Origin of the sequence: Janthinobacterium pasteuri (genome assembly GCF_051380775.1) — a bacterium.
Taxonomy (GTDB): Bacteria; Pseudomonadota; Gammaproteobacteria; order Burkholderiales; family Burkholderiaceae_D; genus Janthinobacterium.
The window spans coordinates 1-57,671 of sequence record NZ_JBNYXS010000007.1; the positions used below are offsets into that span (position 1 = coordinate 1).

Genomic DNA, 57,671 nt, shown 5'->3' on the forward strand with positions numbered 1-57,671 from the left:
TGAAGGTTTTCCACTGGGCTGGCTGCATGGAAGACTCCCGTTTGTCTGCTATGTACCGTCAGACAGCAGGGCCCCAGGAAAATTCTCGGAATTCCCCTACTTATCGGGGACAGAGCCTTTTAAAATGGCGAGATGGGTGGGCGAATATCGGGCCTTGCTGCGGCATTAGCGGCATGGCATGGCCCGCAGGCTGGTAGAATTGAGTTTTCCAGTCTTTCACACTTCCTACTATGTCCGGCAATTCTTTTGGCAAACTGTTTACTGTTACCACTTTCGGCGAATCGCATGGCCCGGCCATCGGCTGCGTGATCGATGGCTGTCCGCCGGGCTTGGTCCTGTCGGAAGCCGATATCCAGCCCGAGCTGGACCGCCGCAAGCCGGGCACGTCGCGCCACGTGACGCAGCGTCAGGAATCGGATACGGTGGAAATTCTCTCGGGCGTGTACCAGGGCGTGACGACGGGTACGCCCATCGCGTTGCTGATCCGCAATGAAGACCAGCGCAGCAAGGACTACGGCAATATCGCGGAAAGCTTCCGCCCCGGCCACGCCGACTACACCTACTGGCATAAATATGGCGTGCGCGACCCGCGCGGCGGCGGGCGTTCCTCGGCGCGCCTGACGGCGCCCGTGGTGGGCGCGGCGGCCATCGCCAAGAAGTGGCTGCAGCAGCAGTACGGCACCACCTTCAAGGGTTGCATGAGCCAGCTGGGCGACATTCCCGTGCCATTCCAGTCCTGGGAACACGTGCATGCGAACCCGTTCTTTGCCGCCAGCGGCGACGCGGACCTGATCGCGCGCATGGAAGAGGCCATGGACCAATTGCGCCGCGACGGCGACTCCATCGGTGCGCGCATCGACGTGATTGCGCAAAACGTGCCGGTGGGACTGGGCCAGCCCATCTACGACAAACTCGACGCCGATATCGCCTACGCCATGATGGGCATCAATGCCGTCAAGGGTGTGGAAATCGGCGCCGGCTTCGACTCCGTGGCGCAAAAGGGTTCCGAGCACGGCGATGAGCTGACGCCGGAAGGTTTTATTGGCAATAACGCGGGCGGCGTGCTCGGTGGTATCTCGACAGGACAGGATGTCAAAGTATCGATCGCCATCAAGCCAACCTCGTCGATCCGCACGCCGCGCCGCTCGATCGATAAAGAGGGCAATCCCGTGATGGTGGAAACCTTCGGCCGCCACGACCCCTGTGTGGGCATCCGCGCCACGCCGATCGCCGAAGCCATGCTGGCGCTGGTGCTGATCGACCACGCCCTGATGCACCGCGCGCAGTGCGGCGATGTCAGCGTGAGTACGCCGAAGTTGAAGTAATTGACCCGAGAGGCAAGATCTGGGGTCGGACCTTGAAGGTCCGACCCCGGCATTTTCGCCGTTGGGTTGTCATTTCAGGCCACTTTATTAGCCACCAGCTCCAGCTGGTGCCGCATCTCCACCGACTGCACCAATAACGCCCGGATATCGTTGATCAGGTTGAATTCCGTCTGGTTTAATTGAATCGGCGGGAAGCTGTCGTCCCAGTCACCGTACAAGAATCCCGTGGGGTGGCCGTTGGCTGACAGGGGCAGCACGACGAAGCTGCGCGCTTCCGACAGGGTGGATTTCCACCATTGCGGCAGTTTGGCGGCAAATTTCGGGTCGCGCGCATTGTCGATGAAGATTACGCGGTCGCTATTGAGGGCTGCGTGGAACACGTTCGGCTCATACTCGTCGCCAAACACCATCAGGTCCTGCAGGTCGGCCATGCCTTCGCCCATGCTGATGCGGGCCGAGTAAAAATGATCCCTGTGGTTGCGCACGAACGCCACCGAGCGCGAAAAATCAAAGCCCTGGTGCAGCGTTTCGAGCGCCATCGAGACCATCTGGCCCGGACTGGCGTTGCCGATGGCGCCGCGCAGGTCGGCCAGGCCGCTGATCAGGACGCGATTACCCTCGGCCCGCATGCGCGTCGAGGCCAGCTGGCGCGCGCGCCGTTCGGCCGGTTTCGACAGGGGCGCGATCGACAGGTCGGCCGCCGCCATCGCCTTGGCCTTGTCTACCGCCACCACCAGGTCGGTGGCCGTGATGCCCAGGGTACCCGCATAGTCGTCGATCAGTGCATGCACCTGCGCCGCACCGGCCGCATCGTCATGCCACAGCGAGTCGGCGCAGCGCGCCGCCATGGTCGACAGGCCCGCCATCCAGTCGGCGCCGCTGACGGGCGCGTTGTCGGGCGACGGGGCCATCGGACGCATGCCGTTGATCAGGTGCTGCGGCAAGCCCCAGTGGGCGGCCGTGGCATAGCCCACTTCCGGCAGCGACAGGCCGAGGATTTCGCGCGCGGCGGCCGCCTCGTTGCCCGGACCCGCATGCGCCTGCATGCGCGCCCAGAAGTCCGTCATGTAGAACGTGACCATCATGCGGCCCAGGGTGTGCAGCATGGAGCAGACAACGGCTTGTTCCGCCTGCAGGCTGCCGGCGCTGGTGGCCACCTGCTGCGCCACCATCCCGGCCAGCACGGCCTTTTCCATTTCCACGTGGGCGCTGACGGAGTCGGGCGACGCCTGCGACAGCTCCTCGATCAGTTTCAGTCCCAGCGCCAGATGGCCTATGGCGTCGATGCCCAGCACCAGCACGGCCTTCGAGACCGTATTGACTCTCTGGCCGAAGGCCGAGTACATGCCGCTGTTGGCCAGCCTGAGCACCTTGTGCATGAGGACAGGATCGGACAGCACCGTTTGCGTGATGTCGAATTCGTGGTCATCCTCACCACGCATGGCGCCCAGGATGGCGCTGATGGCTTTCGCGAAGCCGGGCATGTCGCCCTGCAGGCGCGTGCGCGCCCACAGCAGGTCCAGGGTGTTTTTGCCGAGCTGTGTCGGCACCGTGAAATGACCTGGATTCATTGCACCCCTCCGCGCTGTTCATTGGCAGACGGCGTGGGCACCAGCGCCGCATAGGTTTTTTCGCTCAAGGCCGATAGTGCGGCATGGGCCGGCATCGGCTTGCCCGTCAAATAGCCTTGCACATACTGGCACCCGCGCGACTCCATGAAGTGCATCTGCTCCTCCGTTTCCACGCCTTCGGCCACCACGGACAAATTCAAGTGCTTGGCCAGGTCGAGAATGGTGTTGCAGATGGCCGCATCCTTGCTCGATTCGGGCAAGTCCTTGATGAAGGTGCGGTCGATCTTCAGTACGGAAATGGGGAAGCGCTTCAGATACGCCAGCGAGGAATAGCCGGTGCCGAAATCGTCGATGGCAATGCGCGCGCGGCGCTCCGTCATCTTGACGAGGATAGTTTCCGCATGCACGGGGTCGATCATCAGGGTGCCTTCCGTAATTTCCAGCACCAGGTGTTCGCCGGAGAGTCCCGAAAACGCGATGGCGTCATCGAGCACGTCGAGGAATTTGTCGTTGCGGAATTGGCGCGGGCTGATGTTGACGGAGATATACAGCGGCCGCTTGGCCACTTCCTGGAACTGCTTGAGCTGCACGCAGGCTGCCTTCAGTGCCCAGGCGCCCAGCAGGTTGATCAGGCCATTGGCTTCGGCGATCGGGATGAAGCGCACGGGCGGCACCAGGCCCAGGGTCGGGTGTTTCCAGCGCATCAGGGTTTCGAAACCCTGGATTTGCCGCGTGTGCGCATCGACGATGGGCTGGTAGAAGAGCAGGAATTCGCCTTCGCGCACGGCGTGGAACATGGCCGCTTCCAGCGAGATATCGTGTTCCGACGGGCCATTCAGGCGCGGGCTGTAGACCAGGCAGCGGGCCTTGCCCGTTTCCTTGGCGCGCGACATGGCCGCATCGGCCAGCGCCACCAGGCGTACTTCATCTTCCGCGTGCAGCGGATAGATCGATACACCCACGGACGCCCCCACGTAGATCGTGTGGCCGTCGACTTCGAACGGCGCCTGCAGGGTAGCCAGCAGGCGGCCCGTTACCAGCTTGATTTGCGCATCGGTGGCGCTGCCGGGCAGCACGGCGACGAATTCATCGCCGCCCACGCGCGCCAGGGTGTCGCTGTCGCGCAGGGTCTTGCGCAGGCGCGCGGCGGCCAGGCGCAGTACGGCGTCGCCGACGGGGTGGCCCAGGCCATCATTGACCTTTTTAAAGCCATCGAGACCGATGGTGGCCACGGAAAAACCCTGACCCGAACGCGCCGCCTGGGCGATGACCATGCGGATGCGGTCCGACAGCAGCAGGCGGTTCGGCAACCCGGTCAGCGCATCGTGGTTGGCCATGTGGCGCAAGCGTTCTTCCGTGTTGTGCTGGGCCGAGGTGTCGCGCCCGACTACCAGTAACTCGGTGATGCCGTCTGCGTTCATATAAGAAGACAGGCGCAGTTCGAACCAGATCTCCTGGTCTGGCGTTTGCAGGCGCACTTCCAGGCGGCCCGGCTCGGCCAGGGAGTCTTCCAGCGCCGCCTGCAGCGCCGCGCGCGACGCTTCGGTGGCAAGCGGCAGCAGCAAGTGGCCGGCCAGGCCCGATGGCGCGCCGAACAGGGCGGCTGCGCGCTTGCTGGCGAACAAGATCAGGCCGTCCGTATCGAGCCGGAACACGACGTCGCCTGCCTCTTCCATGAGGTTGTCCAACTCGTGGCGTGCCTCGCGATGGGCGGCGGATGGGGTACTGGAAAACATCGTGCTGGCTTTTACCTTTTTGTTATCAGTGCCGGCGCCCGCTGCAGGGCAGGGCGCCAACGGAAAGATTGCATCGTGCGCTATGCGCGCCATATCAGCCAGAGGGCGACTATCGGAACGCGATCCACACGAAATGTATCATTGAAAAGCATTCAAATACATGAAATAGAGCAACATTGCTTCAGGTTTTGTAAATATTCCTGCCTTCCATGAAAAAAATCATGCTGCGCGACACGCGTGGGAATTTTCGTGCCCCGTGGAAACTTTCTGCCGCACCGGCTTCCGCAAGCGCGCTTGCCCTGCCATGCGCTTTGCGCTAGTCTGGCTGGCAGACGGTGTTGACGGTGCGCCAGCGACGGCAAGGGCGCCATGATAACAAATCGCAGGAGACCTCCATGAATGCCTTTGACACGCATGAAGTTTTTAACCAGGCCACGCCTTTTGAAAACGTCAACCTGTTCGCCTGCGATCCGGCGCTGATCGAAGCGCTGCTGCGCGAGGGCGGCGGCGCCGCGCTGCAGGAGCTCGACGCGCTGGGTGAAAAGCTGGGCCGCGCCGAGACCTACACGCTGGCGCGCCTGGCCAATATCCACACGCCCGAACTGCAGCAGTTCGACCGGGCCGGGCGCCGCATCGACGAAGTGCTGTTCCATCCGGCCTGGCATGAACTGATGGCCATCCTCGTCGGCGCCGGTGCGCACGCTTCGCCCTGGGCGTCGCCCGGTCCTGGCGCCCAGGTGGCGCGCGCGGCGGCCTATCTATTAGTAGGGCAGGTGGAAAACGGCACGCAGTGTCCCGTGACGATGACGTATGCCTCGGTGCCGGCCTTGCGCCAGGCGCTTGATCTGCCGCACATCGCCGCCCGCTGGCTGCCGAAAATCCTGTCGCGTGAATACGATCCACGTTCCTTGCCCGTGGAACAGAAGCGCGGCGCCCTGGTCGGCATGGGCATGACGGAAAAGCAGGGCGGTTCCGACGTGCGCAGCAACACCACGCGCGCGGTGCCCGTGCCGCCGGATGAGGCGCAGGCCCTGTTCGGCGACGAGGCGGGCGGCGCCTGGCGCATCGTCGGTCACAAATGGTTTTTTTCGGCGCCGCAATGCGATGCCCACCTGATTTTGGCGCAGGCGCAGGAGGGCGGATTGTCGTGCTTCTTCCTGCCCCGCTACCTGCCCGACGGCAGCCGCAATGCCATCCGCGTGCAGCGCCTGAAAGATAAACTGGGCAACCGCTCGAATGCCTCGTCGGAAGTGGAATTTACCAACGCCTACGGCTGGCTGGTGGGGCAGCCGGGGCGGGGCATTCCCACCATCCTGGAAATGGCCAGCCATACCCGCCTCGATTGCGTGCTGGGCAGCACCGGCATCATGCGCGCCGCCCTGACGCAGGCACTGCACCATGCGCGCCAGCGGGCCGTGTTCGGCAAGCCGCTGGCCGAGCAGCCCCTGATGCAAAACGTGCTGGCCGACCTGGCGCTGGAATCGGAAGCCGCCACCGCGTTTGCGCTGCGCCTGGCCCGCTGTTTCGATGCAAAGGACGATCCGCAGCAAGCGATGCTGGCGCGCGTGCTCACGCCGGCCGGCAAGTACTGGATTTGCAAGCGCGGTCCCGGTTTTGGCGCGGAAGCCATGGAGGTGCTGGGCGGCACCGGTTATGTGGAAGATGCGCCGCTGGCGCGCCTGTACCGCGAGCTGCCCGTCAACTCGATATGGGAAGGCTCGGGCAACGTCATGTGCCTCGACGTCTTGCGCGCCTTCGGCAAGTCGCCGGCCGCGCGCGACGCCCTGGCGGCCGAGCTGGCGCTGGCCGGCGATGCTGACGCTGCCTTTGCCGAATACCGGTCGCGCCTGCTGACCGCGCTGGAAGGGCCGCAGACGGATGAATTCGGCGCCAGGCAATTATCCGAGCGCATCGTGCTGGCCGTGCAGGCGGGATTGCTGCTGCGCCATGCACCGCCCTTCATCGCGCAGGCATTCCTGCAGTCGCGGCTGCTGCAAGCGCCGGGCGGTGCGTATGGCCGCTTGCCGGCGGGCACCGATTGCGCGGCCATCCTGACGCGCGCACTGCGCGAGTATTGAGCCCTATAAATCCGATTATTTCGAAAATTCCGGCCACAGGGGGGCTGTGGGCTGGGATAATGCGGCTATCCATCATTTTATCGACACACAGCGCGCCTGCGGCCCAGACTTGCCGCCGCGCCAGAGAGCAGAGAAAGAAAAACAATATGAAACAAGATCCACGTTTCCCGAATTTGTTCATTACCGATCACCCTTTGATCCAGCACAAGCTGAGCCACATGCGCGAGCACGATACGTCGACGCGCACCTTCCGCGAATTGCTCAAGGAAATCACCTTGCTGATGGGCTATGAAATCACGCGCGACCTGCCACTGACCACGCGCCAGATCACGACTCCGCTGGTGACTATCGACGCGCCCGTCATTGCCGGCAAGAAACTGGCCATCGTCCCCATCCTGCGCGCCGGCATCGGCATGAGCGATGGCTTGCTGAACCTGGTGCCATCGGCGCGCGTGGGCCACATCGGCGTGTACCGCGATCCCGCCACCCACATGCCGGTGGAATACCTGGTGCGCTTGCCGGACTTGAACGAACGCACCTTCATCCTGTGTGACCCGATGGTAGCGACCGGTAATTCGGCCGTGTATGCCGTCGACGTGCTGAAGAAGCGGGGCGTGACGGATGAGCAGATCATCTTCCTGGCGCTGGTGGCCGCACCGGAAGGCGTGACCGTGTTCCAGAACGCGCACCCGAACGTCAAGATGTTCTGCGCTTCGCTCGATTCGCACCTGGACGACCACGCTTACATCGTGCCGGGCCTCGGTGATGCCGGCGACCGCATCTTCGGCACCAAGTAAGCGTAGTCAGGCGAGTATTGCAATGGCAACTTTGATCGACCCGGATTTTCGCGCGCGTTTGCGCGCCCTGAACGAAAAATATGCGGCTGGCGTGCCAGCCCTGATGCAAACGATCACGCAGGCAAGCGGCCGCTGCGACAGCGAAGGCCCCCGTTTGGAACCGTTGACGGAACTGCACCGCGCGCTGCACGCAGTAGCCGGCTCGGCTGCCACCTTCGGTTTCGCTGCGCTGGGGCAGGAATGTCGGCGCATCGAACAGCAGGTGCGTGCCATGCTCAATGCGCCGGCGCAGGCGGTGGCAGAATGGCCCGCCGTGCGCGCGCAAGTGGAGGCGCTGCTGCATTGGGCCGCACGCGATGCGGGCGCCACCCATTTCAGCGCGTGAGTCACAAGCGCCATAGGGATGTGGTTACAATGATTCATTTGATGCAACGCAAAGCACTCGCGTCGCAGATTAGGATATAGTGTCTCCAAGCCGCTGGTACAGGGCGCCGCAAGACGGGGATTTGGCTATTAAAGTAGTGTTCGCAAGTTTATTTTGCGAAAGAATGGTTTTTCTCAGTTTTGTTGGTATAATTGGGCATCGTTGGATTCGAGGTAGTAGTGCAGTTTGTCTGTCATTTCTTTCTTGCTTCAAACGATATAACGGGCGCAAGCCCAACTTAACTGAAATAGGAAATTGTAATGGCAACTGGCATCGTAAAATGGTTCAATGATTCGAAGGGTTTCGGCTTTATTACCCCTGACGAAGGCGGCGAAGATCTGTTCGCTCACTTCTCGGCTATCCAGTCGAACGGCTTCAAGTCCCTGCAAGAGAACCAACGCGTTTCTTTTGAAGTGACCGCTGGCCCTAAAGGCAAGCAAGCTTCGAACATTCAGCCAATCTAATACGCTGGATCAAACGAAATAAAGAAATCCTCGGTCTCCGAGGATTTTTTTTCGCCTGAATTTCGGTAAAGTATGGGGTTTGACTGCCTTATGCGTGTGGTTTATAGCTTGCATGGCCCTTGTTCTGGGCGCTTTGAGTCAGCGTAGGTCTGATTGGGCGCCCTCAGATAGCGCGTTCGCGCCAGTAGTCGGGTTGCGAATAGCTGTGGCGCAAAAAATCCACGAACGCCCGTATGCGCAGCGGCAAATGGCGGCGCTGGGCAAACACGGCATAAATATCGTTGCCCGGCGCGGCAAACTGGTCCAGCACCGTCACCAGCTGGCCCGAGGCGATCTCGGCGCCCACTTCCCACATCGAGCGCCACGCCAGTCCCTTGCCGGCCAGCGCCCAGTCGTGCAGCACTTCGCCATCGTTGCACACCATATTGCCTGCCACCTTTAAAATCACATTCTTGCCGTTTTCGCGGAAGGTCCAGCCACGCTGGCTGCCTTCGCTGCTGATCGCCAGGCAATTATGTTTCGCCAGGTCGGCCGGGATGCGCGGTGTGCCTGCCCGTTTCAGGTAGGCGGGCGAGCCGACCAGCACGCGCTGGTTGTCGGCCAGCTTGGTGCTCACCAGCGAGGAATCGGACAGGCTGGCGATGCGGATGGCCACGTCGATACCTTCACCGATCAGGTCGACCAGGCGGTCGTTCAGGTTCAGCGACACCGTCACGTCGCGGTGCTCGGCGACAAACGAGGGAATCAGGGGCGCCACGTGCTGACGCCCGAAGCCGGCCGGCGCGGAAATGAGCAAATGGCCGCTGGCCTTTACGCTGCGCTCGGCCACGGCCGCTTCCGCCTCTTCCAGCTCTGCCAGGATGCGCTGGCAATCTTCCAGGAAGGCGGCGCCTTCGTTCGTCAGCGCCAGCTTGCGCGTCGTGCGCTGGAGTAATTTGACGCCCAGGCGCTGCTCCAGCGCATCGAGGCGCCGGCCGATCATGGCCGGTGCAATGCCTTCCGCGCGCGCGGCGGCCGACAGGCTGCCCTTGGCCACCACTTCCACGAACGTTGATATTTGTCTGAACTGCCCCATGCCGTGCTCCCGCGATGCTATCACTTGTGACAAAAACGCATAGATGAAGTGATTTTTAATCTCGTTTCCATGCCTTATAGTGCAATACTATAGAACAAACGCGCCGCCTGGCAGAGTGTTTTTGCGCCTCTGTCCCGCTTGTCAGCGCAATCGTTCAGCTTATACTTGGATCGCCAGATTACCTTTGCTTATATTTACTAAAAACCGGAGAACTTCATGACGCAGAATACGATCGCACTTCCCGAAGGCATGCAAATCACGGGTGAAATCCAGCCCGGCTATGAACAGATCCTCACGCCGGCGGCGCTGGCGCTGGTGGCCAAGCTGACGCGCGCCTTCGAGCCGCGCCGCCAGCAATTGCTGGCCGTGCGCGTGGAACGCGCCAAGCGCCTCGACGCCGGTGAGCGTCCTGATTTCCTGCCAGAAACCGCGCACATCCGCGACGGCGACTGGAAGATCGCGCCGATTCCGAAGGCGCTCGAATGCCGCCGCGTGGAAATCACCGGTCCCGTCGAGCGCAAGATGGTCATCAATGCGTTCAATTCCGGCGCGGACAGCTATATGACGGACTTCGAGGATTCGAACACGCCGAACTGGGATAACCAGTTGACGGGCCAGATCAATATGTTCGATGCCGTGCGCAAGACGATTTCGCTGGAGCAAAATGGCAAGTCGTACAAGCTGAACGACAAGATCGCTACCCTGGTTGTGCGTCCGCGCGGCTGGCACCTCGATGAAAAGCACGTGCTGGTCGACGGCAAGCGCATTTCCGGCGGCATTTTTGATTTCGCCCTGTTCATGTTCCATAACGCCAAGGAACAACTGGCGCGCGGCGCCGGTCCGTATTTCTACCTGCCGAAAATGGAATCGCACCTGGAAGCGCGCCTGTGGAACGATATCTTCGTCATGACGCAAAACGAATTGGGCTTGCCACAAGGCACGATCAAGGCGACTGTCCTGATCGAAACCATTTTGGCAGCGTTTGAAATGGATGAAATCCTCTACGAACTGAAAGAACACAGCTCGGGCCTGAACGCTGGCCGCTGGGATTACATCTTCTCGTGCATCAAGAAATTCAAGCTGGACAAGGATTTCTGCCTGGCCGACCGCGCGAAAGTCACCATGACGGCACCATTCATGCGCGCCTACGCCTTGCTGCTGCTGAAAACCTGCCACAAACGTGGCGCACCGGCCATCGGCGGCATGGCAGCCTTGATCCCGATCAAGAACGATCCTGAAAAGAATGACATCGCCATGGGCGGCGTGCGCAACGACAAGGCCCGCGATGCTACCGACGGCTACGACGGCGGTTGGGTTGCCCATCCGGGCCTGGTGGAACTGGCCATGGGCGAGTTCACCAAAGTGCTGGGTGACAAGCCGAACCAGATCGAGAAACAGCGTCCCGACATCGATGTGAAAGCGTCGGACTTGCTGAATTTCCAGCCGGAAGCGCCGATCACGGAAGCGGGCTTGCGCTACAACATCAACGTGGGTATCCACTACCTGGGCAGCTGGCTGGCCGGCAACGGTTGCGTGCCTATCCATAACCTGATGGAAGACGCGGCCACGGCCGAGATCAGCCGCTCGCAAGTGTGGCAGTGGATTCGTTCCAGCAAAGGCGTGCTGGAAGATGGCCGCAAGGTCACGGCTGACATGGTGCGCACCATGATTCCGGAAGAGCTGGCCAAAGTGCAGCGCGATGCGCCAGGCGGCAACGGGCCGACCTATGTGCGTGCCGGCCAGATCTTCGAGGAAATGTCGACGTCGGAATCGTTCGCTGAGTTCCTGACCTTGCCGCTGTACGAAGAAATCTGATCCTGATCAAGTAACAGCATGAAAAAATCCCGGCGATGCAACAAAGCATCTGCCGGGATTTTTTATTGCGGAAAGATCGACTTAAAAATTATTCTTCCACATCCGCAAGGCCGCGAACGCTTCCACGGGCGAGGCGTCGGCGGCCAGCTTGCCTTCCACCTTCAGGCTGGTCAGAATCTCCGCTTCGCGGTAGCGCAGGAAGGGGTTCGTGGCCTTCTCAACGGCAATGGTCGACGGCACGGTCGATAAACCTTGCTGGCGCTTTTCCGTGTCGATGGCGATGCGTTCCTGCAAGGCCGCATTGCCCGGTTCGACGGCGCTAGCGAAGCGCAGATTGGACAAGGTGTACTCATGCGCGCAAAATACCTCGGTATCGTCGGGCAGGGCGGCCAGCTTGCCCAGCGAGTCGGCCATCTGGCCCGGCGTGCCTTCGAACAGGCGGCCGCAGCCGCCGGCAAACAGGGTGTCGCCGGAAAACAGCCATGGTGCATCGCCTTGCTCCGAGCGCTGGCGCACGTAGGCGATATGCCCCTTGGTATGGCCGGGCACGTCAATGACCGTCATCTGCAAACCCAGCTCTGGCACATAGGCGACATCGCCCTCACCAAGCGGTTGCGTGATAGCTGTGATAGCCTCATTGCGCGGGCCGAAGACGGGCACGGCGAAATGCTGCAACAATTCGGGCACGCCACCCGTGTGGTCGGCGTGGTGGTGCGTGAGTAAAATGGCGGACAAGGTCAGCTGATGGGCTTGCAGCGCATCGAGGATGGCCATGGCATCGCCAGGGTCGACCACGGCGGCGTGGCGGCCGTCATGGATCAGCCACAGGTAGTTGTCGGCAAAGGCGGGCACGGCAAGTACCGATAAAGCGTGTTCAGGGGAATGTGTCATGAGCAAAAGAGAAAACTGAATGGACAGTGTGGCATCCGAAAAATCCATTATAGCGCTTGACGGCTGGCTGCAGACACCGGCCGGTGTGTACGTGCGTGCCTGGGAACAGCAATGCCTCGACAGCCTGACCGTCGACATCTTCGGTTACAACGCCGTGCAGATCGGCTTGCCCCAGCTCGACGCGCTGGCCGCCAGCCGCATGCCGAACAAATGGCTGCTCGATTCGCGCCTGCCGCCACGCCCGCCGCAGGAGCAGCGCCTGACCCTGGTGTCGGCCTTCGACGAGCTGCCGTTCGATTCGCAAAGTCTGGACCTGGTGGTCTTGCCGCACGTACTTGAATTTGCCGCCGAGCCACACCAGGTCTTGCGCGAGGTCGAGCGCGTGCTGATCCCCGAGGGGCGCGTGATCGTCTGCGGCTTCAATCCGGCTAGCCTGTGGGGCATGCGCCAGGGCATCGGAAGAGTCACGGGACGCCATTATCTGCCGCAGGCGGGTGAGCTGATCTCTATGCCGCGCATGAAAGACTGGTTAAAATTGCTGAACATGGGCGTCAGTCAAAGCCACTTCGGCTGTTACGCACCTGCCTGCAGGACAGAAAAATGGCTGCGCCGCAACGCCTTCATGGATAAGGCCGGTGCGCGCTGGTGGCCATATCTGGGCGCAGTGTATATAGTGCAGGCGATCAAGCGTGTCAAAGGGATGCGTTTGATCGGTCCGGCGTGGACCAAAAAACCGGCGACGGCGCCCGCAGGCGCACCGGTCACGAATAAAAGGCGGGAACAGCAAGATGGATAAGGTTGAGATTTACGCCGATGGCGCATGCAAGGGCAATCCCGGTACGGGCGGCTGGGGCGCGCTGATGGTGGCCGATGGCGCCAAGAAAGAAATTTACGGCGGGGAACTCAATACGACGAATAACCGCATGGAGTTGAAGGCCGTGATCGAAGCGTTGACGGCGCTCAAACGTCCCTGCCAGGTAGTGTTATATACCGATAGCCAGTATGTTCAGAAGGGCATCAGCGAATGGATCCACGGCTGGAAGGCGCGCGGCTGGAAAACGGCGGCCAAGGCGCCCGTCAAGAACGTCGACCTGTGGCAAGCCCTCGATACGGCCCAGGCCGTCCATCAAGTGGAATGGCGCTGGGTGCGCGGCCACAATGGCCATCCGGGCAATGAACGGGCTGATGAACTGGCAAACCTGGGCGTGGAAACCGTGCGCGCCTGAGAACCCCCAACCAAACCTATTGTGCGTCGCGCTTTGTGGTTGGCGATGCTCACCACCTCGGCGGCCCCGTACTCAGTACGGTTGCGCTTCTCGACCACAAATCACTGCCGCTCGCTACGGTTTTATTGCGCGTTCGAGAATGCCGTGGTGCGATTGCAGGGCGCAGGTTTGCTATACTGTGCCCTTCGCTTTTTGCTTTTACGACTGAATCTGCCATGCGTCAAATTGTTCTCGATACTGAAACCACCGGCCTGAATCCGCGCACGGGCGACCGCATCCTGGAGATCGGGGCGGTCGAACTGAACAACCGCATGTTGACGGGTAATAATTTTCATCATTACATCAATCCCGAACGCGACTCGGAAGAGGGCGCGCTGGCCGTCCACGGATTGACGACGGAATTCCTCAGCGACAAGCCGAAATTCGCGGAGATCGCGGACGAATTCCGCGCGTTTATCGCCGGCGCCGAATTGATCATCCACAACGCTCCGTTCGATATCGGCTTCCTCAACGCGGAATTCAAGCGCCTGAACCTGCCGCCCGTGCATGAGCAAGTGCATGGCGTGATCGACACCCTGGTGCAGGCGAAGGAAATGCATCCTGGCAAGCGCAACTCTCTCGACGCCCTGTGCGACCGCTACGGCGTCTCGAACGCCCACCGCAAGCTGCACGGCGCGCTGCTCGACTCGGAATTGCTGGCCGACGTCTACTTGGCCATGACACGCGGGCAGAACAGCCTGAGCATGGAAGAAGAAGTGGAAGTGGCTGCCGACGGTGCCGCCCTGGAAATCGTGCCCCTGGCCGAAGTCATCTTCCAGAGCGCCACGGCTGACGAGCTCGCCGCCCACGAAGCCACCATCGCCGGCCTCGACAAGGCCGCCAAAGGCCAGTGCATCTGGACCGCTGTCCTGGCGCCACCAGCGGCCGCCTGAGAAAAAAGCGGAGGCGTGGCAAATTTCCTGTTGCCAGCCCTTGCAGATGCCGCAACACCTATGCGATAATTCGCCTCGCTTCGGGAGGTTAGCTCAGGGGTAGAGCACTGCATTCACACTGCAGGGGTCGCAAGTTCGAAACTTGCACTTCCCACCAAATTTAAGCTTTGAAATCAAGGTCTTGGCGTTCGCCAGCAGGTTTCAGGGCAACGGTAAATGCCGGCTTGATGGTGAAAAATAGGGGAATTCGACAAACGATTCCACCAACGCCAAAGGCCAATCATGGCATCATCCATACCTCGCGGCATCCGGGTCATCGACTGGAAAAACGCCGATAAAACAAAATCCATACGTTACAGAGTGCGCGTTGAGCGCGGCGACTTCGTTGTCGATCGCTCATTCGGGCAAGACGAGCTTGAGCGCGCCAAGATATTTTTGGCCGATACCAAGACGCCGCAAGGCAGGCTTCTGATAGCCCAAGGGCGAGACCGCGCGAGCCTGATGGTTTCCGAGATCGAGCGCCTTGCCGCGGAATTCATCATGGAAGGGCGCTGCACGCTTGGCCATGCCATCGACAGCTATCTGCGCGCCTATGTGGCCCCATTGATAGATTGCGGCGTAGACAAGGTCCAGCAAACAGCAAAGGCCGCCAGGGCGCGCCTGGAAAGCTGCCGCAACATTGAGATCTCCTACATTAAAAGCGGCTTCGTCGTCCCGTCGGGACCTCTTGCGGGCTTGAGGGAGCATGCCAAGGGCTTCGCCAAGCAAAAGATCGGAGATTTCTATATCGACGACCTGACGGAGCAGGAGACAACCGAATACATCGATGTCAGATTGCGGCAGGGCAAGGCGAAGAGCACGGTCAAGCGCGAGATATATGCTCTGCAAGCCGTCGTCAACAAGCTGCGCTTCACGGACAACAAGGCGTGGAAACGCCTCAACGGCCACAATCCCTTTGCAGAAGCAGACAAGGCCAAGGTGAAGGGCGGCGAGCGGCGCCGACGGCGGATCATCTCGCCGGACGAAGAGGAAGCGCTGCTTACGGAGCTGCGCAAATGCCGGAACAAGGAAATGCCGCTCATTTTCGCCGTCGCCATATCCACGGGCATGAGAAGGGCCAAGATCCTTGGCCTGCTATGGTCCCAGATCGATGTCGAGCGCGGAGTCATCAATCTCGATGCTGACCAGACGAAGGCGGACGAGGAGCGCTTGGTGATTTTGCTGCCGGAGGCAGTGGCAGTCTTCAAAGTTATTCCGCGAGTGGACGCACGGGTCTTCCATTACAAGATCGAGGGCTTCAAGACCGTATTCCGCCGAGTGCTTGCGCGGGCGAAGCTTGATGGCATCCACATGCATGACACTCGTCGCTCCTTCATTTCAAGAGTGCTCAAGGACATTACCTCATCGCCCGTGGCGATCGCAGACATGATTGGAGCCCGCAGCGTGGCGAACTTGCAGAAGCGGACCATCGAGCGCATCCGGCAAGGCAATATGATCGATGCTGGCTTCATTCAAACTGAGGAGGAGCTTCGCTCAGTTGTTGGGCACAAAGACGGGCAAACGACTGCGCGCTATGCGAACATGGCCCCGGAGAAGAAGGGCTCCGTAAAGAAATAGGATCGCTTGCCGACGGCGCCAATGTTTTCGTTTACTGTAATGTTGCCTGCTTTTGTAAGTGGCGCCAAGAACTCGGATGAAATGCGCTCCCGCTGTGAATGGAAATGCTGTAGGGCACTGTCGCTGGCTACTGATGATTTTCACCGGCGATTGAATGAATTTTCGAGCATACTGAGGGCAACTTTGGAGACTTGAAAATCATGGAAATTGCCCTCGTCGCATTGCTGTCCACTCGCATTGCAGAAGCGGAAGCCGCCATGGCGGCCTTGAACTTGCGCTTGCTTTCCGGCGAGATGGAGGCGTTGATTCCCGATGTTGGCGCCTTGACCGATGCTGAGCGCCGCGGCTGTCTGGCCGAGATCGTTGGCCATCGCTTCGCCACCACGACATCGGCCGACCGCGGCCCTTGGGACTCGTATTTCTGTCCGCAGTCCTCTGGGATTGATGCCGAAGGCACCGAGCACCACTTTCCTGACGCCAGGCAGATCGACGCCGAGATCGTCGAATACTGGAAGGCTCGCTCGGAGCAGACTCCACATCCCATTCTCCGCTCCCGATACGCCGATCTTGCTTGGGAAATTGGCCGGATTTGGAATCGGGAGCATCCGTCCGAGCCCCAAGTCCAATTGCCGCGCGAGCTGGCGCAGCGCGCCATCGATGCCTATTTGGAGTCTGCGAAGCTGCTGAACCCCGGCGCCCACTTGGAGCTTTTTAAAGCGTGGGAATTCGTGGACAGGGCCCTTGACCTGGCCATCCGGATCAAGGACAAGCCGTTGGCCGAGCGCGCGAAGGCCTTTGCCTTTGACTTCAACCGGGCCAATCGCCGGGCGGGACACGCTGGCCAATGGTGGCTGGTCGACAATTGGGCGTGGGACCGCAAAGGGCTGACGATTTCAGACGCCGAGCGAGAGGAGCTTGTTGGATGGCTCGAAGAATCTTTGGATCTTTGCGCGGACATGGCCAAGCCTCAAAATTTTGATCCACACTTGGCGCTCGATGCGGCCGATCGCATTGCCCGATGGTCGCGCAAGTCCGGCCGGCCGGAGCTTGGCGGCGCCGCGATCAAAAAGGCGGGGAAAGCGTTCGAGTCCATCGCCGGGCAAGCCAATGCATTGACCGCGATTTCCTGGCTCGAAGATGTTGGCGTCCGCTATCGCCAAGAAAACTTGGCGGACGACGTTGCTCGAGTGGACGCAGCCATTGTCTCGCGCGGCAAGGAGGCGCACGAATCGATGAGAATGGCCTCGGCGCCTATCCACATCCCTATGGATGAAATGGAGGCATGGCTCGACGAGCGGACCGCGGGATCGGCAAGGCTGGCTCTCGGGCGCATCGCCATGGATTTAATTTCAACGGAAGATTTGTTGCGCTCGATCGTGGAGGACAATGCCGTCAATGCGCCGTTTTATGCAAGCGTCAAGATCAGCATCATGGACGGCCAAGGCTTCACATCCGCCACCATCGGATCGATCAAGGAGGACATGCCAGGGCGCCTGCTCAGCCTCGCCGCAACCGTCATGGCAGGGAACTCGCCGATGCTGGCCCAGGCTTTGGAGCGCGCGAAGTCGCGCTGGGGCATTGGCGCCGCCGAGTTCACGGCTTTTCTCACCGAGAGCCCATTGTTCCCTCCGCATTCCCATAAGCTGCTGGGAATCGGCATCGAGGCATGGTTTGCCAACGATTTTGTAAAGGCGGTCCATGTTCTTGTGCCCCAGGTCGAGGCGGCGCTGCGGGAAATGCTCAAAGCGCATGGCGAGTCGCCGATGAAGCACAATCCCCGAGAGGGCGGATTTGAAACGCTGGGCATGGGGACCATTCTCATGACTGAGGCATTCCGGACCAAGGTCCGGCCGATGTTTGGCTTGCATTTTCGCGCCTTATACACCAGCCCCAAGGGCATCAATTTGCGCAACAAACTGGCGCACGGCTTGGCCGGGCCGGACGCCTTTGGCTGGGGCATGGCGCATTGGGTGGCGCACAGCCTGTTGGCGATTCGGACGCTCGGGCACTTGGAGGATTGATTCCGTCTCGCATCTGAGCGCCGTCGCCTCCGCAGCATCTCAGGCCTTGGCAACGGCGAAATAGATTGCGAAGAATCAACAAGCTTAGCGCTGCCCCTTGTTAAATTTGACTCCCCTGCGCGCTGGAAGAGGCGGCGCATCCAATTGAACATAGGGGCTGGCGATGGAGAAGAGCTCGGCATGCCATGGGCAAGCGAGCCGGGCGCAGCAACAAATGCGGCTCGTCATTCCCAACGCTGGCAACGAGGCGTCCTCGAAATATCTGGTCTACGATTTTTTCCGGCAAGGGGCAGGGCGGGGAGCCATCCACGCCCGATGCGCTTCCGGACCAGATGGGCGCTTCCGAGCAACCCCCTTAGGGTTGTTTGCCAACATGCCGCATGGATTCAAGTCATTATGCTTATAAAAATGCAATAATATGAAATTGGCCAGTGGCGCGCGGATTGCGAACTTGGTCCGCCAACAGGTGTTTGCCGCACTCGCTCTTGCATTGGGCGATCGGGACTTTCGCCGATCGCCTCCAAGCCTCAGCCAGCGGCGCTGCCAAGGGGCGAAACCTGGCGGCTCCAATCCGGCATCCCCGCATGTTCCGCCTTCCCAGATCTCGTAAATCCAGAATGGACTTAATTGGTCGTGTATCATCTAATTGAGGTGCCATTATATTAGCCAGTCTTTCTGGCAATCGATGCATCGAATAGCTTTGAAGTTCTTCTGCAAGGGCTGCTGAGCGCCATGCCGTTGTTTGGGAAAATATAGATAGCGCAAGCTAGAAAGCAAAGATGGAACATTCTCTCGCCTACCATGCCGTTGTGAATGCCATGGAGGGCAAGGCAGGCTGGACGCCGATGTCGCGGTTCGCCTCGGCCGTCTCGCATGCCATCAGCGGCCATTTGCCGTATCAGCGGTATCACGCCGCCGGCATGGAAAGAACGGTCCAAGGCTCGGGAGCCGGCGTCATTGAGCGCATGGTCAACGATTTTCTTGCCACCGACATCAATCCCAACTATTTGCTTCTCTCGTCATTTCAGCGCGAGGCCGACGTTTTGATCGCGTTCAACGCCTACAACCAGTCCGCGGCGCTCGGGGTGCAAACCAATGTTGGCGCCAAGGGATATGCCCGTATCTTGGGCAATCGCTCGCGCGGCGGCTCTTCGAGCTCGCTGGGCGTCGGCGCCTCCGATCCCGATGGCTGCCGCCATGGCACGCTTGCGATCGTCGAGGCCATGCTGTCCACGACGCGGCGCAACGCCGCGGCGCCGGGCGGCGCCGAGAAACGCAGCTTGACGACGGTCGCAAAGCTTCTCGGCGTCGAATCCTCGGTGGCGGGCGAGGCCGCGCTCGTCTTTGAAAGCGAAGGGAGCCTTCCCATCGCGCGCGTGGCCAGCAGTCTTGGCTGCCACCAGCGAACCTTGGAGCGCCGGCTGCGCGAGTCCGGGCTCACCGCCGAGCTGCTGCGCCAGGCCTCTCGATTGATCCGCGCGTCGCGCCGCCTCTCTTCCCCTGACAGCCTCACGACGATTGCATTTGCCGAGGGGTTTTCCGATCTCGCCCACATGACGCGGGCGTTTCAATCGGCCTCGGGAATGCCGCCAAGCCTTATCCGCAAGCTCATGCGCCTTGGCGCCGATCCGTTGGCGGCTCCACCAGCCATCATTTAGGTCTGCAATCCGGCATTCAATTGCCGGGCTGGGCGCGCCGCATTGTATGGCGGCGCGCTTGGATTGCCTTGATCGTATTGATCGATAGCATCCCTTTCCCAATGCCCAGCCCTTGCCGCAATGCCCAGTTCTTGCCGCATTGCCCATCCTGCCGCCTCTAATTTATGAAAGAAATCCTTTTGGATGGCGATATCGCTTGGATATTGCCAAGTCTTGGGCCGTTGTCGCATGGATTCAATCTTTTTCAGGCCCGCTGCGTTATTTTTCTACTTGTTGCAAGGCAATGAAATTGCCTTGGCGGCAGGGACAGATGGCGAAAGATTTTCAAAATAATTTTGCATTTTTCTTTGGCCGCTGCGTTGAGGGAATGTGGGAGGAGGAATTGGTTGAAGGGATGGCGCCGTGCGCCTTGTTCCGCAGATGGCTGGCGATGGCGCGCGCTTGATTGACGACGAATGCCCGGTCCTCTGGGGATAGGTCGGTGAGATGAGCCTCCATGGCAGCGGCTTGGTCGGATTTGCGATCGCTCGCCGTCAGCAGCAGTTCGTCCATCCGGCAATCGAAAAGCTCCGCGAGCTCAGATAGGCGCGGAATTGACGGCAGGACGATGCCCCGCTCAAGGCGTGAGATGGCCTCGTTGCCAACTCCCAAGCGCTCCGCGACGTCCTCTTGGGTGAGTCCGACTCGGACTCGATGGCTCGCAATGGCGGCTCCCACTGTTTGGGAAATTTTTTTGAGTCGTTGAGATTCCATGGGGCATCCTTGTGATGGGTCAACCCGAATGGTGGCTACTAGGCTTATTTGTTTGAAGGACTTAAAAGGTTGAATGGCAACTAAAATGGTTTATTATTCGTTCACAGCATATTTTTCTCTAGTGCAATGTTTCGGAGCGCTTAGTTTGGCGAGGCGCCATAGGCCAAGGCAGGGGTGGCATATGCATGGCGGGAGGAGGAATGCATCACTATTGGAGGCCGCTGCCCGGTTGCCGTGAATGGCAAGCGGCGGGAACAAGGCGGCTAGGCGAATGAGCATAACAAGGCGGCGCGCTTTGACGGCAGTGTTGGCGGCGCTCTCTGTTTGCAAGGACGCAGGCGGCGAGAGCTGCCCGCAAATAACAAGCAACAAATTGAAAGGTGTAAGAATGTCCAATTCTCCGAAAAGCTTGCTCGCTAGAATCATATATTTCGCGATCAAAGTTTTGTGTTCGGTGGTAGCGGTAGTGACCACGCCCAAACCTGCGGTGTTAGCTGCGGTGTTTGTTTTCTGGATTTGGCAATTGGTCGCACACTACCGGCGCGGCCTCGTCGCCCTCAAAGCGGCATTGAAGCGGGGTGAAAGTGTGAATCCCAGAGCGGTGTGGTTCAGTAAATTCAAACACAAATTCGTGCTCTCAATCATGGCGTCGGTGGTCTACCCGATGCTTGGGATTCCCGCGGTGATTATTTTCTGGATCGTGGATTTGGCATTCCTCAACCGGCAAAAAGCTGCGGTTCGCGCCGCCGCGCCGCCCACCTACGCAGACAAGGCCGGCATCGCCAGTGGCGACGTGAACGGAGCGGAGTGGGGCTATTCCTGTTCTCGGTTCGATTTGATGATCAATTTCGAGCGCGACGAGGCAAGGTTGGTATCCCATGTCGACAATGTCGGTGTAACTATCCTGGGTATTAAAGCTGACATTTCGACGCGTTTTGATCGCACTTTCCGGCTGTCAGATTTGGCCTGTGCCGTCGAAGAAAATAGCACTAGCATTTACTTTTTTGCATTCTCTCAAGAGGTTGTGGTTGGAACACCTATCAGCGTGAAATGGCGAGGCGACGAGCTTGTCAGAGAAGGCTCTGCCCGTCTTGAACGAAAATGGCATTCCACGCCTGACTTTGGCGCATCCTTCTACGAGATCGGCCCGATGCTGGCGAGCGACTTCAATCGTTACTGGATGCCGATTCAAAAAAGAATATTTTCAATGGGACACGCGAGAGCGGATGCCTATGTCACCGAGCATCAGGATAGCTTGGCTGCGGTGAGGCTTAGCGCACGCGCTGCATGGAAGGCTGAACGCGAAATCAGCATGGCGCGCGTGAGCGAGCTTAAAGAGCTTGCAGGTCTTGGCGAGGCATTTTTAGAAAATGCCCTGTATGACAACGGCTCGCTAGCATGGACCATTGCTGCCGACAAGAGTGGCCGCGCTGTCGTTGAGTTGAATGGCGACGTGTGGATCGGGTCACTCAAAGACGCTTGCGCGACGGCGAGCTTGGATGAAATTCCCGCAAAAACCGACGGCGACGCGCCCACCTTTGCGCTGGGAATAGTCGTCAAGGATGACGAGTTTGAGCGCTCGCAGCTCCGCAAGCGCCGCTTCCAGCTGATGGCAGGCTATCCGAAGGCACAAATTACAACCTGGGTCGATCGAATTGAGATTCTTGCTAGATAGCAAGGCGCTGGACTAGGGCGCTGGCAAGGCGCACGCCTCGCCCAACGATCGTTGCCGCTGCTGCGGCCACAGCATTCATCTGTTTTATTTAACTGTATAGGAAATACCGATGCGTAAAATTTTATCCGCGCCTTTGATTGCGCTCGTCCCATTTGTGCTGTCCGCGTGCGCCAACCCCGAAATGCAGGGCGGCTCGAATGTCCAGCTTCAGCAGGCCATCAACACGGTGGGCGCCATGCTTAATGGGACTGTGCCGACTTCGGCAACTGCCACTAACCCAACTAGCCGGCCAGCAGCCCCCACTATCGCTGCCGGTGAAGGCACTCCCAAGGTAATCAGTGGGTCAAGAATTATCATTGACGGTCCTCGCCCGAAAGATCCTCGCTGGGTAGGGAAGTCGATCGAGAGCACTCCGCTTTACAAGCTGTTTGAGCGCTACCCGTTGGAGAGCTATGGGAATTACTGGCCACGCGTGAGTATCCATGTTGATGACTATTCTGAAACACTAGCGTCAAGCGAGCATTCCAGCACCAGATATTCGCAATTAGCGAAGGAGGCGCGTCCATTGGAGTGCATCAAATTCACTGCGATGATATGGACCTCTGAGAAGAAATCGCAGAAAGTTGAGGGTGTTGTGATTTGCAGCGTGGATATCAAGCCAGATGACAGATATTTGTCCATTGGCACCATGCGCGCTTATCGCGGACTTATGTCTCCATCAATGTATTCTTCCCAGCAGCTCCGGACAGCAGGGCCACGAATTCCGGCGCAACTTTTGCCGCGGTCAACAGGGGAAGACGCTACATTTTATTCCAATGGGGATTACCTTTTTTCATCCCTATTTGTCAAAATGGGATACCAGGGAGCCATTGATGGAGATGCGCGGCTCTGGTTTGTTAATCTCACAAATGCCAAGTTCTGATTAAAACGAAAGAGCAGAAATGCGTTGCCACGCAGCGCATTTCGAAGGCGTTCCATGATTTATGATCTCTGGTCGGACCAAGGCTTGATGGCTAAAACGCGATGCGTATCAGGCGTTTGGAGATTTTCTCTAAACTATTTGAAGCAAAATGCCAGCGTGGCACAGCACGCTGAACTTTCCTGTCCTAGCCATGTCGTGGGAACATTGACAGTCCGAATTATCAGCATTTATTCGGTAAAGCCATAAATATCGTAATGAGCCACCGTTGCTCACTAATCTACTAACCAAGAGGTGCACATGTCAGAACTAGCCCGCTCCACCTACGTTCATGAATCCAGCCGCACAGCCAACCAAGAAGCTGGTTTTGCACGGGCGGCGGCGACGCGAGCAAACATTGCCGCCAACAAAGCGAAGAGCGAAGCAATTAATGCCGCAAACAGAGCACAGGCGGCCCGGAGTTCAGACCGGTCGGCCTTGGCGGAGATGAAAATTCGCCTAGAAAAAAGCGAGGCTCAGCTAGCTCAAATGGAAGCACAAATCGCGGAGAAATCGAGACTGATAGCAGAGAGAGACAGCATCACTCAGGATTGGATACATTCCAGTGATACTTTTAAAGTGCTTGCAAGGAAATATGGGCGGAAGCTAGGAATGACTGATGAAGAGCGATTGGCGGATTACCGAGAGGAAGTCTTAATCCAAGCCGAGGAAAACCCTAAATTTCAAGACACTGAGCTGTGTAAAGCGGTCAAGCGAAAGATGTGCCTAATCGGATCTTAAAAAGCTTAATTCACGCCATGTTCAACTTTAAATAGCAGGAAAAAAAGCGGGGCATATTAGATACGTTGCCATGGCGCCTGAGATCATCACATAGATGCTTGAGAGCGAATCTTTAGAGTAGAAAGTAACGATGGGAAAATGAGCTGCCGAGTGAATTCGGAAACTCATTTTTTATACACCTGACGCACCGTTGGTATATGCTTTTGCTATGAGCTCTGAGATGGACCTCCCAGCACTCTCTAAGTCACATGTCGCCTTTGAGCTGGGGCAATGAAAGGGATTGCATGATTGATGATTTGACCGGAGAACGACTGACAATTCAAAATGGCCATTTGATCCTTGCAGCTGCTCAGCGCCCGCGCGTAGATGCTATTTTGAAGGAGCATCGTTGTCCTGCGGTCTGGTCCGCGGGCATATCCGCGGTGGAGCGCTATGTGGACACCTCGCCAGACGATATGCGCAATGTGGCTGTTTGGTCGGTGGCATTTGACGAGAGCATAGACATTGACACGCTTCAGGCCGCGCTTGACGCTGAATAACAGGATTTGAGAGTGTCCAGCACGCCGCTGGTGCTATTGGCCATGCCAAGCGAGCTGCTCGCCGAGCCCAGTTGCATTGTTTCTCCGGAAGGTGGCGATATGCCATCCGCCCTGAGCACTTTTTTTGCAAACAAGAGTCATGGGATCGAACGGGGCCTGCGCTATGCCAGTGGCTAGCGCGCATTGCGGGTCCATATTTTCCAGACCCATTCGCATCTCAGCGCCGTCGTCTACAGCGCATCCATCCACGTGCAAGGCCTCAACACTTAGCTCCAAGGCGATCTTGCCTAGGGCGCTGCCATCCGCCCTGGTGGCAATCCAGCAGGCTTGCAGCAACGCCAAGCTATACACTTCTAGGCCACCTTCCGCCATGGGCGAGTCGAGCCACGCGAGAAGTGATGGGGTCTCATATGACAGGATATCTTCTTTCGTTGGCGCAGCCAGGGCAGGCTGCATGCCAGGATTGCTGTTGGCGCTTTCTTTTACCATTACTAAGTGATGAATCTGCCCTATGGATTGTTCCAGCCTGTCGATGCGGCCGCAAAGCAAGGAGCGCAGATCGTCAATGTCGCCGGCAGTGTCGAACTCCGTTGCCTTCAATGATCCGCGCGCGCCGTCCTGCGCCTCGTCAAGGTATGCGGCCAGCGCTTTGAGCGGGGAGTCCTCGATTCCCCTTGAGCGGGCAATTTCAAGAAGCCGCGCCTTTCGTTTGGGATTGAGTTGAAGATAGACGCCTCGGCTTTCCCATAGGTTGGGCTTGCTAGGCTGCTCGGATGCTTCCATAGGCATTTTCATATCGTTCATATGCTCCGCATGGTTTGTCACATTTCTCTCGTTCAACGCATCACCCCGTCATTTACACCAGTCATAGCAGTGCTCCTAGCAGTCATTTCGGTCATTTCGCACTTCCCCCACAAGTAAAATCTCTATCGACTCAGCCCTAAGTCGTGCTCGCCGAGCAGGGTAGCCGGTGGCCTTTTATATGGAACTTGCCCATGGACCGAGCCCCGAGAGCCAGTGTTGGAGTGCACAGCTAAACCTATGGGTGAAGAGGGCAGCCAGGTGGACAATGGAGAGAAGCGGATAGAGCATGGGGCTGGGGAGATGGCGCCGACATTGGCCATGATATTGGGACTGGCGATGCCGTTGGCAGTGGGGCCGAAAGGCCGAGAGCCCGAACGCATTCGCCGGATTGCCCTCGAAATGAGATTTCGGAACGATGTTGCCCAGCTTGGGGAAGATGCGCTCGCTGGCGCCTTTGGCGACTCATAATCGAGCGTGGTCCCCTTAGCGCGGCTGCGCCTCATGCCAAAGGCCAGGACATCCATCGCCTTGCTTCGTTCGCTTGGCGCTCCGTCCTGCTGTTGATGGGATTCGGGATCTCCAGCTCCCAAGGCGCCAAGGTTTGCGTAAATGGTGGTGGCGAAGCGGGAGCGGCTGGCAGCAACATAGCTCCATTCGCGATCCGCCATGCGTGGATTCACCAGGATATAGGCCGATTCGAATGTGCGCCCTTGGCTCTTGTGATTCGTCAGACAAAAGGCATGGTCAAAGCGCCCAAACGACGCGGGTATGCGAACAATCTTTTCCTGGCGCTCGTTTGGCTCGTCGAGCTCCACCACGAGCATGACGCCGGCCGCGGCGCGCTCAATTGCCGCAATGCTGGCCGCCACGCCATTTGAGATGCCCAGTGACCTGTCATTTTTTGTAAAGACGATGCGATCACCAGGCGCGAAGCGCCTGATGTCGGTAGTGTCGTCGCGGTGGATGATCTCGGCCTCAATTCCATCCGCATCGCGAACGATGCCTCTTTCGACAAGAGCGGCCCGCGCCTTGGCATTGAGCTCCGCGACCTCGGCGCGCGTGCCGGCGATGATCGCCTTCTGCGGCAATGCGGCCTTGTCCTGGTCCCACGCCTCGACCAACTGGGCAACGGTGGCGGAGTGCCCCGAGACCAGCTTGAGCCGTCCGCGCTCGTCAAGCATCTCCAAGCCGGCGCGTGCCTCGCCCATGGCGAAGAGCTCCACGGCCTTGCGCATCCATTCGAAATCGTAGCGGTCCCTCCATTTTTCAAAGGCCCGCGCCAGCTTGGCGTCGCCCGAGCAAATCGATTCGAGCGCCTGCAGCCGCGCCTCCTCCGGCGCCTCGCGTAAGGTTTGCACTTGAATCTTCGACAGGTTCCCGCGAGCTTCCAGCCACGCGAGCAGGGGAGAGAAGTCGGTCCGCTGTCGCTGGATGTTGGAAATCTCGGCCTTGCCGTGGCGGATTGTTAGCGCCTGAAAGATCCCGCCCGCGTCGATGGGTTGAAGCTGTTTGGCGTCGCCGACCGAAACCAGCTTCGCCCCCGCCTTGATGGCCTCGGCCTGCAGGAGGCCAAATTCTCGGGAGCCGACCATGCCGGCTTCGTCGAGTATCAATATGCTTTTGGAGTCGAGTTTCATTCTGCCCTTCTGAAGCGACAGGAGCAGGCTGGCGATCGTGCGCGAAGGGATGTCCGCCTCACGCGCCAAGTTCAAGCTCGCCGCGGCCGACTGGCAGCAGCCAGAAACGTTGAACCCTGCGGCCGCATATGCCACGCCCAAGGCTTTCAAGAGCGTCGTCTTGCCCGTGCCCGCCCAGCCTTCCACGAAGGCATGCCTGCCGGTGTCGCAGGCGATGTGCAGGGCGGCGGCGCGCTGTTGGTCCAGGGAGACGCCGACTCCCAGCTTGGCTTTGAGCTCCTGTTCCAGGCGTTCGAACTCATCGCCAACGACGGAGCGGGCGACCTGATGCGCTCGATCCAGGGAGAGCCGCTCCACCGAGGCGCTGATCGAGGCCTCAAGATCCAAGGTGGCCTTCGAAGTGAAGATCTCGGTAAGGTGCTCGGTGCGGCCAAGTTGAACGACATTGGAGTGAGCCAGGAACTTTTCAAGCTCTGCCAGGCATTCCTCCGCGTTCCAGCGGCCCATGGCCTTTTCGCAGATGAGGGCGAGGGCATCTTGGGCGGTCGCGCACGACCGGCTCTCCAAAAGTTCGGCCAGCGCTTCGTCGCGATCGATTTCAAAAGGTGCTTCAATGTCTGGATGCACAGTCTTGTCGCGGCCGGTCCGCATCGAGGCGACGGCTTCTGGCGTCAAGCCCAGCTTTGCGGCCATTTCCTTGAAGCTTTCAAGTAGAACCGGCAGCGAGGGCTCGGCCTTGGCGGAGCGGGTGTTGAGGGCGGCAATTTCCCGCGCGACAGCGCCATCCGCTTCAAGCATGCCGCATTCGCGCACATATTCTGCAATTTGCTTGGAGCGCGTCGACAGGGCGTCCCGTTGTGCCTGGTCGATTCCGCGAATTGTAAAGTAGGGGCCTGCTGGCTCCACTTCGAAGCCAAGGCCCCGCAGCCGGCTCGCGAGCTCGACGCGAAAGAGAATGCCGGTGGCAATCTTCGCCTCAAACTGGGCGCGGTGTTCCAGAGCGCTCCATTCCTTGCTATTTTTGCGCTTGGCCAAGTTGAAGAAGAAGCCGTGGATGTGCAATTGAGGCTCGCCTGCGCGGCTGCTGAAATGCGTATAGCAGGCTGAGATCGTGGCGCCCGCCTGCTGCTTTACTCTGCCGCCTTGGCCATGCCTGGTGATCGAGTTGTTCTCAACATAGGCCAGAGCACTTTTTGCCGAGTCCTGCAGGCAAGTGATGAGCGCGTCCCGCGTTTCTTTGTCTGCGCCGGCAAAGATCGCCGAGACATCTTTGACAGCGGAGAAGGTCATGTCGAGCCCCATGACATGATTGTCGCCGGCACCTTTGACCAAGGCCTCGCCTGATAGAGGATGAAATCCCTTCGCCAAGCGCTCTACATGCTCGCGCTCGGCATGGTCAGAAAGCCCGAGCAGCGCGGCGCCGCCACCAGTCCAGAATGGCGGAGGCCCCAAGTCCCCATCAGGTCCCCGAGCATAGTCGTCAAAGTCTCCTCGCTGGCGCGTCGTGTCCATAGGGCCGCCAAGATAATGCAAGTATCCCTTGGAACTGTGGCCTTTTTTAGCTTGGTTCGATGCGGAATTTATTTTCGTGATTGAAAGCAAATGACACCTCCTTATTGAATAGCAAGCTGGCTCGCTTTTGGCGCTTTGCTTTTCAAATTTCTTTGCCCAGAAAGGGGCGAAAACAAGGGGTGGCTGGGAAGCCACCCCAAGCCGAGCGTTAGTCCATCCGTTCGGCCAGCTCATCGCCCCTAAGATTTGCGTATCGGACCAGCATGGATACGTCGCTATGGCCGACAATCGCCATGATTTCAAAGACCGACAACTTGCGCTTGTAGAGCACCATCCGACTGATCGCCTCGTGGCGAAGATCATGGAATCTAAAATCAATCAGTCCGGCCCTAGTCACAAATTTATGGAATCCTGAGGAAACACTGAGCGGAAGGCCTAAGAGATAGAAGACCCGGGAGTTGCCAGCGACTGCCTCTTGCTGAAGATTCTGCATGAAGGCTATGGCCTTGAAAGAAAGCGGCACTGCGCGAACCTTTCTTCCCTTGGTTTTTATCGCGGGAATCGTCCATAACCTTCTATCAAGGTCAAACTCATCCCATTCGGCCAAGACAAGTTCCTGCAAGCGAGCGCCAGTCTCAAGCGCCATTTGCATGAGATGGAACCATTGATTCCGAGATGGCGCCTTGCATGCTTTGAGGACCGCCTCCAAGCGTAGCTGCTCTGGTTCGGAAAGGCGTCGCGTGCGCCTATTTTCCCAATGTTTCGGGAAGTGTTTTTTGGAGAAGTTGAGCTGCTGGGCCGGAAGGTTGAGGGTCTCCGCTCGCCACCTGCAGGCCATCGACATAATTTGCAGATGAACCGCGATGGTTGAATAGCTGAATGTAGTGCCAATTCTGGTTTTTTTTGTCAGCATGCGTGCGATGTAATTTTTATTCCACAAGGGCGTCACGTCCTTGAGCGTGATATTGCCAATCACGCGCAAAATCGTCGGCGCTGTTTTTTTATGTCGCGGAATAGATTCATCGCTTTCGCAAAAAGCTTGGACAATGTCTCGCAGGCGCTCATCCATCAGGCCGGCGAGCGTAGCTTGTTTTTTGTCGAGGCGCTTCATTTTTTTCGATCGTTCCTCCGCAAGCTTTTTAAGCTTTGCCTCGATAATCTTCGAAAAATCTTCGGCATCGCATCTTTGCTCAAAGGTTTTCACAACTGAGGTTTGCCCCTTGACTCGAATGGTTGCCTGCCAAGTGCTCGGCTTGTTCTTGCGTGGTCGTTCAACGATGGTAGCCATATTTTTCTCCTGGGTTTGGTTTGAAGGTGCACCGCATACTTCCGATGAATGGGCTTTTCTGCCGGCCGCATGTCGGATCTATAAACGGGGTTTTAGCAGCGCTAATGCCGCGCTACATCCACACACAACAAATCCCGTAAACGAGACGGCAGCGCAAGGCCTTGCGGGTTATGATTTCGGGCGCGTCTACACAAAAAACCTACCTCGCGGAGCACCAAAAACTCTCTCAAACCACTCTAAATACAGTCGTGTAACGACATAAAATTATCTTTTGAGCCACAAAACATTGCGTAATGTGAGTTTTTTGGAGCATATGAAGCAGATGAATTAAATCGGTGCAGCGCAGTGCAGCGGAGAAGTATCCGATGAGCGGTAATTTTGTCGCGTATAGGGCTTGATTTAAAGGCGGTGTTCGAGGGATGCCGCAGTTTAGAATTCTGCTCGGTCAACGTCGAAGTAGGCGGAAATGCAAATATTTACTTTTGGATGTGAACTGAAAACGTTCTGCGCCGGACGACGAACCATGCGAGAAGCATGGTTCGCGAAGAAATCCAGTTTGAGATGAAAGCCCATCAGCTTAATGGCGCGCTGCGTTAAGGATGGTTATAGCCGTATAGAGGTTCGAGAAAACGCTCCCACGGCCAGATGATCACGCCTTCATCTGTCGACGCAACGGCACCATGAGATCCTCGGCGAGCTCGGCAGCTTGGAAGAGCAATGCAGCCCGCGGCCGATCGGTGGACGAGGTCGGCGCCTGTTTCCCGCTGGCCATGCGCATTGTTCCGGAATTCGGACTGGCGTCCTGCTCCGCTCGCGTTCGCCAGCTCATATAGTCACTCGCCTCGATCGATGCTGCCAATGCGACGTGCGTAATGCGCTGGGTCGGGTCGATTTTATCTAAAAGCCATGCTCCGAATGCCAAGGCTGCGCTGAGTTCTCGCAATACGTCCTCTTCGATGACGGCAAAGGCGCCGAATCCGCTGCGATTGTCGAGCTCTGTTCGATCTAGGCAGAGGCGGAGTAAAATCGAGCCGTTTTCTTCAAGTTGGATTTTAGCGCCGCGCTCCTGCTCCAACACGAGAGCAGCGCCTTCGATGCCACAGTCAACCCCCTTCGACCTGACAAACAGTTTTGGCTCGATAAAAAGAGCCTGTTGGTGGAGCGCTTCGGCCAAAACGGGAGCCTCCAACTCGGCTGGCCGCAGAATTTGTTGGATAGGGCCACCAACGATGCTGACCAAGAGGGTCGGGGAGGCATGACTGTTTTGCCGTGCCTTGGGCAGCAAGCTTAGAGCCGCAGCCGACAGCGCAGCCTTGTCGAGAGGCCCTGCCGTGTTCGCAAGCTGGTAGTCGTGGAGGGCGCGCGTAACAAGGTCCCGGAGTTCGTCGGCAGTTTTAAAGCCTGCGCGAAAATGTCCAGCCTGCCAAGCACCCACCTCGGAGATAAACTTCGCCTGCTGATCGTCTCGCTCAACACCCTCTTGCACAAACATCAAGATAGGTTTGCTTCCCCGAGCTTCGAGATACTCTTCATGAGTAGGAGAGACTCCTGACGAGCCTTGGATATGTCCGTAACGGGAGCCAAGTATGAGGACTACCAAGTCCGCTGACCGCAATCCCTGCATACACGCGATTTGGGGCGAAGTGGCCTGCGCGCCGAAGTCTTCCGCAACTACGGGTTCGTGGCGCAGGGCGACAATCGCTGACTGCGCTGCCGCTCGGAACTGCTCGAATCCACCGATTAGTGAACTGATGAAAATTTTCATGCAAAGTCTCCAATGTTTGGCCATCAATCTATATTGTAATCGCTCTCACGGTGGGGATTTTCACGTTTCGATCTTCGGCTTGCGCAAATAACTCTTAGGCCAAGCCGACAGCGAAAGTCATCTATTCTCACAAAGGATAAGGGCCGATTACGACGAGCACGGCATTTCCGCAGATGGCACGGATTGGAATTCCAATAAGTCCGCGGCGGGAGTGCCGCGGAAGCTTCGAGGTTGGCGCAGGGAGTTGGCGCGGCTTGCCCAAAGGCAAAGTCGCGGTCAACGGTCTTCTATTCTATATCTATTAATAATCTATAGATGTAGGCCCAGCGTCCGGTTTAAACCCGAGGAACTTCCTACTGAAACCCGAGCATCTTTCCTATTAAACCCGAGTTATTTTGGTGAACTTCCCATTTGCACCCGAGCAATTTCCTGATTAAACCCGAGCTGGCGAGCATTTCGGAAATTCATCTGCTCCGTTAAACCCGTCAGCCCGTTTTTTTGATGAACAGATCATCCCAAGTCAGGTCGGGACGCTCACAGCGCGACCCTGCGAGTCGTCGGATACGACAGGTCGTTTGGTTCGTCGGAGGATTCATACCAAGACGGGGCAGAGTAGGATGGCTGCTCTGGCCCGTGTGTGATGACAACAGTCCAAGAGTCGCTGGACTTCCCGTTTCTGATAATTTCGAAGTCTGCGACAAGCAAGGTTGCAGAGTTTCTCAACTCTGTCAGAGCGGTAAGTATCATCGCTGGAAACGTCCGTTGCTGTCCCTCGAATCCGCACAGTTCTCGTATATAGCCGATCGTGAGCCCAGGGAAGCTTTTGTGGGTGGATAGAAAATCATGGAGCCACTGAGCGAGCGAGTAAGCTAGCCCATTGCGGCGGCCACAATTAACTTTGAATTGATAGTCTAGGCTCAAGGCCGCGGCCATCCATGGCATGTCCATCTCAACAAAATACTTCTTTTCTTGGCGATAGGCGGCCGCGATCAGCTTCCCTGTGTGGGCATGGCCGTCGTGAAGCGTCACTTCTATGGTCGCGCGCGACAATCGCTCGACGCTTTGCCAGATCCGCCGCAAGGCGCCGCCGCAGTGGTCCGACGACCCCATCAGCGTTGCAATTGCCGCCAGCTCTATGCGGATAGGAACATTATGGGCAGGCGCTCGCTTGACGATGTTCATGACTGCATGCCAGACGTGTTTATCCCTCATATACAGCCGTTCGCCACAGAGCGTTAACGCGTATTTTCCCTGTGCCTTTACGGGGCCATCGTGGGGTATGCCTAGCACGGTCCGGCCCGAGCTAAATAGGGCGCTTCTTGCCATAAATGCGGGGCATCGATCAGGGTCAAAGAAGCTCGGCAGGCGCAAAGGGTAATTTTTAGCCGCCGGCAGAGCTATTTTCTCAGTTTCCCGCATGTTCTTAACCGGGACAGACTGAGTTGCAATATAAGTGGCTGCACTGCGTGGCCGAGCCGGCTGCGGAAGATCCCAGTCATCTTCTGGCGCCGGAGCCTCTATTGCTACGCCTTCTTGTCCATAGTTTGTCATCATCTTTTCCTCTCGTGGTGATTTCATGTGATCGGCTTCCCGGAATGGAAAGCGATTAGGCCGGATGCTTGGCGCCTGCGATGACAGGCGAGCGCCGTCAAGCCCTGACAGGTTTGCTGGGCTGTGTCGGAATATTCCTTTCAATGTATTGGAGCGGCCGAGCGGCGCGGTCCTGCCGTCTGTCGGCGGGGCGGCTGAAGTTCCTAACCGTGGACAGTGCTAAGGCTGGGCCAGTCGGCCACGGCCATTCACCAACGGAGAAAAGATGAACAGCTTTTATGGAAAACAATGCAATTGCGTAGGGGAATGTCGCTGCTCGAAGGATGAAGACGCTGGCACTCTCTCTCTTGCGGCCACGGCGCAAGCAGAGCGCATGCGCGTGAAACTCATGCTCGTCAGGGACTTTCAGGTGCAGTCGGCATTCATCAATGTCACCAAGCTGGCTAGCATTCTCGGCATTTCTCCCTCGACCATTTGGCGGCAAATGCGGAACAGACAGTTTTTCATTCCCTATCAAATCTTCAATTGCACCCCGATGGTCTGCATAGATGACTTGGTGGAGTGGTATTGCTCACGCGACTGCCTGTCTGCGTTGGAGGCCGCAGAACTCGAAGAGCGCGAAAAAGACGAGAAAGAACAAACCAGTCTTGCCCGCAAGATGACGGACGAGGCAGTATCCCGGGCGCGAGCCGCAACGATCGTTGAAGACGCCATGGCTGCCTTGGGATTGGCCGGCAACGGCAAACGCGGGACTGGCTTTCGGCCGGGACGCTGACTCGTCAGGTGGGTAGTGGACTAGGGCGCAAGAGCAATGCTCTCGTGCCCTAGTCCACTTATGTTTTGATGTTCAATGAATGCTGCTGGGAGGAGTGATCACGATGCCCAAGATGCGCATGTGCGATTTGTCGATGATCGAAATGGCCTCAAATGCCGGGTTTGCTGCGGTCAAGATATGAGCGCCGCCTATGATTCTTAGTGTTCTAATAATCCTGCCAATGCCTATTATGTCCGCGCACACGATGTCGCCATCCTTTGGCTCGGCATTGAGCTCGACGTCGACCATGTCGCCGTCCTTGATTCCAAGGTCGCGCATCGAGTCGCCATTAATGCGCACTTGTTTTTTTGCATGGGTAATTGCCGAGGCGATGCGCGCGACATACTTCTCCTCAGCGGTCATGCCAGCGATCATCGTCGATGGGATCTGAATCGCGGAGGGCATTTGAGTCGGGGAAGGCTCGTCATCGCGGTTTTTTCTGGCGCTGAGCCACTGCTCATAGGGCTCCAACGGCGCTTCCTCGGATGTTTCCTTGTGGGGCAAGGTGTCGTCGCTCGTCATTGACGCAATGTCATCGGCGGAGAATTCGCCACTAGCAATGATGAACGCCTCGAGTGGCGAGAGCCCGGCGCTTGCGGGCTTGGCCTTGATGGGGTTTGAGCGGGGCGCGGGCTTCCCCGCACCATTTTTCTTAGTGTTTCGAATCATCGGAGAGAGCCTCTTCGTTTCGCCATGCGCCGCGATCTCAGCGTGGCATGAGCGGCAGGAAGAGTGCTTCCGCCGTCACAGCCGGATCAGAGTCTCTCCGACTTTTAAATTTTCGCAAGACCCGCTTTCTTGCCGCGTCATATGCGCCAACGGTGAGGCCGAGCGAGGATCTGATTTCCCGGGCCGGCATGTCCGACAGAAGGCATGCAAGAACGTCTCCCGCGACTCTGTCGGCCCCGGCGCGGAGCTGGCCCAGTATCGTCTTGGTGGATATGCTATCGGTCAAGCGCTCCTCGGCGCGGAGGACAGTCTCTTCGGCGGAGATGTGAAAGTTCTCGCCCAGGAAGGACCATTCAAGAATGTCTTCGATAGGAACGCCTGATGCCGCCTGCGTCAACTGTTTGTTGCGATCGGCGCCTGCAATGCTGCGCATGGTCATGACCATGTAGATCTCAAAATTGACGTTCTTGGGCCAGCGGCGGCGCTGCTCCACCGTCAGGTATAGAGCCTCATGCATCAGATCCAGGGGCTCGGTGAAATGGGTTCCCTTTATGTATCTTCTGGCCACTCCTTGCAAGATTTGCCTTTCGCGGGCGCTGATGTTGGTATAAGCGAGCATCGTTTCTTCTGGCGTTCCATATTGAGTCATTGCTGTCATTGCTTCCTCCGAGTGATTGTCTTCCTGCCTTCGACTGCAACTTGGAAGAGTCTTCTGCCTAGCCGGATTTGTTTGTCTGATCAGCGGCGGCGCTGGCCGCTCGTCAAGGCGGCCGGCGCCAATGTCCGAAGCTGATTCCCCTCAGCAGTGCCCTGATTGGCATTGGGAGAAGCGATGAACAGCGACAATGGTTGGACTGAGTTTGACTGGGGGCTTTCAGCCCCCGCCGCGCCATCAGTGGGGCGGGTGAATGTGGTGGGATGGATCGGCGCCAGCGCGACGCTTGGAGCTTTTCTCGGGATTTTGGCGCTGATGTTGTCCTGGCGGCCGCTGCCATGGCTGAATGACCCTCCGGGCTCCATATCTCTCCATTTGAGCTACCTCATTCGCTCGGCTTTGCATGGCGTTTGGAGTTGGGCATTTCCAGATGCGGCCCGCAGCTATGCCCAATTTCTGGCGTCGCTGTCTGCGGAGGAAAAGATCGCTTTGATCTCTCGCTTGATGTTTGGGCTGTGGGTCGCGTGTCTGCCCGCGGTGCTCCTGGCGAAAATCTACCTCGCTCCGCGCAATGGCCTGCTTGTGCTGAGAGGATCGGCGCGCCATGTGGGCGCCCAAGCGGCCGAGGCGCTGAATCTGATGCTCGCGGACCGGGTCAAGCGCAGGCCTGATCACTCCATTGCCCCGGATGTGCCTTATCCAGCGGACATGTGGACTAGGCACGTCCTGGTAGTGGGAGGCGTGGGCTCTGGCAAGTCGACGGCACTCAAGCCAATGATTCAGGCCGTGATCGATGCGGGCGAGAGTTTGCTTCTTTTCGATCCTAAGGGCGAGTTCACAAAGGGGTTTGGTGAGCCGGAGATCATGGCGCCGTGGGATGCCCGTTCCCTGGCGTGGGACATCGCGAAGGACATGCGGAACATCGGGGACATGCGGCGCTTTGCCGCGGCCATGATCAGGGAGGCCCAAGATCCGATGTGGTCCAACGCGGCGCGGCAGATCGTGGTCGGCTTCATGATCTATTTAAAGACGACGCGAGGGAATGGTTGGGGATGGCGCGAGCTGGCTGAAATGATGTCCATCCCGCAGGCCAATATTTTGCAAATCATGGAGGCGTGCCACCCAGAGGCAATGCGGTCGGTGGAGAGGGCGTCAGTCACTACGCAGGGCATTTTGATCAATCTGTCCTCGTTTTGCGCGTCGATCTTTGACCTGGCTGAGGCCTGGGGTGAAACACCGGAGGATCGCCGTGTCAGCTTTGTGGAATGGGCGCATGGCGGGATACCAGCCAATGATGTTGGCGAGGCCATTGAAGGTCGCGGCGCCATTGATGATGGTGAGCCCGTTGAGGGAGGCGCGGGCCGGAACGGTAAGAGGAAGGGCGGGGAGGCAGTTGAGGGGGCAGCCCGTCGGAAAGGTAGCTCGAAGGGAGCCTGTGAAGTTGAGCGGGACGGTGGCCGGAGAAGTAGCGGGGAACATTCGCGCAGCGTGCGCCGGCAAATTATTCTTCAAGGGCATGGCGCCTATCCGGAGCTTACTAAGGGCTATTTGGAGGGAGTCATTGGCACAGTCTCTGCGATTGTGAACAGCGTGGAGATGGACGACGACGAGAGCCGTAAGCTGTGGATCATCGCGGACGAGTCTGCGCAAATGGGCAAGGTTCCGATCCGGCCGCTCTTGGAAGTCGGCCGCTCGCGGGGCGTGCGCTGCATCCTGGCCTGCCAAGACTTGGAGCAGCTGGAGGAGATCCATGGCGCGCTCATGGTGAAGGCGATGGTGTCGATGGCCGGCACCGTCCTAGTGGGGCAGCTCATGCAGGGAGACACCGCGGAGCAAATGTGCAAGGCCTTGGGCTCCCGAGAGGTCGAGCGCTCAAATATTTCCTACGGCGGCAGCGGCGCGAGTGGCTCAGGCAGCTCGACGACGCTTTCGTTCGCGCGTGACGAGATTGCAATTTACAAGCCATCGGAGCTGGGTTCCCGCCTCGGCCCAACCCCCGATGGCAAAGGTGTTCGCCTGGCGCTCTTTACCGGTGGCCAAGCATACGAGCTGTTGTGGCCCCATTACAAGATGAAAAAGGCGCGGGCTGCTCACGTGCCGGCTGCATGGACTCAAGATGTCAGCCGAGGTGCGGGCTTTGTTGGCAGCCCTGCGGCGTCCTCCCCGGCCCCGATCGCAGCATCAACCCTAGCCGCAGCTCCAATCCCAGCAGAAACCCCAGCAGAAACCCCAGCAGAAACCCCAGCAGAAACCCTAGCCGCAACCCCAGTTGCAACAATATCGCCAGCCGCAAAGGCAGCGCCAATCTCTGGCACAACCTCAGTGGCAGCTCCTGCATCAGCAGTGCCAGCAGCAAGCACGGCTCTAATTCCAGCCGGGCACACTGAGCCAAACACTTTTTATCCCGATTCGTCTGGCTCGTTTGCTTTTTCCCGTGTTCCACTTGGAGCCAGCGTTGACTCGCCAGCATCGAGGACAGATTTTCTCCCGGAACTTGCGCCATTGGCCGAGATTGAGCCGGTGCGCAGTGAGCTGCCCAGCGATTTGCACGACTTGCCCAGCGTGGAGGAGCTGTCAGCAATGCTGAACGAAGCTCTTGATCTTAAAAAAAAGAGGGCATCCAAAAAGACTGGCGATGCGAGGAACGATGCCCTCAATGACTGATGAATTTGCATCTTTGGCCGAACGATGGCGGCGGCCGTTCGTCGCAGTCTTGCCAATTTCCTGGCAAGCAATCGGCGAATAACCACGCGCCAAAGCAGTCCCGTGCATAGCTGAACGGAAGAAGCATATCCAATGCTGCCGGCAAGGGCCGCAAGGAATGGTGCGGGGACGCGGCCAGCATCAGCGGCGAAGGCGTTGGGAGGGCAGGGCCGGAGCAAGAAGCCAAGTGTTGGATGTCGAAAACATGTTGTATGGGAGGTTTGATGAAAAAAGTGAACTCAATACGAGAAAACGGTTTCAATTGCTCGGGTTTCATCATCAATAGGCTGTGCCTTGCGGAGGTGCGCGAAAGCCCACGAGGTGCCTCGTTAGCCACTCAAACCATTGCTAACGAAGACGTGGTTCTAGCTGATCTGGATGTCGACCTTGTTGGGGACTTGGGCAACGACCAGGATTTGGCGTCTTCAAGTGACCGAGCAGGTATTGGCGCACCCATTGAAGTCCACATTGAAGCCCCTATTGAAGAGGAGGTCCCCATTGAAGAGCTCAATACTAAATTTCGAAAGAGCTGCATTCAAGATCGGCAAGCTGACAAGGAAAAATACGCGGGGATGCTTTTTGTAAAGCTGGAACTCTGCGTTTACGTGCACAGCAAATTAAAGGAGCGTGGCGGTGTGGAGCGAACCAGCTTGTCGCGGGAACTGGTAAATGTGATCCGAAAAATGCTAACGGAGCAGGCGCACATGGATCGAGTTCATCAAAGAATTTGCGGGGCAAGCCTGGCGCCGCGCGCGTTTTCCCAAGACCAGAAGGGCGGCCATCAGGATATTGATCCCCAATAGGTCTTTGTAATGTAGGGGGGGGGACGAACTGATCAGGTCTTCATAGTGGCAAAAATAAGAGGTGAGACATGCGTGTCGAAAACCCAGCTGTGCAATTTAACGGACATGCTCGCTCTGCAGGCGAAAATGTTGGAAATAAAGCAGACGTGAAATCTGAGATCGCTCTCACACTGATTGAAGCGATGAAGAACGGGAATACCCCCTGGCAAAGACCTTGGGCGGCGCAAGCTCTCAGGCCAGTGAATCTCGCCACGAACAACGGATATCGAGGCATAAATAGGCTGTTGCTTGCTTTGGGGAGCTGTCTTGATGCCGAGGGACACTCCGATCCTCGGTGGGCAACCTATCAGCAGGCGCAAGCAAATGGCTGGCAGGTCAGGCGTGGCGAGAAAGGGACCCCGATCGTGAAGTTGGTTGAAGTCGGGAAATCTGCGAGCCCGGATGCACATCAAAGCTCTTCTGCCGGCAATCGTCAGCCTGCCGGCAGCGTCAGATCTAATGCCTATGCCAATGCAAATGCCGGAAGTGGAAGTGGAAGTGGAGGGGGAGGCGGTGGACTTTCAGGCGCGCGGAATGCGCAGGCAGGTGAGGCCGAGCGCAAGGTTTTCGCGCTGCGCCGATACGTCGTTTTCAATGCTCAGCAAATGGATGGCGTGCCATCTCTTGAAGCCTCATCTGAAAAGCTGTTCGATCCGGTCGTCCGTGCGGAGGCGGTGATCCAGGCTCTCAAAGAAAAGACGGGCTTGCTCGTCGTTCATGGTGGCACCGATGCATGCTACGTGCCGGCCCTGGATGAAATACGTCTGCCGGCCAAAAAGTCATTCCATAGCGTCTATGACTACTATGCGACGGCCCTTCACGAGGGGGCGCACAGCACGCTGCACAAGAAGCGGCTGGACCGGCAGGAGGCGATCGCCAAGCGTTGGGGCGACGAGGCCTATGCCGTGGAAGAGCTGAGGGCGGAGATCTGCTCGGCGATCCTGGCGGCCGAGACAGGCGTGCCAATGTCCCAAAGCCACATCGACAACCACGCGGCTTACCTCCAACACTGGATCAAGGCTGTGAGCACTGACCCGATGGCTATCTTCTCAGCAGCCAAGGATGCCGAGCTCATGGCCGAATACGTGCTGGGTTTAGAAAAGCAGATGACTGCTATGGAAACACACACGGAATGGATTGAAGAGTATGACAACGTGAGGAACTCATGACATGGCCAAATCATTAACAGAAAAAATGTCGGCAAATTCTTCTTTGAATTTTTTGCCTTCGACTTCGTCCGAAAATTAGACTATGGGAAGGGGCAGAGGCGAAGAGGCGAGTGCCATTGAAGAATTGCTCGCAGAAAATTTTCTCGTTGATCCTAGCGGCGGAGATTGGCGTGCGGCATAACACCGCTGCGACAGGGCTTGTTGCTTGGCGTTGGGGTGGACCTCAGCCCGCATGGCTGAGGTCGCAGGCCACCGCTCATGACCAACTACGCCCGCAGATCGCGGAACGTAGAATTCTTACTCCGGGCCGGTGCCATCGGACGTGGGCCATGCCCCCGTGCCGTTCTGAATTGTTTAAGGCATACATGTCATGCATGTATAGTTCGAGTTTCATAGATATAGCAGTCATATTTATCGATGAAATTATGGCCCATATTTGCGCAAGTCGATGAGCTATGAAGTGCAAATCATTGACCGTCATGTTCGAGGCGGTATAAAAAAATAGCTCGCGCACTTGACTTTGGCCGATAAAACATCGAAAACTATAGACGGAGCGATCAACTACTAGCGGAAGAGCAACATGAAGAACGCCGAAAAAGCACACACCACTGCCAACTTAATTGCTATAGATGTAATGTATGCCGCATTGTGTCTAGTTATACTATTTTTGGCTGCCTTGAATACGAAATTTATTTAAGATTTATTTTTTATTTTTACTGTGCAGTAATAAATTTCGTTTGGCTTAATTTCGATGCCAGACTTTACTGAAATCGTGCACTCATAAGTTGGCTCATTATTTGTATCTGAATTTATGCTTTTCACGTATTGGCTTTCTGCTGCCAGTTGAATAGCTATCCCAAGCAAAAAAATAAAAATGCCAATAGTGCAATGCCTTGATGCAGACGCGAAAGTAAATGTAACGTGCTTTTGTAATTCAATATCATTAAGTTGACTCGGCTTTGTATAGCGAACTCCCGCTGCGATCCAAACTGTTCCCGCAGTAGTATATGCCACAGAAAATAATTTCAACAAATCTTCGAGATTAATAGAAAGAATGCCAATTTTTACTAGTGATGAAATGGTGATTATGGGAGTGATCCAAAATATTAAAATTGAAATTATATGCAAAGAATTTGCTGTATCAATTCCGTTTCCGGTGTAGTCTCTTCTGATATCTGGAAATAAGTTTTTAAACTTTTCCTTTGATATTTTTTTAAAACCAAAAAATAGCATTTCGAAAATTGCTGAAAAAAATGTTGCAAATAAGAAAATTAAAATACAACAGCATATGAATTTTATTGCTATTATGGTAATAATAATGATGATACCCCTTTCCAGGAAAAAGCGACGAAATCATAAAAAAATGCGTGAAAAATTTAGATGTAAATATGGCATGATCCCGCCAAAAATGAATTGGATAAAGGGGATACATTTCCTGCCGCAGTCTTGAATTCGATGCTTGGAACCCCTAAACTTACGGCTGCACTTGGGTTAAATGGCTTGCCTAAGCGCGGGCGAGCACTTCATCCCATTACAGCCAATAACTTAGCCGTTGACTCTTGAAAAAGATCAGCGGTTTTACATTGTGTAACACCCTTTTCGAATCTCTTTAAACTAGCCACTACATAAAAAAGGCAGGCTGATATTTTTTTGTTTTGGCATATTTTGAAAATCGCTAGTGCTAGTTACGACGGAAGGGCACGCTGGCCAATAGCCATCCAAATTGAAAAACCGAAAATCGCCACGCCTTCTAGTGCGAGGATAATCTGATGCGTGCGGATACCTTTACGCTGCGTTTCGAGCTCTCGTGAAAATCCGGCTTCGCGCTCGGCCATCATTTCGAGTTTCATATCGAGTTTATGCAGCAAAGTCTCCGCTTCCAAAAACTTATCTCTTGCGTTGGTTTCGCTCATGGCCAAACGCTCCGCTACGCGCATTTCGATAGCCATATGGACTTGGTCGAATTGAGCAAGCCGGTTGGCTATAATTTCTGTCCAGTCGCTAGAGATAATTCGCAGCCGCTCCTCGACTTTGTCTATGAGGAGCTCATGGGATTTAATCATAGACTTCTCGGATTCAGCCAGCTTTTGCGCGCATTTAATAAGGTCGATCGCTTGAGCCTGCGTCAGACTTTTGGTTTCTTTTAATGAGTCGACCACTTTGCTAAATTCGCGTAGCGTGTTCGCATGAAGCTCTTGGTGTTCTTTGATGTTGCTGTTCTGCTTCTTGATGTCACTGGCTTGGTGGTCTAGCGCAATCTGTTGACCTTGCAATGCCTTTTGCTGACCATTCATGATCTTGGCCATGGCCGTATTAAGTATCAGGAGATTTGAGGAGAGCACGCCGAGCTTTCGGAACTCATTGTTCACGTTGTCCTTGGCGTCGTCGATCTGATCGCTTCGGTCATTCCATATGTTCGAGATGAAATTGCCGTCGTTTTTCTCTCTGCGGAGTTGGCTCAACCTCTCCTCCGAGGTTTCCAAACGCTTTTTCGTGGACCTCATGTCCTCGACCATTTGCGGAACGTTGCTGTTCCTTAAAATATCATCTGGCACCGTGACATTCGAAAATGCTTCGACGATTTGCATTTCGCTCAGAGCGAGGTCAGTCCTAGGGGTAGTAGATTCATAGGCACTGTCGGACGGTGGCGTGGATGGAGCGGATGATGTTTGCATTGGAGATTTTTTCTGAGGCGTTTCAGTGATTTGGCGACTAGGTAGATCGAATCACATATGTTTCAAGAAGCGTTCGATTTCGAGCTGCGAGGATTCGATGTAAGCCACCGTCGCCGTCGTGCTTTCGATTTGGAGCGCCATCTCCGCATTGCTCGCTTCCAAGCTCAGCCGCATGAGATTAGCGTCGTTGCTTGCGGATCCGAAGGACGCTCCGATGTCGTGGTAAAGCTCAATGGATGTCGCGTAGTTGTTGAGGTTCGCTAGCGAGAAGCCGATCTGTTCCTCCATTGCGGTGGCAAACGCTTCCATGCGCTGCGAGTCCTCAATTAACTCATCGAGGCGGCGCTCGTCGCCGGCATTGGTGCACGCGTCGAACAGCCGGTCGATCTGATATGCCACCAGGGCTGAAAGCAGGCCCACCATGATCCCGACCAGCACCGGCGCGACAATGTCCGCCAAGGGCTTAAGGAATGGTATCGTGGCCATGAAGGTGATTGCACTTTGTTCGATCATGACGCCCAACGACGTGATGACGACAGTCGTCAAGATCTTCAAACCTTGTTGGGCAGCATCGCTTTGGCTTATGTGCTTGGGAGGAAAAGCGATTAGCTTGAAGGCTTTGAAAAGACCCAGCAGGCCGTCGCGTATCACCCGAACCAGCTTTTCGCCCGTGCTGACGAAGGAGTTGATCACAAAGGTCAGCAGATTGCTCATGAAGCCGCTGGCGCCGCCTTCGAAGAGCGCACTGAATGCGTCTGGCAGCTTCTTCGTTACTGAGCGAGCGACTCGTCCAAGCCGCTCTCCGATGTCCGTTAACATATTCTCCGCGAGCGCGAAGCCTTCCTTAATCATGATTTTGAATTCGTTGAACAGCCCGTTGACTAGCTCAGTTAGCAGGATGCCTAGAGATTGCCTCAGGCCCATGGCCAAGGCTTGCTTGCCCCCAGTTTTGAGAAGCTCGCCACCCTGTTTTTTGAACATGGCGGAGTTTGTCTCACCGTCGAATTTCTCTTTGGATTCGGCGTGCTTCTTAGCCACTGCGTCGGGGTCGATCGCGAAGCGCTCGGCGTTGCTTTTTTCCGCGTCCGCTGTCGACACCTTCTCGCTCCATTCTTTCGCGTCGTGGTCCTTCTTGGAACGATTGATGGATATGTCCGTGACGGCCAAATTCACGTCGTCATTAACCAGCGCCTTGATCTTCTCGACCGAGACCTTGCCGTCTTTGACTTCCCCGAGGGCCAGATGCATTTTTGCGTTCGTTGCTACCTCTTTTATCGGGATGAAATGGTCGAGTTCTGGTTTGGCCGAAAGCGCTTCATTGGTGTATTCATCCACGCCACGCGCGATCCGCTCATCACGCTTTACGGCCCATTCTTTTTGGGACAGCTCATACTTGCTCCGGTCATACGCCTCTGTGAGTGAGTCGTGCAAGGCCTTGTCGCTTTCGGTGGCGACGATGCCTTTCTCGAAATTCTGGACCGTGGTGACATTGCCGCCGGCCTTGTCGGCGAACATGGCCGGCGATAGCCCGAATGGGCCGATAATCTGGGAGAAGACGTGCTGTTGGCATTCTTCGAACAACGCGTCGAGTCGTTGTTGCTTGAGCTGCATGTTGGACGGAGCCATGTCTTCCTTCGGGGTTGCACGAATCACAATAGGCGCTCTTAAAAATCGGGACACGATTCGCCAAGCGAAAAGAATGATTTTAACCTACTAATATTGCTCTCATGAAAATATCTATGCGCTAAGAATTCTTGTGGGTATGAATTTTTTCTGCGGTTTCATTCAATGTCCCCCGACAGTCACACGTAGTTGGCCCGGCCCGCGGCGACGCAGTGCCGAGATAGGTGTGCCAATGTCCCAACGTCAAATTGATAACCTCGCGGCCTACTTCCAGCACTGAATCAAGGCTGTGAGCGCTGACCCGATGGCCATCAAGTCAGTGGTGGAGGAAGCTGACTTGATGGCGGAATACATGCTTGGTTTGGATAGGCAGATGACTACCATAGAGAGCCATAAGGAATATGGGCGCCGAATACGACAAAAAATTATAGATTTAATAACTTAAGGCGAGCAAAGGCTACTTTTTTACTTTTGCATATTGGTTATGTTTCTGTGAGGCATCATCGATGTTTTGGCCTCCACATCGTTCGCGACGTTGTGATTGATATGAGATAAAATGATGGGTTTTGAAAAGTTTTGAGTGGTGGCGTAGCGGTTGTGGTATTCGCCGTTCTATCGGGGGTCTGAGTGATCCCTGGAATAATGATATGAAGAAAAAATTGATGGCACAGCGTAGCAAAATTCCCGTTATCGACTTGTTTGCCGGTCCGGGTGGTCTTTGTGAGGGATTTTCTTCCATTGTGGACGAAAATGGGTTTCCAAGATTCGGCGTTAAGGTTTCCATCGAAAAAGACCCGGTTGCCCATCGAACTTTGATGTTGAGGGCGTTGTTCCGGAAATTTCCCAAAGGCAATGCGCCTGCTAGCTATTACGAGTATGTCCGTGGGGGCATGACTCGCGAAGAATTTTTGAGCCACCCGGAGATTAAAGACGCTGCGGAAGAAGCCTCGAAAGAGGCTCGCTGTGCAGAGTTAGGCGCGACACCCCATGAAACTATTGATGCTTGGATAAAAGAAGGTATAGGCGGCAAGAGAAATTGGGTGTTGATCGGCGGGCCGCCATGCCAGGCTTACTCGATGGCTGGACGCTCGCGCCTTAGGGGGAAGGACCCGGAAGCGTTTGAGAGCGATAAGAGGCATTTTCTGTATACAGAGTATCTTCGGATCATTCAGGAATTTGAGCCATCGGTCTTTGTCATGGAAAACGTCAAGGGGATGCTTAGTTCCAAGCATGGCGAGTCCAAGATTTTTGAACGCATTTTGGCCGACTTGTCCGCGCCCAAAAATGGTCTCAGTTATCAGATTCGCTCTTTGGTTGTGGATGGCAATGAACTGAAGCCGCGGGATTACGTAATTGAATCGGACGATTATGGCATCCCACAAAGCCGCCACCGTGTGATTCTGTTTGGCATCAGGTCCGATGTTGTTGAGGCTACACCAGAACTTATGAGGAATCCACGACGATTCTTGTTACGAAAAACCTTTCCAAGGCCGAGCGTAAATGCCGCATTGTCGGGTCTGCCGCCACTGCGTAGTCGAATCTCCAAAGAGCCGGATTCGCACAAGACGTGGCTCGGGGTCATGAAAGTAGCTCCATTGAGTTTGAATTTGTGGCGCTTGCCTTTACGAACCCAGATTGAAACGCGGATGAAGAACGCAGTCGAGGCCGCAGAGAAATTACCATCCTCGGGAGGAACGTTCATCCCTATGGTAGTGACTCCTGGTGTAGAAATGCCCAAAGAATTGCGCTCTTGGTATCTCGATAGCCGGCTAGGCGGAGTGCTACAACACGAAACGCGTAGCCATATGCGCTCGGATTTGCATCGCTATCTATTTGCGGCTTGTTTCGCAAAAGAAAGAGGTTATGCACCTACACTGTATGACTTCCCACCCAAACTTATGCCTGACCATATGAATGCCGAAAAGGAGAGCATTCCTTTTGCAGATCGATTTAGGGTCCAGCTTGGCGGTGCGCCTTCATCTACAGTTGTGGCCCACATCAAAAAGGATGGCCATTACTACATACATCCTGATCCTGCCCAATGCCGAAGCCTCACGGTTCGTGAGGCGGCAAGATTGCAAACATTCCCGGATAATTACTTCTTTGAAGGAAACAGGACAGAGCAGTATGGACAGATCGGAAATGCGGTCCCTCCTTTATTGGCGCGAAAAATAGCAAAGGTTATCTATAAATTCTTAGCTTCCCGTGAAGAGTAAGCTATTGACATAAGAAAAACGATTCGGTGGCTTACTCACCCTCGACCAATTTCCCCGCACGGGGTGTCTTGGTTGATCCATGCTGTGATTCTGTCGGACAGTGTTTTGACTGTCTCTCGATCGCGAGTGGCGCATTCCCAAACACACAAAACCCGCCAACCCATGGCTGTTAGCGCATCAAAGGCTCGTTGGTCTCGATCGACATTGGCTTGTAGTTTCTCAACCCAGAAGTCAGGCCGCGTCGCCGGAATTTTAAAATACTTGCATTCCTTGTGAGCGTGCCAAAAGCAGCCATGCACAAATATGGCGATCTTTCGGCTTGGCATGACAATGTCGGGCGTGCCTGGCAAATCGCGTCGGTGCAGCCGAAATCTGAATCCAGCGGCAAATAACATACGCCTGACCAGCATCTCGGGCTGAGAGTTCTTACCCTTGATGCCGGACATCATTCGACTTCTGACCGATGGTGGCACGATGTCAGCCATGCGCCGATCCCCCAATGTCGATTGCCTCCGTTATGGATATCCTACCCCACCTTGACCTCTGGTATGTTGGAAGCGGCTATCGAGTAGCTGGCGCTCATCACTGCTTCTTTGCATTCTGGCCGCTTGGCCCATTCAGAAACCATGCGACCACCGGCGGAGGAATGTAGCACATCGTTGACTTCCTTGGCCCAAACTGCAATCTGCGAAAGAAGCTCAGAGGAAACTGCTTGCTTTGCCCAAATACGGTCGAGATCAATGCGGGACCCAAGTTTTTCCGATAGCAGTGAGACCGTATACGCAGTAACGTTGGCCTGAAATGCTTGAAACATTGGGCGCAAAAGTTTTTGGGAGTCTCGGTAAATTTTGGCTTTTGCGATCATGGCCTTGAACTCTGGAACTGTTGGCACAGGCACCTCTTGGCCATCGGAGGACGTGAGGGCAGCCATGAAGCGGTCGAAGTTCTTTTGAGACCCTAGACTAACGACATCCGGTTTGCGGTCCCACGCAGTGATGTATTTTGCCAAATCGGTTTTGGTGATGCGCCGCGCCGTCGGAATCGCATCCTTTAGCGCTTTTAGTTTTGCTGGTGTTGTGCCTTCGCGGGTTAGCAGGGTGTTATAGCTACCAGCCGCGCGCTCGTAGAACCACTGGCCGACACCGTCCGGGCAGTATACCGAACGAGAGAGCTTTTCGATTTCGACGTGGAAGGGCTTGTTCGCCGAGAGATCCGACTGCTTGACTGCATTCTGACTGTTGGCGAAGCGCGATATATCTGAGACCAGCGCCTCCTCTTTGGTTGAGTCCTGGGTCTTCATCACGATAATCTTGGCCGGAACTCTGACATGGCTCAAATCGGTGTCGGGATATTTTTTCTTGGTGAAATAGAGCGAGGCAGTTGTTTGGCCACCGTTGACGATCTGAAGCCCTTTAAGCCACGCTATTCCCGTCGCGCCGTCGCCATTTTTGCCCAAACGCATTTCATCGGCCACGATTACGATGCCATTGTTATAGGCCATGAACCGCTCAGGCGCTGAACGCAAAGTGGTTTGAATGCCGGCATTGACTCCTTTTCCTTTGACGCTAAGGAATGAGCGGACGTTGGCTTCAAGTAACCGAGCGCCGAACTTCTCATAGAGCAGTCGGAGAGCCTCGCCGGGGACGGCTGTAAGCGCGTAGTCGTAGTCATCGTTTTCACCAGGCACGAAGACGCAAGGAAGAGGCCCGCCGGAGACCTCGTTGAAATCCACGACCAGCTCGTCGCGAGGTTTCCCCTCGGACCAATGGCGATGAAGCCGTTCGATGTCCATGACTTCGAGACGCACGGCCTTGCCGCCTATGTCGCGCGTCTTGAAGCTTTTGGATTTGGCGACCTTATCGGTGATGACGTATACGCGGATTTGCTCCAAGTCGTTGTAGATGCCGTGCAGTGTCTCCGCGAGCGAACGCACGTCGCTTGAGGGATCGAGTTTCGGAGCCATCTTGCCTTCGGCGCATAGTGTCAGAAAGCGCAGACACTGCTCGACAGCGGTCTTCGTCTCGGAATCCGGGATCGGCGTGGGGATATCGACGTTGGCGTATAGGCTGACGAACAGGTCGAGTTGGTCGCTATCTTCCGACACGGAATAGCCGCTGAGCCTTAAATTCGCATTGCCCACTTTGCCTTCAAAATGGCATTCGACAGGTTCGAACGTCATGCCTATTTCCGACATGTGGTCCATTACGATACCCGCGAATACCAATTCTTCGTATAACGCGCCGTCACGCATTTGTGAGCGGACGGTGGCCTGCGTCTCGCACAGGAATTCAGTCAAATTCATACTTAAATTGCTCCCAATTTTCTTAATGCTCCCTCTGTGCCAACGTTTTCGCCAGGCACCTTCTCGAGGTCAATTTCATACATAGCCTTCATGATACCCGCAGGCACATATCCCAAGGTTAGGCGTGGGAAGTCGCTCGTTACTTCGATAATGCGCGTTTCTGCTTGCTCAAATCGCCGTGGATAGCGCTCAGCGTGTGCGTCGATGTAGCCAGCAGCGAGCAGGCGCTCAGTAAAGAGCCGCTCCGCCTCGGCATCGCCCCGTATTGTCAACCGCATAGCATCGACTATCTCCGGCAGGTTCTGGCCGCTCTCGGTTTGCCGGAGCCGAGCGCCGGCCACAAAGAGAGGTTGCCGCGTCGAATCGTCCAGTTGCTCGAGCGAGCCGATCTTGGCTGTGAAGCCTGCCGTTGACAGTGTGGTTTTGACCTCCAGCGCGCCAGTGCCCAACTCGAAGTCCTGTATTCCGTCGAGTGGGCCAACCCATGATTCAATGGCTAGCGCCGAAGGGATGCCAGCGTTGACGATGGCGCGTAGTAGCGTGAGCTCCCCAATTAAGCCGATCTCGGATTCAGGACTGAGAACTTGCGTTCCTTTGCGCATGAATTCCTGCCAAGCCCCTACGCGCCCTGTGAAGACTCGCAGGAGTTTATTTTCGTCGGCACCGGCCATCACAGCGTCATCTAGAGCTCCGACTACATCGCACGCCATGGCCGCGAAGAGCTCCGCGCTACCCGCAGACTTTCGTGTCAAGGCAAGCCAAAGCTTGCCGCTGCCTTCTGGATCGGCCCGCTCGACCGAGAAGCCCTGGCCTTCGGGGAGTTTGTCGGCTGCGGCGAGCCGCACGGTGGGGAAGCCTACCAACACCGCCTCAGTGTTGTCAGGCGAGCGGCGGCCGGCGCGCACTTGAAGTGGCCCTGCCGGAGGCAGGGAGATGGCCTGCCATCCTGGCTCAATGTCGGCGCCAGTAAGCGACGTCCATGCCATGAGAAATTCGTTACTCGGTCGGGCCATATTGCTGTGTCCAATAGAGAAGGTTCACTTCGTATTCCACCCGGATTCCGTTTTCGCTTGCAGGGAACGCGATGGCGAAAGCCATGATGGGTTTGTCCCAGCCAGGCACAATGAGGTTTTCAGGGAGTTTTTCTTTGCCTTTGTAGTATGGGGCAAGCGTATAGAGCAGTAGCAGACCGCGATCAGCATCGCCACCAAGCCTGTCTCGCGATTCGCGAATCCCTTTGCCGCTAGGAGTGATCGGCAACGTAATGCGGCCTCGGGCTGGCTCTGGCTTCCATGCAGCGCGAGTGCGCGCGAGTGCATCTCGCCATGCATCATCATTGAGATCTATGCCCTCGTCCTTTGGATCGGTGAGAACGCCGATCGCAAACATGGTCGGGTCTTTGGCGCCTGGCGTATCAGGATCTTCGGTCCAGCGTGTTTGGAAGGAGTCGACTTCAAAGTCGCCAGGGAAGACGTGCTTTTCACCAGCCCCTTCGCCGCCGGTAACAAGGGCGACACTCCATTGCTTCAACTTGCCGATGGCTATCATTTTTGTGATGAAATCCGTCAGCACTCCCGCCTTGGCGCTCGTTGCATTTGGATGGGTAGCATAGGCACCTAAGAATGCGAGCACATTCAAGGCGTCCACGTCTCTCCATAGGCGAGCTCCTTGCCACGAATCGGCTTGGCCGTCACGTGAGTATTTCGGCCCGGGCACGAAGTTCATACCAAGGGAGGAGATCAGCGCATCTGTCGCGGCAAGATTTGCCTTCTGGATATTGGCATCCCGATGAAACAGGATGGTTTGAGGCCTCGTGCCGCTGTAAGTCAGAGACAGTGTCTGCGCGTTGCGCATCTTCATGGGCGACGTGACCGTGAGACTCTCGTGCGACATGACTTTGAGGCCGTATTGCTCCGGTGTGAGATTCGCCTTCGCCATGAAATCAAATTCTTCGCGGAGTTCTTCGGATGCATCGGCGATATGGCCGAACCATTTCACCAAGTCTGGGGATGTGTAGAGTCGGCAGAGGTCCAAATAACCAGGGCGGTAGCCGAACCAACGTCCCATCTGCATAAGGGTGTCATACATCTTGGTCGTGCGAACGAAATAGCTTACGCAGAGGCCTTCAAGGGTCAGGCCGCGAGCAAGCTTGTCCCCGCCGACGGCGATGACTTTTAGAGCTGCACCGGGTGTGGCGTAGTCCAATGCGTCCTTGGCCGTTCCATTGATGGAGCGAACGGCAATATCGCCGAGCACATCTGGCAGCTTCGCTACCACATCATCCCATGAGGGTAGTTCAGGAGGGCGCTCCTCAGAGGGCGAGAGCTCCGCGACCATATCTCGTGTGGGGATGAAGTCCTCGTCCCAGAGCTTGCGCATTTGTGCAAGCAGTTCATTAGCGTCGCTGCCACGGGTGATCTTCTGGCGCATGCGGCGCACTGTTTCCTCTACTTGCTCACGCACATGGTCTTGGACGGCTACATATCGAGTGACGTGAATCAGCATAGAGCTGTGTTCGATCCCTTGGCCGCGCAATTCTCGCGCCGCGCATACAAGCACGAAGGAGTGGATAGCGTTGCGCAGCGACAGCGGTATCGTCTCTTGGCCCTTATGGAGCGGGAGGTGTGTCTTCTTGTGTTTGGGCGGCATCCATCCCGAGTCGGAATCGGGATCATAGTGGTCCAAGATGCTGCGTGCCAACGGCAGAGCCCCCACGCGGCCGTCCTTGGTCAGTTTGCCAAACATGCGGGCGGGGCCGACGTAGTTCGATGGAGCGGCTAGATTGATAATGAAAGCTTTTGGAAAGAGGTCGGGTCCTTCCTTGGCTGTGGCGCCCTTGTGGTGAATGTAGATGTTGGCGAATGGCGTGGCTGTGTATCCCACGTAGGCCTTGCGAGTAAAGGAGTGGAGCAGTTGGCGGATCAGGCTGTTGATGGTTTTTGGCTGATGCTCCTCGTCAGGGGTCCCATCATCGTTGAAAGCCTGTTCGCCTGTATCCACCGAGGCGTTGTCAGCTTCGTCGTCGATCATCAGGAGCGGCAGCTTGGTGACCAATTTCCAATTGGGCATTGAGCTTGGTGAATCAGCTACGCGTGCTTGAATCCATTTAAGGAGCTCTGTCAGCACAGTTTTTTGCTTCTTAACCACGAAGATCCAAGGTCGCTCTTCAGGGGAAATACCATTAAAATGTTTTGCGATGGCTTTGCTGAAATCGCCATTTTCTGCCCTGGTCGTCGCTGAGTTTGTTTTCAGGTCCTCTCCATACGCAGCCACGCCGATGGCCGCGCCAGCGTCGCGGTCTGCCGTTGTTTCGTATCCCAGGAAGCCTTCCTCGAGACGCATCTGGGTCTGTGAGCGCAGGTTGTTGTGCATGCCTGCCAGCACAATGATGATCTTGTAGCCGGCGTCTGCAGCCTTATTGATCAAGCCCGTATAGTTGCTGGTCTTCCCTGATTGCACATGCCCCACGACGAGCCCCCGTCGATCCCAGGAATCGGTTCGCAGAGGATCTTCGAGGAGCCCGAGAATGTCATCAGTCGCTTCGTCTAGTCCATCGACGACCACGTCTGACAATTTGGACTCCTGATAGTCGCGGTAGCGTCGCCAGTAATGCCATTCTTTCTTGCGGGCTGCATTCAACCAATCGAAGTGCCCCGCGATGTCGACGAGGGTAGTTGCCTTGCCCATCCGATGACTGAACCGTTGGATTAGAGTGGCGACTACTTTGGCTTCGTCCAAAGCGATAGGTGGATCGGTAGCGAACATCGCCGCTGCCAACGTCACCTTGGCAGCGATGTAGGAGGGCGTAATCTTCGACGAATCCTTCTCTGCCTTCACTAGTCGCTGCGCGGTGGCGATGACATCTTCGAGGAGCTGTGTCTGCGCGACTGCCTCTTCTGCTGCAATCATTTCTAACTCCCTAGTTTTGCGACGAGCGCAGGATATTTTTGGAATGGTTCTGTGCGCGCCATCGACTTGCGCGCGTCTTCTACGCTAAGGCCCTTGCGCTCGATCAGATCATTGAAGAGCACTCCGGCGACCTCGATTACGGCCGAATTGGGCTCACCTTCGAAGCTTGTTCGTGGGGTCTCTTTGTTTTCAGCAGTGTCCAGCCAGATGCGCTGCACGGGAACAGTCTCTTCGATTACCCGAAGCATTGACTTGATCAGAGGAGCGAGCGTTCCGGCACTTTCCAGGACGGCAGCAACGGAGGGGTGAGTCTCTTCTATCCTATACCGCATGCCCGCTTTGACGCGCTCTACACGCCAAGCCTGCTCAATGGGAATATTGCCTTTCGCGGGCGCTGGCGTGCCACGATAGGCGAATACGCGCCGGGCCCGCTCGCGGGTATTTTCGGCCAAGAGCATAAGCCAAGGGCGAAGCGATACAGGCGGACGGGCTGTCGATTTTCGAACATCGATTTTCCAGTCAGCATCGGCTGTGTTAGGAATATCTAGGCGTATTCGCGCTAGTCGATGGGCTTCTTCCCTGTTCCATGCGCGGGAATTGCCAAGCCCTAACCATCCACCCGCAACCAAGAGCCGCTCGTTTCGGTAGACGTAGAAGCCTTGCTGCGCTGTCCAACCGCCGGGACCGGCGTTAGATTCGAATTCGGCAGCGGTTAGCTTGTCACGGTGCGGCAACACGTGGCATTGCACCGACACGATTCCGTAGCTGGTGGTATGGTTTGTGGTCGGCGATGTCCATGGCTTTGCTGGATGTCCTAACATGAACGGGTCCCAAGGCGAGACGAGACGTCCATTCAAAAAAAGTTTAAGCTTTGGCCGAGGGCCCTGCATTAGCCGATGAAAGACCATCGCCAGATGAGACTCGACGTTGTCAATGAGATCGTGAAAGTCGTCTGATGTGTAGCCGGAAGTGACCACACGGTCCATTGTTTCCCATAGGATCAGTGTGCCGGTCTTATTTCCTTTCAAGCCCGCGAGGAAGGGTTTCGATCCGTGGGCTGAGCCTTCGAAAAGAAGCCAGCCTCCCTCTGGATTCGCGGCGAGCTCGTCTAGGTCCCAGCGTAGGCAACTTGTGACGCCTCCTTTGACTGTAGCCACAGTTAGTCTACGACATTGTGATAACGACGATGTTTTAAGGCCCATGCCAAAACGTCCGAGGTCGTGGGCGGAGCGAGCATCGAGTGGGTTTTTGTCGCCAAGGCGCATCGCGCTTTCGAGTTCGGCGTCATCCATGCCACGACCATCGTCGAGAATGGTAACGCGGCTACTCGGCCCGTCCCATGTGAAGTCAATGCGGACTTCTTCTGCATCTGCAGAAATGCTGTTGTCGATGATGTCGGCCAAAGCTGCTGCTGTCGAGTATCCTAATCCGCGTAAAGATTCGAGCATTGCCATCGCGCGTGGGGGCGCACTTCGTGTTTTTGAACTCATTTCCAATAGCCTTTCCCTAGCATGAACTCGAACCCTAAAGCCATTAGTTTGCGGGTCAATTTTCGATAGCGGTCGTCAGGTATATCAATAAAATTGATCCATATTTTTCCTGTTGTTCCTATACGTTCATCGACAATAGAAATACCTAAGCCCGTGGCCTCCTCTATTAGTCTATCTATGCTTGACGCCTTTGCAGGCGGGGTGGTGATCGCAGGCGAATGTATGGCAGAGGCATCTGAATGTATCTGATTGGCTTCTTGTGAGTGGGCGGCCTCGCTAGGCTGGGAAGGAGCATCTTGAGCAACCTCCTCTTTGGGAAATGGATATCCAAAGAATGCGCTCGATAAAGCATCGATGCGGCTAGGTTGCATCAACTTTCGGATTGCTTTGGCTTCGATCTGGCGAATACGTTCTCTTGTGACCTCGTATCGCTGGCCAATGTCATCTAGCGTCAATGAGTCGCCGACCCCGATCCCATAGCGTAGCCGAATAATTTGCTCTTCCCTCGGCTTGAGCGTGGCCAGAACTCTGCCAATTGTTTTGTGCACCTCGGATTTGAGCGCGATGTCAAAAGGGTCAGGCGAAACGAAATCCGACTGTGCATCGACGGCAATCATTTCATCAATAGGTAGATCATGTATTGGTAGCGGTTCAGGAGCTATGCTTAGAAGCGCTGATACTTTCCGGGCAGACATTTCCATGCGGGTCGCGACTTCATTCAGATTAGGCTCTCGTCCAATCTCGGATTCAAGCGCAAGGGTTTCGCGAGTGAGACGTTGAGTCTTCTCATAAACATGGACAGGAACGCGAATTGTTCTGCCTTTGTCGGCGACATGGCGCCCAATTTGCTGGCGTATCCACCAGGTAGCATAAGTGGAAAATTTGAATCCTCGGCGCCAATCGTAGCGTTCAATGGCTTTCAACAGGCCGATGTTTCCCTCTTGCGCCAAGTCGTCCAAGGGTTCGCCACTATAGAGATACTTTTTTGCGAGATGGAAAACGAGCTTTAAATTTGCGGCCGCCATCCGCTCTCGGGCGGCTTGGTAAGCCTTCATAGCGTTGTTATATTCGAATGCCGCAGAGCCTGGATTACCATTGGGTTCAGCGTCAGCCAGCTCCAAGAGAAAGCGGCGGTTCAATCGGAGGGACGATAGCGTGTCGCGGACGGCCTGCCATTGAGCTCCGCGCTGAGCTGGAACTATCGGAAGGCTGGCAAGTCTGTCCACCGCATCTGAGAATTCTGACGCGAAATCCCCAAGTGGGAGGCTGACGTCGAATTGCGAGTCTTCATCGGATTCGACTTCTTCATCAGACTGATCTATGCCAGCCATCTCGGCATCGCTTTCGCTATCAGGCTCTGATTCAAGGTCTGGTTGCGCTTCGGTCGGTCCACGCGATAGCCAAGTTAGAGGTTTTTGCTTGGACTTGATCATGCTCCCGGCGGCCAGCGCAAGGCTAATCCCGCGAGGCCAAGTTGCCAAGACGTCAAGCGCTCGTTCAAGTTCGACTTCCATGGCTTTGCCTAGCTCGACCTCTTCGTCGGCCGAAATTAGCCTCTCTCGCTGGAATTCCTTTTGGTAGATGCGGAGAGGTTCTGAGTAGCGACTAGTCACGTTGTCAATAAATGCTAACGTATCCGCAACTATTTCTTCCTCATCCGGATTTTCCTCGGGCTTGACGAAGACCTCGAAATTTTCGTTTGAACTGACGTATTCGAGTCGCTCATCGACTTCGGCACCAAGATCGTTGATAACCATGGTTAGCAGTGCCTCAGCTTCGGGGTTTTCCGATTGGTCATCGTTTAGCGACAAGGCTTCGAGCGACGCACGAGGAACGCTGCCCTCTCGAGAAGCTCGAAGCAGCAATGCGCGCAGCAGTTCGCGGGTTTCGGCGTCGCCAGTGCGAGCCAACGGCATCGAGCGCTCCGGCAGGTATAGATCAATGTCCTCCCAATCTTCCGACGAATCTATTGGCTCGTGCTTTGAAATGGACTCTTGGAGCGTGCTTGCTGCTTGGGCCACAGACGGATCGACCGCGGGAGGGGGCATGTCCTCCTCCGGCTCCCAGCCGGACAAGTCAAATTCGAGCCCTGTTTCCAGCTCGTCCTCTTTTATGTCGATTTGGATATTGAGTAGAGCGATATCCTCAGCTCTGTTCGTGGCGCCGAAGGTTAGGGGCGGCTCTACGGCTGGATTGCCTGGGGAGGAGCAAGCTTCTCTTGGAGACGGAACCACGTTAGGGAGCGATCCGTCAGATGTATCGATCGGAAAAATCACAGGCATCAATATCGAAGCCGCTTCGTGCGCTCCTGCGTCAACGGCGATGGCATGCGCTGTTTTTCCTGACGGGGCTAGTAAACCTTTGTTCGCTCCTGCGTCGAGCAGGAGTTTACATATAGTAAATTTGTTTCTGGCCGCCGACAGCATCAGGGGCGTGAGTCCATTTCCATCTCGCGCATTGAGATCGTCGCCTCGATCGATGTGAATTCGAACCGCGCTCTCGACTCCTGCCACGACTGCCATTTTTAGGAAACGATTGAGAGGACGCATGTCGGCAATATTCGTGTCGATCATCCGCACGTTTGCGTCCGGGCCTCTGCAGCGAAGTGACTGCGCTCAAAAATGAAACTTTTTAGACACTTTGTCGCTGTCATGTTGCATTGTTTATTTGATATTTTCGATGTTCCGCTGGGCATGTTTTCTCTGCCAAATTGTGTTATAAAACAAATTTCTTGTATTTGAATAAATTCTACAGCAGATGGCTAGAGACAGCACGCTTCATGTTCATTTTTCAATAAGCTTATTTTGCAATTATAAAAAAGTGCGATAAATGCCGGGGGCTCGGCAGAATCCTTGTGATTGAAAAAGTGGAGACTGTTCGGCGTTATCTAAATGGCATCCTTCTTGGGATTTTTCTTTGATTGGGCTCACTGGTGAATGATCCGAAGAAGCTTTTTGTTGATGCGCGTATGACCGGAATGTGCATTTTTTGCGGAGCCAAGCCTGATACTCGGGATCATTGTCCGTCAAAAGTGTTGCTCGACGAACCCTTTCCATTGAACCTCCCAGTCGTGGCAGCATGTGAACAATGTAATCAGTCGTTTTCAAGTGACGAACGATATTTGGCATGCCTAGTGGAATGCGTGATATGTGGATCGGCAGATCCTGCTTTAGTCCGGCGCGACAATATCCGGCGTATTCTCTCGCAGGTTCCACAGCTTGCCGCGCAGATTCAATCGTCGATGTCCTTGGACTTACTTGGAGATAAGACTTGGAGTGTTGAGATGGATCGTGTTAGAAATGTGGTCTTGAAGCTCGCGCGGGGGCATCTTGATTACGAACTCAGCATCCAGGAGTTTGGAGAGCCGGACGTGTTCGAAATCGTCCCGTTTGCCCTTATGGATGAGGCCCAACAGGCGTTTTTCGAGAGTCCTGAGCTTGGTGTGATGGCTGTCTGGCCCGAGTTGGGATCGAGGGCATTCATGAGAGCTTTACCATCCGGAGCGAGGGTCGCAGACGGTTGGATAGAGGTTCAATATGGGCGATACCGGTATCTTGCCGGGCAGACTGATGGTAATTACGTGCATATTGTGCTCAGCGAATATCTCGCGTGCCGTGTTGTGTGGGCGTAGGGATTTCTATCATAGTGTTTTTATCTTGGGTCAAACGCAGGGCGCGAATGACTGAATTCAACGTCTAGTTTAAGCAGATCCATAGCATGCATATTGAGGCAAAATTTTACGAAACCTATT

General features: G+C 56.1%; 45 protein-coding genes and 1 tRNA gene (1 of these 46 running past the window's edge). 24 read left to right on the forward strand and 22 right to left on the reverse strand.

Annotated features, from left to right (window positions below; translation table 11 throughout):
- Positions 1-230: 230 nt before the first annotated feature.
- Positions 231-1,325 (forward strand): chorismate synthase, encoded by a 1,095-nt coding sequence (gene aroC, locus ACQ4WN_RS09155; protein WP_436551245.1) that lies wholly within the window; start codon positions 231-233, stop codon positions 1,323-1,325.
- A 74-nt stretch (positions 1,326-1,399) separates the two neighbouring features.
- Here the strand turns inward: aroC and ACQ4WN_RS09160 are convergent, their stop codons facing one another.
- Together ACQ4WN_RS09160 and ACQ4WN_RS09165 are read right to left on the reverse strand one after the other, a co-directional pair.
- Positions 1,400-2,896 carry an HDOD domain-containing protein gene (locus tag ACQ4WN_RS09160; protein ID WP_436551246.1) on the reverse strand — a complete coding sequence of 499 codons (1,497 nt, stop codon included), beginning with the start codon at positions 2,894-2,896 and terminating at the stop codon, positions 1,400-1,402.
- A complete protein-coding gene (locus tag ACQ4WN_RS09165; RefSeq protein WP_436551247.1) occupies positions 2,893-4,632 on the reverse strand; it encodes a putative bifunctional diguanylate cyclase/phosphodiesterase in 1,740 nt (579 codons plus the stop codon). The genes ACQ4WN_RS09160 and ACQ4WN_RS09165 overlap by 4 nt, the downstream gene beginning before the upstream one ends.
- A gap of 395 nt (positions 4,633-5,027) precedes the next feature.
- Here ACQ4WN_RS09165 and ACQ4WN_RS09170 point away from each other — a divergent pair, with 395 nt between their 5' ends.
- The 4 genes from ACQ4WN_RS09170 to ACQ4WN_RS09185 all read left to right on the forward strand — a co-directional run bounded on the left by ACQ4WN_RS09170 (position 5,028) and on the right by ACQ4WN_RS09185 (position 8,395).
- Positions 5,028-6,710, forward strand: a complete 1,683-nt coding sequence (locus tag ACQ4WN_RS09170; RefSeq protein ID WP_436551248.1) for an isovaleryl-CoA dehydrogenase — start codon at positions 5,028-5,030, stop codon at positions 6,708-6,710.
- Positions 6,711-6,856: 146 nt separating this feature from the next.
- Positions 6,857-7,507, forward strand: coding sequence for a uracil phosphoribosyltransferase (gene upp / locus ACQ4WN_RS09175; protein WP_436551249.1), 651 nt, complete (start codon positions 6,857-6,859; stop codon positions 7,505-7,507).
- 22 nt (positions 7,508-7,529) lie between these two features.
- Positions 7,530-7,892, forward strand: coding sequence for an Hpt domain-containing protein (locus tag ACQ4WN_RS09180; protein WP_436551250.1), 363 nt, complete (start codon positions 7,530-7,532; stop codon positions 7,890-7,892).
- Between the two features lie 299 nt (positions 7,893-8,191).
- The gene (locus ACQ4WN_RS09185) at positions 8,192-8,395 is read left to right on the forward strand and encodes a cold-shock protein (protein WP_010398811.1); all 204 of its coding nucleotides are present in this window, start codon (positions 8,192-8,194) and stop codon (positions 8,393-8,395) included.
- Between the two features lie 163 nt (positions 8,396-8,558).
- On the opposite strand, the gene ACQ4WN_RS09190 is transcribed toward ACQ4WN_RS09185, so the two are convergent.
- Positions 8,559-9,470, reverse strand: coding sequence for a LysR family transcriptional regulator (locus ACQ4WN_RS09190; protein WP_436551251.1), 912 nt, complete (start codon positions 9,468-9,470; stop codon positions 8,559-8,561).
- 216 nt (positions 9,471-9,686) lie between these two features.
- On the opposite strand from ACQ4WN_RS09190, the gene aceB reads away from it, so the two are divergent.
- Positions 9,687-11,285: a malate synthase A gene (aceB, locus tag ACQ4WN_RS09195; protein WP_436551252.1), complete on the forward strand. Its 1,599-nt coding sequence runs from the start codon at positions 9,687-9,689 to the stop codon at positions 11,283-11,285.
- 81 nt (positions 11,286-11,366) lie between these two features.
- On the opposite strand, the gene gloB is transcribed toward aceB, so the two are convergent.
- Positions 11,367-12,176, reverse strand: a complete 810-nt coding sequence (gene gloB, locus ACQ4WN_RS09200) for a hydroxyacylglutathione hydrolase (RefSeq protein ID WP_436551253.1) — start codon at positions 12,174-12,176, stop codon at positions 11,367-11,369.
- A gap of 19 nt (positions 12,177-12,195) precedes the next feature.
- Between gloB and ACQ4WN_RS09205 the strand changes: the two genes are divergently transcribed.
- From ACQ4WN_RS09205 to ACQ4WN_RS09235, 7 genes are all read left to right on the forward strand, one after another.
- The gene (locus ACQ4WN_RS09205; RefSeq protein ID WP_436551254.1) at positions 12,196-12,972 is read left to right on the forward strand and encodes a class I SAM-dependent methyltransferase; all 777 of its coding nucleotides are present in this window, start codon (positions 12,196-12,198) and stop codon (positions 12,970-12,972) included.
- The gene (gene rnhA / locus ACQ4WN_RS09210) at positions 12,965-13,402 is read left to right on the forward strand and encodes a ribonuclease HI (RefSeq protein ID WP_436551255.1); all 438 of its coding nucleotides are present in this window, start codon (positions 12,965-12,967) and stop codon (positions 13,400-13,402) included. Before ACQ4WN_RS09205 ends, rnhA begins: the two co-directional genes overlap by 8 nt.
- Positions 13,403-13,617: 215 nt before the next feature.
- Positions 13,618-14,334, forward strand: a complete 717-nt coding sequence (dnaQ, locus tag ACQ4WN_RS09215; RefSeq protein ID WP_436551256.1) for a DNA polymerase III subunit epsilon — start codon at positions 13,618-13,620, stop codon at positions 14,332-14,334.
- 82 nt (positions 14,335-14,416) lie between these two features.
- Positions 14,417-14,491: transfer RNA gene (locus ACQ4WN_RS09220), tRNA-Val, on the forward strand.
- A 125-nt stretch (positions 14,492-14,616) separates the two neighbouring features.
- A complete protein-coding gene (locus tag ACQ4WN_RS09225; RefSeq protein ID WP_436551257.1) occupies positions 14,617-15,951 on the forward strand; it encodes a site-specific integrase in 1,335 nt (444 codons plus the stop codon).
- Between the two features lie 200 nt (positions 15,952-16,151).
- A complete protein-coding gene (locus tag ACQ4WN_RS09230; protein ID WP_436551258.1) occupies positions 16,152-17,972 on the forward strand; it encodes a DUF7380 domain-containing protein in 1,821 nt (606 codons plus the stop codon).
- A 779-nt stretch (positions 17,973-18,751) separates the two neighbouring features.
- Positions 18,752-19,630, forward strand: a complete 879-nt coding sequence (locus tag ACQ4WN_RS09235) for a helix-turn-helix transcriptional regulator (RefSeq protein WP_436551259.1) — start codon at positions 18,752-18,754, stop codon at positions 19,628-19,630.
- On the opposite strand, the gene ACQ4WN_RS09240 is transcribed toward ACQ4WN_RS09235, so the two are convergent.
- Together ACQ4WN_RS09240 and ACQ4WN_RS09245 are read right to left on the reverse strand one after the other, a co-directional pair.
- A complete protein-coding gene (locus tag ACQ4WN_RS09240; protein ID WP_436551260.1) occupies positions 19,627-19,860 on the reverse strand; it encodes a hypothetical protein in 234 nt (77 codons plus the stop codon). The genes ACQ4WN_RS09235 and ACQ4WN_RS09240 overlap by 4 nt on opposite strands.
- A gap of 94 nt (positions 19,861-19,954) precedes the next feature.
- A complete protein-coding gene (locus ACQ4WN_RS09245) occupies positions 19,955-20,383 on the reverse strand; it encodes a helix-turn-helix domain-containing protein (RefSeq protein WP_436551261.1) in 429 nt (142 codons plus the stop codon).
- Between the two features lie 388 nt (positions 20,384-20,771).
- On the opposite strand from ACQ4WN_RS09245, the gene ACQ4WN_RS09250 reads away from it, so the two are divergent.
- The 4 genes from ACQ4WN_RS09250 to ACQ4WN_RS09265 all read left to right on the forward strand — a co-directional run bounded on the left by ACQ4WN_RS09250 (position 20,772) and on the right by ACQ4WN_RS09265 (position 24,296).
- Positions 20,772-22,058, forward strand: a complete 1,287-nt coding sequence (locus ACQ4WN_RS09250) for a hypothetical protein (RefSeq protein WP_436551262.1) — start codon at positions 20,772-20,774, stop codon at positions 22,056-22,058.
- A gap of 109 nt (positions 22,059-22,167) precedes the next feature.
- Positions 22,168-22,980 carry a hypothetical protein gene (locus ACQ4WN_RS09255; RefSeq protein WP_436551263.1) on the forward strand — a complete coding sequence of 271 codons (813 nt, stop codon included), beginning with the start codon at positions 22,168-22,170 and terminating at the stop codon, positions 22,978-22,980.
- Positions 22,981-23,277: 297 nt separating this feature from the next.
- Positions 23,278-23,757 carry a hypothetical protein gene (locus ACQ4WN_RS09260; RefSeq protein WP_436551264.1) on the forward strand — a complete coding sequence of 160 codons (480 nt, stop codon included), beginning with the start codon at positions 23,278-23,280 and terminating at the stop codon, positions 23,755-23,757.
- Between the two features lie 284 nt (positions 23,758-24,041).
- Entirely contained in the window at positions 24,042-24,296 is a 255-nt protein-coding gene (locus tag ACQ4WN_RS09265) for a hypothetical protein (protein ID WP_436551265.1), read from the forward strand.
- A 33-nt stretch (positions 24,297-24,329) separates the two neighbouring features.
- Here ACQ4WN_RS09265 and ACQ4WN_RS09270 read toward each other — a convergent pair whose 3' ends face one another.
- The 5 genes from ACQ4WN_RS09270 to ACQ4WN_RS09290 all read right to left on the reverse strand — a co-directional run bounded on the left by ACQ4WN_RS09270 (position 24,330) and on the right by ACQ4WN_RS09290 (position 32,880).
- Positions 24,330-25,100, reverse strand: coding sequence for a hypothetical protein (locus ACQ4WN_RS09270; RefSeq protein WP_436551266.1), 771 nt, complete (start codon positions 25,098-25,100; stop codon positions 24,330-24,332).
- Positions 25,101-25,222: 122 nt separating this feature from the next.
- On the reverse strand, positions 25,223-28,339 hold the full coding sequence (gene mobF, locus ACQ4WN_RS09275) for a MobF family relaxase (RefSeq protein WP_436551267.1): 3,117 nt from the start codon (positions 28,337-28,339) through the stop codon (positions 25,223-25,225).
- 118 nt (positions 28,340-28,457) lie between these two features.
- Complete coding sequence (locus ACQ4WN_RS09280; RefSeq protein ID WP_436551268.1) at positions 28,458-29,537, reverse strand: site-specific integrase; 1,080 nt, start codon at positions 29,535-29,537, stop codon at positions 28,458-28,460.
- A 649-nt stretch (positions 29,538-30,186) separates the two neighbouring features.
- Positions 30,187-31,302, reverse strand: a complete 1,116-nt coding sequence (locus tag ACQ4WN_RS09285; RefSeq protein WP_436551269.1) for a DUF4062 domain-containing protein — start codon at positions 31,300-31,302, stop codon at positions 30,187-30,189.
- 534 nt (positions 31,303-31,836) lie between these two features.
- Complete coding sequence (locus tag ACQ4WN_RS09290; protein WP_436551270.1) at positions 31,837-32,880, reverse strand: hypothetical protein; 1,044 nt, start codon at positions 32,878-32,880, stop codon at positions 31,837-31,839.
- Between the two features lie 238 nt (positions 32,881-33,118).
- Here ACQ4WN_RS09290 and ACQ4WN_RS09295 point away from each other — a divergent pair, with 238 nt between their 5' ends.
- Positions 33,119-33,628 carry a hypothetical protein gene (locus ACQ4WN_RS09295; RefSeq protein WP_436551271.1) on the forward strand — a complete coding sequence of 170 codons (510 nt, stop codon included), beginning with the start codon at positions 33,119-33,121 and terminating at the stop codon, positions 33,626-33,628.
- A gap of 72 nt (positions 33,629-33,700) precedes the next feature.
- Here ACQ4WN_RS09295 and ACQ4WN_RS09300 read toward each other — a convergent pair whose 3' ends face one another.
- Positions 33,701-34,336 carry a LexA family protein gene (locus ACQ4WN_RS09300; RefSeq protein ID WP_436551272.1) on the reverse strand — a complete coding sequence of 212 codons (636 nt, stop codon included), beginning with the start codon at positions 34,334-34,336 and terminating at the stop codon, positions 33,701-33,703.
- 37 nt (positions 34,337-34,373) lie between these two features.
- Positions 34,374-34,994 carry a hypothetical protein gene (locus ACQ4WN_RS09305; protein WP_436551273.1) on the reverse strand — a complete coding sequence of 207 codons (621 nt, stop codon included), beginning with the start codon at positions 34,992-34,994 and terminating at the stop codon, positions 34,374-34,376.
- Positions 34,995-35,168: 174 nt separating this feature from the next.
- Between ACQ4WN_RS09305 and ACQ4WN_RS09310 the strand changes: the two genes are divergently transcribed.
- From ACQ4WN_RS09310 to ACQ4WN_RS09320, 3 genes are all read left to right on the forward strand, one after another.
- Positions 35,169-37,655, forward strand: coding sequence for a type IV secretion system DNA-binding domain-containing protein (locus ACQ4WN_RS09310; RefSeq protein WP_436551274.1), 2,487 nt, complete (start codon positions 35,169-35,171; stop codon positions 37,653-37,655).
- A gap of 263 nt (positions 37,656-37,918) precedes the next feature.
- The gene (locus ACQ4WN_RS09315) at positions 37,919-38,497 is read left to right on the forward strand and encodes a hypothetical protein (protein WP_436551275.1); all 579 of its coding nucleotides are present in this window, start codon (positions 37,919-37,921) and stop codon (positions 38,495-38,497) included.
- 68 nt (positions 38,498-38,565) lie between these two features.
- A complete protein-coding gene (locus ACQ4WN_RS09320) occupies positions 38,566-39,705 on the forward strand; it encodes an ArdC family protein (protein WP_436551276.1) in 1,140 nt (379 codons plus the stop codon).
- 693 nt (positions 39,706-40,398) lie between these two features.
- On the opposite strand, the gene ACQ4WN_RS09325 is transcribed toward ACQ4WN_RS09320, so the two are convergent.
- The 3 genes from ACQ4WN_RS09325 to ACQ4WN_RS09335 form a co-directional block, all read right to left on the reverse strand.
- Positions 40,399-40,938: a hypothetical protein gene (locus tag ACQ4WN_RS09325; RefSeq protein WP_436551277.1), complete on the reverse strand. Its 540-nt coding sequence runs from the start codon at positions 40,936-40,938 to the stop codon at positions 40,399-40,401.
- A 452-nt stretch (positions 40,939-41,390) separates the two neighbouring features.
- A complete protein-coding gene (locus ACQ4WN_RS09330) occupies positions 41,391-42,293 on the reverse strand; it encodes a hypothetical protein (protein ID WP_436551278.1) in 903 nt (300 codons plus the stop codon).
- A 138-nt stretch (positions 42,294-42,431) separates the two neighbouring features.
- On the reverse strand, positions 42,432-44,006 hold the full coding sequence (locus tag ACQ4WN_RS09335; RefSeq protein ID WP_436551279.1) for a hypothetical protein: 1,575 nt from the start codon (positions 44,004-44,006) through the stop codon (positions 42,432-42,434).
- 644 nt (positions 44,007-44,650) lie between these two features.
- On the opposite strand from ACQ4WN_RS09335, the gene ACQ4WN_RS09340 reads away from it, so the two are divergent.
- Complete coding sequence (locus tag ACQ4WN_RS09340; protein ID WP_242428393.1) at positions 44,651-46,219, forward strand: DNA cytosine methyltransferase; 1,569 nt, start codon at positions 44,651-44,653, stop codon at positions 46,217-46,219.
- A gap of 35 nt (positions 46,220-46,254) precedes the next feature.
- On the opposite strand, the gene ACQ4WN_RS09345 is transcribed toward ACQ4WN_RS09340, so the two are convergent.
- From ACQ4WN_RS09345 to ACQ4WN_RS09370, 6 genes are all read right to left on the reverse strand, one after another.
- Complete coding sequence (locus ACQ4WN_RS09345) at positions 46,255-46,704, reverse strand: very short patch repair endonuclease (protein ID WP_101481601.1); 450 nt, start codon at positions 46,702-46,704, stop codon at positions 46,255-46,257.
- Between the two features lie 41 nt (positions 46,705-46,745).
- The gene (locus ACQ4WN_RS09350) at positions 46,746-48,521 is read right to left on the reverse strand and encodes an AIPR family protein (RefSeq protein WP_436551280.1); all 1,776 of its coding nucleotides are present in this window, start codon (positions 48,519-48,521) and stop codon (positions 46,746-46,748) included.
- A gap of 2 nt (positions 48,522-48,523) precedes the next feature.
- On the reverse strand, positions 48,524-49,534 hold the full coding sequence (locus tag ACQ4WN_RS09355) for a PD-(D/E)XK motif protein (RefSeq protein WP_436551281.1): 1,011 nt from the start codon (positions 49,532-49,534) through the stop codon (positions 48,524-48,526).
- The gene (locus tag ACQ4WN_RS09360) at positions 49,518-52,430 is read right to left on the reverse strand and encodes a Z1 domain-containing protein (protein ID WP_436551282.1); all 2,913 of its coding nucleotides are present in this window, start codon (positions 52,428-52,430) and stop codon (positions 49,518-49,520) included. The genes ACQ4WN_RS09355 and ACQ4WN_RS09360 overlap by 17 nt, the downstream gene beginning before the upstream one ends.
- A 2-nt stretch (positions 52,431-52,432) precedes the next feature.
- Entirely contained in the window at positions 52,433-53,833 is a 1,401-nt protein-coding gene (locus ACQ4WN_RS09365) for an ATP-binding protein (RefSeq protein WP_436551283.1), read from the reverse strand.
- Positions 53,834-53,916: 83 nt separating this feature from the next.
- On the reverse strand, positions 53,917-56,493 hold the full coding sequence (locus ACQ4WN_RS09370) for a sigma-70 family RNA polymerase sigma factor (RefSeq protein WP_436551444.1): 2,577 nt from the start codon (positions 56,491-56,493) through the stop codon (positions 53,917-53,919).
- A 359-nt stretch (positions 56,494-56,852) separates the two neighbouring features.
- Here ACQ4WN_RS09370 and ACQ4WN_RS09375 point away from each other — a divergent pair, with 359 nt between their 5' ends.
- A complete protein-coding gene (locus tag ACQ4WN_RS09375; protein WP_436551284.1) occupies positions 56,853-57,551 on the forward strand; it encodes a hypothetical protein in 699 nt (232 codons plus the stop codon).
- An 86-nt stretch (positions 57,552-57,637) separates the two neighbouring features.
- On the forward strand, positions 57,638-57,671 hold the beginning of the coding sequence (locus ACQ4WN_RS09380) for an HNH endonuclease (RefSeq protein ID WP_436551285.1). 836 nt of this gene lie beyond the right edge of the window; the window shows 34 of its 870 coding nt (coding positions 1-34); it begins with the start codon at positions 57,638-57,640; the stop codon falls past the right edge of the window.

What these genes read in the sequence shown, in the direction of transcription:
- aroC (WP_436551245.1), top strand. Translation starts at nt 231, where the DNA reads ATGTCCGGCAATTCTTTTGGCAAACTGTTTACTGTTACCACTTTCGGC.
- ACQ4WN_RS09160 (WP_436551246.1), bottom strand. Translation starts at nt 2,896, where the DNA reads ATGAATCCAGGTCATTTCACGGTGCCGACACAGCTCGGCAAAAACACC.
- ACQ4WN_RS09165 (WP_436551247.1), bottom strand. Translation starts at nt 4,632, where the DNA reads ATGTTTTCCAGTACCCCATCCGCCGCCCATCGCGAGGCACGCCACGAG.
- ACQ4WN_RS09170 (WP_436551248.1), top strand. Translation starts at nt 5,028, where the DNA reads ATGAATGCCTTTGACACGCATGAAGTTTTTAACCAGGCCACGCCTTTT.
- upp (WP_436551249.1), top strand. Translation starts at nt 6,857, where the DNA reads ATGAAACAAGATCCACGTTTCCCGAATTTGTTCATTACCGATCACCCT.
- ACQ4WN_RS09180 (WP_436551250.1), top strand. Translation starts at nt 7,530, where the DNA reads ATGGCAACTTTGATCGACCCGGATTTTCGCGCGCGTTTGCGCGCCCTG.
- ACQ4WN_RS09185 (WP_010398811.1), top strand. Translation starts at nt 8,192, where the DNA reads ATGGCAACTGGCATCGTAAAATGGTTCAATGATTCGAAGGGTTTCGGC.
- ACQ4WN_RS09190 (WP_436551251.1), bottom strand. Translation starts at nt 9,470, where the DNA reads ATGGGGCAGTTCAGACAAATATCAACGTTCGTGGAAGTGGTGGCCAAG.
- aceB (WP_436551252.1), top strand. Translation starts at nt 9,687, where the DNA reads ATGACGCAGAATACGATCGCACTTCCCGAAGGCATGCAAATCACGGGT.
- gloB (WP_436551253.1), bottom strand. Translation starts at nt 12,176, where the DNA reads ATGACACATTCCCCTGAACACGCTTTATCGGTACTTGCCGTGCCCGCC.
- ACQ4WN_RS09205 (WP_436551254.1), top strand. Translation starts at nt 12,196, where the DNA reads ATGGACAGTGTGGCATCCGAAAAATCCATTATAGCGCTTGACGGCTGG.
- rnhA (WP_436551255.1), top strand. Translation starts at nt 12,965, where the DNA reads ATGGATAAGGTTGAGATTTACGCCGATGGCGCATGCAAGGGCAATCCC.
- dnaQ (WP_436551256.1), top strand. Translation starts at nt 13,618, where the DNA reads ATGCGTCAAATTGTTCTCGATACTGAAACCACCGGCCTGAATCCGCGC.
- ACQ4WN_RS09225 (WP_436551257.1), top strand. Translation starts at nt 14,617, where the DNA reads ATGGCATCATCCATACCTCGCGGCATCCGGGTCATCGACTGGAAAAAC.
- ACQ4WN_RS09230 (WP_436551258.1), top strand. Translation starts at nt 16,152, where the DNA reads ATGGAAATTGCCCTCGTCGCATTGCTGTCCACTCGCATTGCAGAAGCG.
- ACQ4WN_RS09235 (WP_436551259.1), top strand. Translation starts at nt 18,752, where the DNA reads ATGGAACATTCTCTCGCCTACCATGCCGTTGTGAATGCCATGGAGGGC.
- ACQ4WN_RS09240 (WP_436551260.1), bottom strand. Translation starts at nt 19,860, where the DNA reads ATGCGACAACGGCCCAAGACTTGGCAATATCCAAGCGATATCGCCATC.
- ACQ4WN_RS09245 (WP_436551261.1), bottom strand. Translation starts at nt 20,383, where the DNA reads ATGGAATCTCAACGACTCAAAAAAATTTCCCAAACAGTGGGAGCCGCC.
- ACQ4WN_RS09250 (WP_436551262.1), top strand. Translation starts at nt 20,772, where the DNA reads ATGTCCAATTCTCCGAAAAGCTTGCTCGCTAGAATCATATATTTCGCG.
- ACQ4WN_RS09255 (WP_436551263.1), top strand. Translation starts at nt 22,168, where the DNA reads ATGCGTAAAATTTTATCCGCGCCTTTGATTGCGCTCGTCCCATTTGTG.
- ACQ4WN_RS09260 (WP_436551264.1), top strand. Translation starts at nt 23,278, where the DNA reads ATGTCAGAACTAGCCCGCTCCACCTACGTTCATGAATCCAGCCGCACA.
- ACQ4WN_RS09265 (WP_436551265.1), top strand. Translation starts at nt 24,042, where the DNA reads ATGATTGATGATTTGACCGGAGAACGACTGACAATTCAAAATGGCCAT.
- ACQ4WN_RS09270 (WP_436551266.1), bottom strand. Translation starts at nt 25,100, where the DNA reads ATGAACGATATGAAAATGCCTATGGAAGCATCCGAGCAGCCTAGCAAG.
- ACQ4WN_RS09280 (WP_436551268.1), bottom strand. Translation starts at nt 29,537, where the DNA reads ATGGCTACCATCGTTGAACGACCACGCAAGAACAAGCCGAGCACTTGG.
- ACQ4WN_RS09285 (WP_436551269.1), bottom strand. Translation starts at nt 31,302, where the DNA reads ATGAAAATTTTCATCAGTTCACTAATCGGTGGATTCGAGCAGTTCCGA.
- ACQ4WN_RS09290 (WP_436551270.1), bottom strand. Translation starts at nt 32,880, where the DNA reads ATGAAATCACCACGAGAGGAAAAGATGATGACAAACTATGGACAAGAA.
- ACQ4WN_RS09295 (WP_436551271.1), top strand. Translation starts at nt 33,119, where the DNA reads ATGAACAGCTTTTATGGAAAACAATGCAATTGCGTAGGGGAATGTCGC.
- ACQ4WN_RS09300 (WP_436551272.1), bottom strand. Translation starts at nt 34,336, where the DNA reads ATGATTCGAAACACTAAGAAAAATGGTGCGGGGAAGCCCGCGCCCCGC.
- ACQ4WN_RS09305 (WP_436551273.1), bottom strand. Translation starts at nt 34,994, where the DNA reads ATGACAGCAATGACTCAATATGGAACGCCAGAAGAAACGATGCTCGCT.
- ACQ4WN_RS09310 (WP_436551274.1), top strand. Translation starts at nt 35,169, where the DNA reads ATGAACAGCGACAATGGTTGGACTGAGTTTGACTGGGGGCTTTCAGCC.
- ACQ4WN_RS09315 (WP_436551275.1), top strand. Translation starts at nt 37,919, where the DNA reads ATGAAAAAAGTGAACTCAATACGAGAAAACGGTTTCAATTGCTCGGGT.
- ACQ4WN_RS09320 (WP_436551276.1), top strand. Translation starts at nt 38,566, where the DNA reads ATGCGTGTCGAAAACCCAGCTGTGCAATTTAACGGACATGCTCGCTCT.
- ACQ4WN_RS09325 (WP_436551277.1), bottom strand. Translation starts at nt 40,938, where the DNA reads ATGCTATTTTTTGGTTTTAAAAAAATATCAAAGGAAAAGTTTAAAAAC.
- ACQ4WN_RS09330 (WP_436551278.1), bottom strand. Translation starts at nt 42,293, where the DNA reads ATGCAAATCGTCGAAGCATTTTCGAATGTCACGGTGCCAGATGATATT.
- ACQ4WN_RS09335 (WP_436551279.1), bottom strand. Translation starts at nt 44,006, where the DNA reads ATGGCTCCGTCCAACATGCAGCTCAAGCAACAACGACTCGACGCGTTG.
- ACQ4WN_RS09340 (WP_242428393.1), top strand. Translation starts at nt 44,651, where the DNA reads ATGAAGAAAAAATTGATGGCACAGCGTAGCAAAATTCCCGTTATCGAC.
- ACQ4WN_RS09345 (WP_101481601.1), bottom strand. Translation starts at nt 46,704, where the DNA reads ATGGCTGACATCGTGCCACCATCGGTCAGAAGTCGAATGATGTCCGGC.
- ACQ4WN_RS09350 (WP_436551280.1), bottom strand. Translation starts at nt 48,521, where the DNA reads ATGAATTTGACTGAATTCCTGTGCGAGACGCAGGCCACCGTCCGCTCA.
- ACQ4WN_RS09355 (WP_436551281.1), bottom strand. Translation starts at nt 49,534, where the DNA reads ATGGCCCGACCGAGTAACGAATTTCTCATGGCATGGACGTCGCTTACT.
- ACQ4WN_RS09360 (WP_436551282.1), bottom strand. Translation starts at nt 52,430, where the DNA reads ATGATTGCAGCAGAAGAGGCAGTCGCGCAGACACAGCTCCTCGAAGAT.
- ACQ4WN_RS09370 (WP_436551444.1), bottom strand. Translation starts at nt 56,493, where the DNA reads ATGATCGACACGAATATTGCCGACATGCGTCCTCTCAATCGTTTCCTA.